This window comes from Nocardiopsis sp. KDC1DS13DA1, assembly GCF_055632325.1.
In genome coordinates this window covers 114213-171704 of record NZ_JBVMUY010000015.1, presented here as the reverse complement: position 1 = coordinate 171704, position 57492 = coordinate 114213, and the positions used below count along the sequence as shown (strand labels likewise).

The following is a 57492-nucleotide window of genomic DNA, read 5'->3' as shown; positions in this document are numbered from 1 at the left end:
GCCTGGACCTGCTGATCGGCCACAACGCGCACGAGTACCGCCTGTTCACCGGTCTGGGCGGCGGCACCGGCGCCGCCGACGAGGCCGCCCTGGCCGAAGCGGCCGCCAGGGCGGGGCTGCCGGAGGACGCGGTGGACGAGTACCGGGCGATCCACCCGAAGGCCTCGGTCGCCGAGCTCCACGACGAGATCATGGGCGACGCCCTGTTCTCCCAGTACACGGTGCGCTTCGCCGAGGCGCACGCCGCCGGGGGAGGCCGCTCGCACGTCTTCCGCCTGGCCGCCGAGACGACCGTCATGGAGGGCAGGCTCGGCGCGTGCCACGCCTTCGACCTGCCCTTCGCCTTCGGCACCCTGGAGGCGGACCTGGCCCGCTTCCTGCTGGACGACACGGTCACCGACGACCACCGGTCGCTGTCGGAGCGCTTCTCGGGCGCCTGGAGCGCCTTCGCCGCCTCCGGCGACCCGGGCTGGCCCCGGGTGACCGCCGACGCGACACCGGTCAGGGTGTGGGACCTGGTCGACGACCTCCAGCCCAACGACGCCTCGCCCGTGCGCCGACTGTGGGCGGAGGTGTCCTTCGACCCCAGGTAGGGCTCCGCCCCGGGGAGCCGTCCCCCGGGGTGCGGGGTGCGCCCCCGGTGGGCGGTGCGCCACGCCCCGGGCAAAGCTTGTGGAAAGTCCCCGCGCCCCACGCGCGCGGGTGCGCGGGTTCTGGCGCAGCCGCCGACCACAAGGGCGACGACGGCGTTTCGGTGCGCGGGATCCCCGGTAGGACGCTTGGTGAGGACGGTCGGGGATCGCAGCGTCCACCGGAGGTGAGCGATGACCGCGAACGTCTTTGTCGTGGGGCTCGACGAGTCGAACCGCGAGATACTGAGCGCGATGCCGGGGGCCGGGGACTACCGGTTCCTCACCCTGCTCGGTCTCGACGAGATCGGCCAGGAGCGGGAGATGGACATGCCCGCCCTGTTCTCGCTCGCCTCCCGGCGGCTGGACGACTTCGACGGTCCGGTCGACGCGGTCATCGGCCTCTGGGACTTCCCGGTCAGCTCACTGGTCCCCCTGTTGTGCCGACCGCGCGGACTACCGTGCGCGCCCCTGGAGGCGGTCGTCCGCTGCGAGCACAAGTACTGGAGCCGCCTGGAGCAGCAGGCCGTTGTGCCCGAGGCCGTGCCGGCGTTCGCCGTGATCGACCTCCGGTCCCCCGCCGAGCCCGAGGGCCTCTCCTACCCGCTGTGGGTCAAGCCCGTGAAGTCCTTCTCGTCCGAACTCGCGTTCCGCGTCACCGACGGTGCCGAGTACGCGTCGGCGGTCGGGCGGATCAGGGAGGGCGCCGCACGGCTGGGCGTGCCCTTCCAGTGGGTGATGGACCGGATCCGAGCCCCCGCGGCGGTGCGCTCCGTCGGTGGCACGGCCGGGCTCGCGGAGGAGGAGGCCACGGGCGACCAGCTCACCGTCGAGGGCTACGTCCGCGACGGGGTGCCCCACTCCTACGCGCTCGTCGACTCCCTCCTCTACCCCGGCACGCCGAGCTTCCTGTGCTACGAGTACCCGTCCCGGGCGCCGGAGCGGGTCCGCGACCGCCTGTTCGACCTGACCGACCGGGTGGTCAGCCGGGTCGGTCTCGACGACACGACCTTCAACGTCGAGTACTTCCACGACCCGGGGACCGACGCCGTCACGCTCCTGGAGATCAACCCCCGGCACTCCCAGTCGCACGCCCGCCTCCTCGAGTTCGTCCGCGGGGTGTCCAACCACGAGATCGCCCTGCGGATCGCGCTCGGGGAGGAACCCGTGCTGGAGCGCGAGGGGAGGGGCGCGATGGCCGCCAAGTGGTTCGTGCGCAGCTTCCGCGACGGCTTCCTGTCCGCCGCTCCCGCGCCGGAGGACGTCGCGCGCGCCGAGGCGCGGGTTCCGGGGGCGAGGGTGGAGGTCACCGCGTGTGCGGGCCGGTGGCTCTCCGAACTGCCCATACAGGACAGCTACAGCTTCGAACTCGCCGACGTCTTCGTGGTGGGGCGGGACTCCGAGGAGTGCGAGCGCGGGTTCCACGCCTGTGCGCGGGAGCTGCCCTTCACCATCGTGGGCGGCCGGGACGAGGACCGGCCGCGGAGAGGATCCGGAGACGATGAGAACCGTCAGCGAACTGCCCAACGAGGTGCGTGAGGACGTCCACGTCCTCATTCCGCTCAGTGACGGCACCCGGCTCGCCGCGCGCCTCTGGCGCCCCGTGGACAGCGACAGGCGCCCCGTGCCCGCCGTCCTGGAGTTCATCCCGTACCGCAGACGCGACCTGACCGCCCAGCGCGACTCGGTGCACCATCCCTACATGGCCGGGCACGGGTACGCGTGCGCCCGGGTGGACCTGCGGGGCAGCGGTGACTCCGAGGGCGTGCTCACCGACGAGTACCTGGAACGGGAACTCCTGGACGCCGAGGAGGTGCTCGCCTGGCTCGCCGACCAGCCCTGGTGCGACGGCCGGACCGGCATGATGGGAATCTCCTGGGGCGGCTTCAACGCCCTCCAGGTCGCGGCCCGGTGCCCGGAGAGTCTGCGCGCGATCGTGACCGCCTGCTCCACCGACGACCGCTACTCCGACGACGTCCACTACATGGGCGGGTGCCTGCTCGTCGACAACCTCTCCTGGGCCTCCACCATGTTCGCCTACAACTCCTGTCCTCCAGACCCGGAACTGGTCGGTGAGCGATGGCGGCGGATGTGGCACGACCGGTTGGAGCACAGCGGGCTCTGGCTGGAGACGTGGCTGCGCCACCAGCACCGCGACGACTACTGGAGGCACGGGTCGGTCGCCCGGGACCTGGACGCGGTCCGGGTGCCCGTGATGGCCGTCAGCGGTTGGGCCGACGGCTACTCCAACGCCGTGTTCCGGCTCCTGTCGGGGCTGCGCGTGCCGCGGCTCGGGCTCCTCGGCCCCTGGTCGCACAAGTACCCCCACCTCGGCCAGCCCGGACCCGCCATCGGCTTCCTCCAGGAGCTGGTGCGCTGGTGGGACCACTGGCTCAAGGGCGCCGACAACGACGTCATGGACGTGCCCATGCTGAGGGCGTGGATGCAGGAGAGCGTGCCGCCCTGCACCTCCTACCACGAGCGGCCGGGACGCTGGGTCGGAGCGCGGGAGTGGCCGTCGTCGGCGATCGTTCCCGTGTCCCGCTCCCTGGGGCACGGCCGGGTGCTGGGCGAGGGGGAGGAGTCCGGTGACGGCACCGTCCTGACCCTGTCCTCACCGCTGTCCACCGGCCAGCACGCGGGCAAGTGGTGCTCCTACAACGCGCCTCCCGACCTGCCCCACGACCAGAGGGAGGACGACGGCGGCTCGATCGTCTTCGACAGCGTGCCGCTCCCGGAACGGCTGGAGATCCTGGGTTCCCCGGTGGTCGACCTCGAACTGTCCGTGGACCGGCCCGACGCGATGGTCGCGGTGCGCCTGAACGACGTCACCCCCGACGGGGAGGCCACCCGCGTCACCTACGGGCTGCTCAACCTCACGCACGCCGACGGCCACGAGGCGCCGGGGAAGCTCGTGCCCGGGCGCAGGTACCGGGTCTCGGTCACCCTCAACGGCGTCGCGCAGGCGTTCCCGCCCGGACACCGGATCCGGGTCTCGGTCTCCACCTCGTACTGGCCGCTCGCCTGGCCCTCGCCCGAGCCGGTGCGGCTCGCCGTGTACCCGGGCACGTACACGAGGGTGCTGCTCCCGGTACGCCTGACCGGCGCCGGTGACGACCCTCCGGTGGCGGCCTTCGGCGGTCCCGAGGGCACCGCCCCGGTCGCGACGAGCCAGCTCTCACCGCCGGAGCACCGGTGGGACCTGGCCCATGACCTCGTGCACTACCGGGCCTCGCTGAACGTGGTCAAGGACCTCGGGACGGTGCGCTTCGACGACATCGGGCTGGAGGTGACCCGGCGTGCGGAGGAGACCTACAGCTGGGTCGGTGACGACTACGACACCGTCCGGGGCGAGACGGACTGGACGATGGGCTTCGCCCGCGGGGACTGGTGCGTGCGGACGAGGACCCGCACGGTGCTCACGTCGACGGTGACCGATTTCCACGTGCACGCCACACTCGACGCCTACGAGGGCGACAGGCGCGTGATGACGAGGATCTTCAGCTCGGTGATCCCCCGCGACCACGTGTGACCGGGACCCCGCGGGAGAGGTCCCGGTCACCGGTCGGAAAGGGGCTACCCGGTCAGGCCGGCGCGTCGCAGGGCGTCGGCCATCGCGCCCGACGGTGCGTCGCCGCGGTCGTTCCGGTTGCCGCGGCCGCCGCCTCCCCGACGACCGTTGCCACCGCGCCCGCGGCTCCGGTCACCGCGGCCGCCGCGCTCGTCCCGGTTGTCGCGCCCGCCGCGGCCGCCGCCGGAGCCCGTCTCGTCGTCCAGGCGCATGGTGAGCGAGATGCGCTTGCGCGGGATGTCGACGTCCTGGACCTTCACCCGCACCACGTCGCCGGGCTTGACCACGTCGCGCGGGTCCTCGACGAACTTGTGCGAGAGCGCCGACACGTGGACCAGGCCGTCCTGGTGCACGCCCACGTCCACGAACGCCCCGAAGGCGGCCACGTTGGTGACCACGCCCTCCAGGATCATGCCGGGCTCCAGGTCCTCCAGCTTCTCCACGCCCTCCTTGAAGGTCGCGGTGGTGAACGCGGGCCTCGGGTCGCGGCCGGGCTTGTCGAGCTCGGCGAGGATGTCGGTGACCGTCGGCAGCCCGAACGTGTCGTCGACGAAGTCCTGGGGGCGGATCCCGGACAGGGCCGCCTTGTTCCCGATCAGGGACGGCAGGTCGGTGCCGACCCGGTCCAGGATGCGCCGCACGACCGGGTAGGCCTCCGGGTGCACGGCGGAGGCGTCCAGCGGGTCGTCCCCACCGGGGACCCGGAGGAAGCCCGCGCACTGCTCGAAGGCCTTGGGGCCCAGCCGGGGCACCGAGCGCAACCCCTCACGGCTGCGGAAGGGGCCGTTGGCGTCGCGGTGGGCGACGATGTTGCGCGCCAGGGTGGAGGTCACACCCGACACCCGGGTCAGCAGGGGGACCGAGGCGGTGTTGACGTCCACCCCCACACCGTTCACGCAGTCCTCCACCACCGCGTCGAGCGAGCGCGACAGCTTCGCCTCGGCCAGGTCGTGCTGGTACTGGCCGACGCCGATCGACTTGGGGTCGATCTTGACCAGCTCGGCCAGCGGGTCCTGGAGGCGGCGGGCGATGGAGGCGGCGCCGCGCAGGGACACGTCCAGGTCGGGGAGCTCCTCGGAGGCGTAGGCCGAGGCCGAGTACACCGACGCGCCCGCCTCGGAGACCATGACCTTGGTGAGCTTCAGCTCCGGGTGGCGCTTGAGCAGGTCGGCGGCCAGGCGGTCGGTCTCGCGCGAGGCGGTGCCGTTGCCGATGGCGACGAGCTCCACGCCGTGCGCCGCGCACAGGCGCGCCAGCGCGGCCAGGGAGCCCTCCCAGTCCCTGCGGGGGGCGTGCGGGAAGATGGTGTCGGTCGTCACCACCTTGCCGGTGCCGTCGACCACCACGACCTTCACCCCCGTGCGCAGGCCCGGGTCCAGGCCCAGCGTGGGGCGGGTGCCCGCGGGGGCGGCCAGCAGCAGATCCCGGAGGTTGGCGGCGAAGACGTTCACACCCTCGTCCTCGGCCTGCTGCCACAGCCGCATGCGCACGTCGATGTCCAGCCGGACCAGGATGCGCGTGCGCCAGGCCCAGCGGACGGTGTCCTGGAGCCAGCGGTCGGCGGGGCGGCCGCGGTCGACGACGCCGAAGTGGTGGGCGATCGCGTCCTCGTAGGAGCTGCGGGGGGTGGTGCCGTCCGCGGCCGGGGCGGGCGCCTCCTCCGGCTCCAGGTTGAGGGTGAGCACCTCCTCCTTCTCACCCCGGTACAGGGCCAGGACGCGGTGGGAGGGCAGTGCGGTCAGGGGCTCGGAGAAGGAGAAGTAGTCGGAGAACTTCGCTCCTGACTCCTCCTTGCCCTCACGGACGGCCGACCCCAGGCGCCCTCGGTTCCACAACCGCTCGCGCAGGAGCCCGGTGAGGTCGGCGTCCTCGGCGAAGCGCTCGACGAGGATGGCGCGGGCGCCGTCGAGGGCGGCCTTGACGTCGGGCACGCCCCCGTCCGCGTCCACATGGGCGGCGGCGGACTCCTGCGGGTCCCGCGACGGGTCGGCCAGCAGGCCCTCGGCCAGCGGTTCGAGCCCGGCCTCGCGCGCGATCTGGGCCTTGGTGCGGCGCTTGGGCTTGTAGGGGAGGTAGATGTCCTCCAGCCGGGCCTTGGAGTCGGCGGCGTTGATGCGCGCCTCCAGCTCCTCGTCCAGCTTGCCCTGGGACCGGATCGACTCCAGGACCGCGGTCCGGCGTTCGGCCAGTTCACGCAGGTAGCGCAGGCGTTCCTCCAGCGTGCGGAGCTGGGCGTCGTCCAGCCCGCCGGTCACCTCCTTGCGGTAACGGGCGATGAAGGGCACGGTCGAGCCGCCGTCGAGGAGTTCGACGGCGGAGGTGACCTGGCGCGCGCCCACGCCGATTTCCTCGGCGATGCGCTGGTCGATCGTGGGTGTCGCAGGGGTCGTCACTGGTAAGCGTCCACTCTCTGGCTGGTCGGTGCTGGGCCATTGTCGCGGCGGGACGGATGGTTGTCATCCCGGTGCGGCCCGTGTCCCAGCTTCCCGCATCCGGCCCGGTTCCCGGTTCGGGTCGGTGTTCCCCGACCTGATGCGCTCCGGTCGGCCGTCGTGCCGTGGGATCGCCGAGGGGGACGCCGGTCCGAGGGGAGGGAGGGGTCGGTCTTTGCGGTCGGAGCCGGAGCAGGCGCACAGATGTCGCGGAGAGTGACGTTCTGGGGGTGGGCGTCGCGCGTGGCGCCGGGGCCGGGCGGCGCGGGAGACGCCGTCCTAGGGGTTGTTCCCCTCGGTCAGGTCGGGAGCGTAGTACTCGTCCAGGGGGATGGGGCCCCGGTAGCCCTGGCACATGCACTGGCGGTAGGTGGATCCGGCCTGGCCCGTCCAGCGGCCGGGGATGACCACCTGGGTCTGGCACTTCCTGGTCTCCTTCTCGTGGAAGACCAGGTGGTGCCCGCATCCGCAGAGCGGCTGCGGCGGCTGGTGCCCGGCCTGCACCGCCCGATGCTGTTCGTGCTGGCGCTGCTGCGCGAGGGACGCGCGTGCCTGACGCCTGGTCACCTGGCGTCCGGCGACGAACCCCACCACCGCGATGACCGCCCCGACCACCATCGACACCGGCTCCATCGGGTGGCTCCCTTCCCTCGCTCCGCACAGCGCCCGGTCACGGGCGTCACCATTGTCCCCCATCGTTGGGCGCACGGGAATCCGGTCCCGTTCCCGGGCCGTGTCCGTGGTGACCCCGTGTAGCCGACGAGAGCCACAGAACTTTCTTTGCGTGGATCTCTTTGCAAAGAGAACTTTGCCATAGCGTTCGGTCACCCCCTCGAAGGAGTCAGCATGGGAACGACCGGACCGCCCGCGCGCCTCGGCGCGAACTTCCACCGCTTCTGGGCCGCGGGAACCCTCACCAACCTCGGCGACGGTGTGCTGTCGGCCGTCCTGCCGCTGGTCGCCGCCACGCTCACACACGACCCGCTCGCCGTCTCCGGACTGTTGGCCGCGCGTTTCCTGCCGTGGCTGCTCATCGCCCCGTTCACCGGGGTGCTCATCGACCGGGTCGACCGGCTGCGGGCCATGGCCGTCGCCAACACGGTCTGCGCGGTCGCCGTCGCGGTCCTCGCCCTGGTCGTGGCCGCCGGCCAGGTGACCATGGCGGCGATGTACGCGGTCCTGTTCACCGTCACCTGCTGTGAGACGGTCTCCGACCCGGCCAGCCGGATCGCGGTGACCGGACTCGTGCCGGCCCGGTCGCTCGACCGGGCCAACGGGCGGCTGGAGGGCGGACGTCTGGTCGCCCAGGACTGCGTGGCCAAACCCGTGGGCGGGATGCTCTTCGCCGTCGCCGCGGTGCTGCCCCTGGCGGGGGCGGCGGTGTCCTACGCCCTGTGCGCCGTGCTCGTGGCCCTGGTCGTGGTGGCGCTCCGGCGCACGGGCGCCCCGGGCGCGTCCCGGGGCGACGCCCCCGGGGCGGAGAGCGGGGCGCGGCGGTCGCTGCGTGAGGGCTTCGCCTTCGTCCTCGGCGACCGGATGATCCGCGAGATGGCGCTCACCAACGCCGTGATGATGATCGGTCTCCAGATGGGCACGGCCGTCCTGGTCCTGCATCTGAGAGAGGAGTGGGGGCTCGGCCCGGAGCTGTACGGGCTCTTCCTGGCCACCATCGCCGTCGGCGGTGTCCTGGGAGCGGTGTCCGCCGAACGCCTCATCGCGCTGCTCGGCCGCGCCGCCGTCATGTACGGCGGCTATGCCGGGATTGGGGCGGCCCTGGTCCTCATGGCCGTGCTGCCCAACGCCTGGCTCGGTGCCGTGGCCTGGACGCTGCTGGGGTTGGCGATGACGGCGTCCAACACCGCGGGGTCGCTGATGATGCAGATCGTCGTCCCCGACCGCCTCCGGGGACGCGTCGGCGCGGCCTTCCGCACGCTGGGCTGGGGGCTGGCCCCCGTCGGCGCCCTGACGGGAGGCTTCCTGGGGCGGCTGGACCTGGCCCTGCCCTACCTGGCCGGGGGGTTGGCGATCCTGACGGCGGTGTTCGCCTTCCGGTGGGCCATCGGCGCGTGCGCCCGGACCTGCGACGAGGCGGCCTCGGCCCTGGCCGCCACCGCCGACCGCTGACACCGACGGGAGCGGGGACCGCTAACGTGAGGCCATGTCCCACGACCAGCGCCCCTCCGGAGAGCGGCCGGGCGAACCGGAGCCGCCGGAACCGATGGAGATCGACGCCAGCGCGCTGCGCGGACTGGCCCACCCGCTCCGGGAACGGATCCTGGACGAACTCGGGCGCAACGGACCCGCCACCGCCACTATCCTGGGCGGGCGGCTGGGCGAGAGCAGCGGCTCCACCAGCTACCACCTGCGCCAGCTGTCGCGGTTCGGGTTCGTCGAGGACGACCCGGGCCACGGCGGCGGTCGGGAACGCTGGTGGCGGGTCCGTCCCGGCGGCTGGTCCATGGCCGGCTACGACTTCCTGCGCGACCCCCGGACGCGTCAGATGGCCCAGGACGTCCTGGTCCGCTACTTCCGGGCGCGCGCGGAGCGCTTCGAGGCGTGGAACGCCTACGCCCGGGCCCGTCCCTCCTCCGCCGCGGTCAGACGCTGGAGTGCGGCCGCCGGTGACACCCTCGGCCACGTGCGCATGACCCCGGAGGAGGCGCGGGAGTTCGCCACCGCGCTGACGGACTTCGTCCGCGAGCGCTCCAGCCGCTTCCGGGACCGCACCCCCGAGTCCCATCCGGACACCGAGAGCGTCGAGCTCCAGACCGCCCTGTTCCCCCACCTCCCCGAGGTGGAGGAGTGGGCCCGGGCCGCCGCGGAGGAGCGGGGGAGGGGCTGAGCGCCCCGCCCGCCGACCCGCACCGGAGCGGCGGTCCCGGCGGACTCGGGCTACGAACCGGTCCGGTCCTCGCGCAGCCCCTTGAGCGTGGCCACGTCGGCCGCGTGCTGCTTGGCCGGGCCGGGCGTCTCCAGGATCAGCGGGACCCCCGCGGTCACCGGGTGCGTGAACAGCTCCCCGAACGGCTCGGAGCCGATGTGGCCCGCACCGATGTTCTCGTGGCGGTCCTTCTTGCTCCCGCACGGCTCCTTGGAGTCGTTGACGTGGATCACCCGCAGCCGCTCCCCGCCCACGACCTCCCCGAAGCGGTCCAGCGCCTCACGCATGCCCTGCGGACTGGAGATGTCGTGTCCGGCGGCGAACATGTGCGCCGTGTCCAGGCACACGCCCACGTTCTTGTGCCAGTCCAGGGCCTCGAAGTAGGGAACCAGGTCGTCGACGGTGGCGCACAGCACCTGCCCCTGCCCGGCCATCGGTTCCAGGAGTACCGGCGGCACGTCGTCGCCGAGCCGCTCCAGCAACGGCATCAGCCGGTCCCTGGTGCGCTCCAGACCGGCCTCCCGTCCGCCCGAGACGGCGGACCCGGTGTGTACGACCACGCCGCGCGCGTTGATCTGGCCGCCCCGGACCAGGGCGTGCTCCAGGGACCGGACCGACTTCTCCGCGGTCTCGTCGCTGGGCGTGCCCAGATTGATCAGGTAGGGCGCGTGCACGAAGAGCGGCAGGTCGGAGCGCTCGCGCATCCGCGCGTCCTGCTCCGGGTCGCCTGCGTTGGTCGCCCACCCGCGCGGGTTGGACACGAACACCTGTACCGTCTCGGCGCCGATCTCCTGGGCGTAGGCCAGGCCCTTGGTGGCCATGCCACCCGCGACCGGGACGTGCGCTCCGACCGGGGACTCGGGCCGCTGTTGTTCTTTGTTCATAGCGGGGACCAGCCTAGACGCAGACGGGCACGGGTCCGGCCGCACCGGCCGGACCCGCTCCCGCCTCTCACACCAGCGGTGGCACCCGGTGGTTGGCCAGGACGACCTCGCCCGGGTCGTGGGCGGCCCTGATCCGGGACAGGCGGTGGAAGTCCTCCGGAGCGAAGGCCTCCCGCACCTCGGCGTCGGTGAGCGGGCCGAAGCTGAAACCGAGCGAGCGCCCGACCACGCGTCCGTCGAACAGCGACGCGGCCCCGTCCCGGAGCGCACGCGCCTCGGCCCCGTCCGCGCCGTCCCCGCTGACGGTGAGCACGGTCACCGAGTAGGCGGCGTCGCGGTGGCCGACGGCGTTGGGCGCCTCCGGCGGGCGTGCGAGGGCACCGCCGAGGTGGCGAAGCCCCACCACCGTCATGAACGGCAGCCCGGGGCCGGTCAGCTCGGTCAGCCTCGTGGTCGCGGCCGGATCCAGCCCGTCCACCAGGAGGTTGCGCGACCGGTAGCCGTGCGGGTGGTCCGGTTCGGCGTAGACCCGGCCCGACTCCGCGTAGGGGAGTTCGCCCAGCGTGTCCATGAGGACCGGTCCCGCGGCGCGCAGCGGCTCCACCACGGCCGGTCCCCGCCCGGGCCGACCCGCCCAGGCCACCGCCACCTGCGCGACGTGCCTGCCCCGCAGCGGTTCGGGGACCCCCGGCACGTCGGGGAGGACCAGTTTCGTCAGGCCCGAGGTCAGCTCCTCGGGGACCGTCGCGGTCCACCCGCGCCAGGCGTCCAGGATCTCGGGTGCCCGGTCGGCGTCGAAGTACAGGCTGCCGCCGTAGAACCGGTCGACCGGCACGAGCGCGATCTCCATGCCGGTGACCACACCGAAGGATCCGCCACCGCCGCGCACGGCCCAGAACAGGTCGGGTTCCTCCTCCGCCGAGACACGGCGCGACCGTCCGTCCGCGGTCACCACGTCCAGCCGTGTCACGTGGTCGGCGGCGTATCCGTGGGTTCTGGCCAGCAGTCCCACACCGCCGGTCAGCGTGTACGGGACCGCGCCGACGCCCGGTGCGCTCCCGGACGGCGGGGCCAGCCCGTACTCGGCGGCGGCCGCGATCACCCGCCCCCAGGGCGCGCCGGCCTCCACCCACGCCGTGCGCCGGTCGGGGTCCACCCGGACCCCCGCCATGCGGCGGGTGCCGATCAGCACCCCTCCGTCCAGGGCGACCCCCACCCCGTGGCCGCTGGCCTGGACGGCGACCCTGAGCCCGTGGTCCGCGGCGACGGCCACGGCCGCCCGGACGTCCTCCGCGCCGGTCGCGCCGACCACGGCCGCGGGCCGGTGCCTGCCCAGCAGCTGGAGCCCCGTGCGCTCCGTGTCGTATCCCTCCTCCGCCGGTGACAGCACCGGCCCGGAGACCCGGGCGGCCAGCGCCCGCTGCACGTTCGTGTCCTGCGTCGTCTGCGTCATGCGGCCAACGTAGAAGGCGATGCGGCCACATCCTGGCCGCGATTCCTGGCATCCTGAGCGCATGTACGACACATCGGTCCGCAGGGGCATGCCGCAGCGGCTGCTCCGCCTGCTGTCCCTGTTGCAGAGCCGACGTGCGTGGGCGGGCACGGAGCTGACCGAACGGCTCGGCGTCAGCGCCCGCACGCTCCGCCGCGACGTCGACCGGCTCCGGTCGCTCGACTACCAGGTGGAGGGCGTCCCCGGGGTCGCCGGAGGCTACCGGCTCGTTCCCGGGCACGACCTCCCGCCGCTGCTGCTCAACGACGAGGAGGCGGTGGCGATCGGGCTCGGCCTGGTGACCGTCTCCGGCGTCGAGGAGAGCGCGCTCCAGGCCCTGGCCAAGCTCCAACGCGTGTTGCCCGCCCGGCTGCGCCCGCGCCTGGCAGCCGTCAACGGCACCACCACGGCTGTGCGCCGTGCTGATGTGCCGACCGTGAGCCCCTGCGACCTGGCGATGCTCGGTTCGTGCTGTCGCGAGTGCGCGGTCGTGGACTTCGACTACCGGGACCGCGCGGGTCGTGCTGGGGGGCGCCGGGTGGAGCCCCACCACCTGGTCGACCACGGGGGCCGCTGGTACCTGGTCGCGCACGACACCGACCGCGGGGACTGGCGCACCTTCCGGGTGGACCGGATGGACGGCATCCGGCGCACCCACGGCCGCTTCACCCCCAGGGAGCTGCCCGCCGCCGACCCCGCGGAGTACGTCCTGCGCTCCTTCGCCGGAGCGACCCACCAGCACACCGCGCGGATCGGCCTCGACCTGTCGGCCGAGAGCGTGCGCTCCCGTCTGTACGGGCCGGTCCCGGGCGCGGTCGAGGCCACGGGACCGGACTCGTGCGTGGTCCGGATCAGCGCCGACTCGCTCGACCTGGTCTGCCAGTACACGATGGCCGTGCTCTCGCTCGGCGCCGACTTCGACCTCGACGCCCCGCCCGAGGTCGCCGCGCGCCTGGCCGCGCTGGGAGCCCGACTCACGGACGGGGCCGCGAACCGGATTTCCGGGCACCGGGGTCCGCCGAGGCGCTAGTGTCGGGGCCGTGAACACCGCGACCCCACCCCACCACAGCCTGGCCGACGTGATCTGCGCCTTCGAGGAGATGTACCCGCCGAGCTGGGCCATGTCCTGGGACGCCGTCGGCCTCGTGTGCGGGGACCCCGAGCAGACCGTGCGGCGCGTCCTGTTCGCCGTCGACCCGGTCGCCGCGGTCGTGGACGAGGCCCTGGAGTGGGGGGCGGACCTGGTCATCACCCACCACCCGCTCATGCTGCGCGGTGTCACGAGCGTGGCCGCCGACACCCCCAAGGGCAACGTCGTGCACCGGCTCATCCGCGCCGGAGCGGCCCTGTACACCGCGCACACCAACGCCGACACCGCCTCGCCCGGGGTGTCCGACGCCCTGGCCCGCGCGGTCGGCCTCAACGGGGAGCTGCGCCCCCTCGACCCCGACACCACCGACCCCGGGGGACGGCGCGGCATCGGGCGGATCGGGGACCTGGACCGGCCGATGATCCTGCACGACTTCGCCGCCCAGGTGGCCCAGGGGCTGCCCGCGACGGCCCCCGGGATCCGCGTCGCGGGTGACCTGGACCGCCTGGTCACCACCGTCGCCGTGTCCGGCGGGGCGGGGGACTCGCTGCTCGGCGCCGCCCGGGCTGCGGGCGTGGACGTGTTCGTCACCTCGGACCTGCGCCACCACCCGGCCTCGGAGTTCGTCGAGGAGCCCGGTCCCGCCCTCATCGACACCCCGCACTTCGCCAGTGAGTGGCCCTGGCTCGCCGACGGGGCGATCCACCTGGCCGACGCACTCGCGCGCGCGAACGACCCCGATGGGGCTAACGTGGAGATCCGGGTGTCGACGATCGTGACGGACGCCTGGTCGCAGGCCTTCTCCCATATCTGAGGCCCCCTTCCGCCCCACCGGGCGGTCGAACCCAACTGCACAGAGACGGGCGTGGACGGCGACCCCGCCTTCCCCAGCCACTCCAGGAGACGTGACAAGTGAAAGCCGAACCCGCCGCACAGGCCAGACTGCTCGACCTCCAGGCCCTGGACACCGAGCTCCAGCGTCTGGACCACCGTGCCCGTACCCTCGCGGAGGCACCCGAGGCGGCGGAGCTCAAGGAGCGCGCGGACGAGATCGAAGCCGAACTGATCGCCGTGCGGACGCGGATCTCCGACGTGGGCCGTGAACAGCGCAAGGCGGAGAGCGACGTCGACCAGGTGCGGGCGCGCGCCGAACGCGACTCCGGGCGCCTGGAGTCGGGTGCCATCACCAACGCCAAGGAGCTGCAGAACCTCCAGTCGGAGATCGCCTCGCTGGGCCGCCGCCAGTCCGAGCTGGAGGAGGTCGTGCTGGAGGTGATGGAGCGCGCCGAGGGCCTGGAGGCCGAGGTCGCCCGCCTGACCGCCGAGCACGAGGAGCTGCGTGCCCGGTACACCGAGGTCACGGCCCGCCGCGACACCGCCGCCGCCGAGATCCGGTTGGACCGGGACCGGGTCGTCCGCAACCGTGAGCGCGTGGCCGCCGACGTGCCCGCCGACCTGCTCGCGCTGTACGACAAGGTACGCCAGCAGCACGACGGTCTGGCCGCCGCGCCGCTGCGGTACGGGCGCTGCGGCGGGTGCAAGCTCGCCCTGAGCACGGTGGAGCTCAACGAGATCCGCGCGACGCCCGCCGACGAGGTCGTCCGCTGCGAGGACTGCCGCCGTATCCTGGTCCGCACCGAGGAGTCGGGTCTGGGAGCTGGGGCGGAGTAGTGGGTACTGCCTGGGGAACCTTCGAAAGCCAACCGACCAGGCTCGTGCTGTTGCGCCACGGTCAGACCCCGCTGTCCGTGGAGCGCCGGTTCGCCGGGCGCGGGGACTTCCCGCTGACCGACCACGGACACCTCCAGGCCAGGGCGGCCGCGGACCGTCTGTCCGCCATGCCGATCGACGCGGTGGTCTCCTCCCCGCTTCGGCGGACCCGCGACACCGCGGCCTACGCCGCCGAGCGGCTCGGGCTGCCGGTCGAGGTCGACGAGGGGTTCGTGGAGACGGACTTCGGGGCCTGGGAGGGGATGAACTTCGCCGAGGCCCACGCCCAGGCGCCCGACGAGGTCGGGCGGTGGATGTCGGATCCGGAGGTGGCGCCGCCCGGGGGTGAGAGCTTCGCCAAGGCCGCCGCGCGCGTCGGCGCCGCGCGCGACGCCCTGATCGAACGGTACGCGCGGCGCACCGTCCTGGTGGTCACGCATGTGACGCCGATCAAGGTGATCGTGCAGCAGGCGATGCTCGCCCCGATCACGGCGTTGTACCGGATGTATCTGGACACGGCCTGCCTGACCGAGGTGGACTGCTACGCGGACGGTCCCATGGTGGTCCGGTCCCTCAACGACACCGCCCATCTGGACGGGGCCCCCGGCTGACGGGCGTAGAATGCTGGGCGAGGGGGAGTCGGCCAGACGGTCGCGGCTCCGTGCCGTCGGTACGGGGTCGAGGAAAGTCCGGACTCCACAGGGCAGGGTGGTCGGTAACACCGACCCGGGGCGACCCGCGGGACAGTGCCACAGAAAACAGACCGCCACCGCTCGCGGTGGTAAGGGTGAAACGGTGGTGTAAGAGACCACCAGCGACCGGAGTGATCCGGTCGGCTAGGTAAACCCCACCCGGAGCAAGGTCAAAAAGGGAGCCTTCGGGTTCCTGCGCGGATGTTCGAGGGCGGCCCGCCCGAGTCCGCGGGTAGACCGCACCGAGGCCGTCGGCAACGGCGGCCCCAGATGGATGGCCGTCCGGTCCCTTGGGACCGACAGAATCCGGCTTACCGGCCGACTCCCTCCCCTCACACCCCGCTGACCAGGTGTTCCATGGACGGGAGTCGGTTGTGTTCCGGGCCTGTTCCGGATGACTTCCGGTGAGGGGAGTCCTCAGCGGGTGAGATGAGGCGTCAGTGCGAGAGATTGTGCGTCTGCGCTTTTGCGAGGAGATGGCGACCGTAGGGCCAGACCGGTGTGTCCTTCTCGTCGTCTAGGACCTTGATGAACTCCTGCGCCTTGGGCCCGATCGCTCTGAGGGAGGAGTGCCAGAGGTCGAGGATGTCTGACTCCTTGATGTACCTCTTCTTGCAGTAGTAGCCCAGGATGTCGATCTGGGACAGTGCGTGATTGGCTGAATCCCGGTCCGCGGAACCGAAGACGAGTTCTTGAACGCTCCTGTTCTCACGCGTGAGCTTGATAAGCACTCCGCGGCCTCTCTGGCTCTCGATGCTGGTCATCTCCTGGTGCATCTTCAGGAGTAGATCTCTCTTGTTGAGGTGCCTGCTGTAGAAGAACGTGAAGACTGAGAAGATCAGCGCAAGGGCGCTGACCCCAAGTGGCACAATGACGCTGGCCACAGTTGCCATGGGGGTACCTCCGAAGCGGGGGCGTCGATCCGGCCTGGACCGCAGTATTTCAGCTGCCGAGATGACACGACCAGTCGTTGGTTGGGGGAACGCAAATATCAGGAGTGGCCAGGATCCAGTCCGGAGACCGGTTCCGGATCAGTCGGAGGAGCGCAGCAGCAGGTCGATCGCGCAGCGGCCGAGTTCCTCGTGATCGGGGAACAGGTGCCCGTAGGTGTCGAACGTCTCCGTGGTCGAGGCGTGCCCCATCCGGCGTTGGATCGCCTTCGGGTTCACCCCGGCCGCTGTGAGCGCCGAGGCGTCGAAGTGCCCCAGGTCGTGGAAGCGGGTTCCCTCCGGCGGCCCCAGCCTGGTGGCCGCCTTGGACCAGGCGGAGTCGAACGCCGAGGGCCTTGCCACGGCCTTGTGCGTGTTGCTGGTCAGCGCGCGTCCGGGAACGGGTGCGTACAGCTCCATGTGCCGCCGTACTTCTTCGAGCACGAGATCATCGACGGGCACGGTGTGCCGGAAGCGCACCGTCCTGAACTCCACCAGCTCTTGCCCGCCTGGGCCTGGAGCCAGTTGTCCCGGTGGGGCTTGGAGAAGGCGAAGCGGGGACCCGTGAGTTCCGGGACACCGCCCCGCCCCAGCCCGCTACCGGCACCGGGAAGCACCGTGCCCCGGTTGCGCCGCGGGTACGGCGCTCAGGCCCCCGGGTGATGGCCCAATCCCCGTGTCCGTGGGAAGATTGGCTCTGCGCTCCGTGCCCGGGTGGTGCCCGGAGCGTGTCCGCCCGTGGGCCGCGAGGTCGGCGGCCCGACGGGCATCAGCATCCACGGGAACGGTGACTCTTGTTCGACTCCACTATCTTCTGGGTGATCCTCTTCGGCCTGCCGGGTCTGGCGATCGCCGTGATCATCGCGCTCGCCTCCTACCAGGCCTCGGGCGTTCAGCAGGACGGTCGTGACGACGCCCCCGACGACGACTCGTCGATCAACTGACCTTCGCTCGTGCGCGGCGCCGGGACGGGCCCGGTGCCGTCCGCGACACCGCGCACGGGGGCGAACCGCCCCGTCTCGGGGTCCAGCAGGTGCACCCTGGCCGTCTCCAGGTCGTAGTACATCCCCGTCAGCGTCAGCGCTCCCGACTCCACCCGTTCCCTCACCACCCGGTAGCTCATGAGGTTGCCGAGCTGCTCCTCGACGTTGGCCTGGGCCAGGCGGCACAGGGTCTCCGAGGTGGGCGTGCTCTCCGGGGCGCTCTGCGGGACGTCGACGCGCTCCAGGCTCGGCTCCGCGTTGGCCAGCCACCGGCACATGTGCGTGGTACCGGTCTCGTCGGCGTCCGTGTGGGCTCCCTCCAGCAGTGCCCTCATCGCCCCGCAGTGGGAGTGACCGCACACGACGATCGAGGGCACCCCCAGCACCGTGACCGCGTACTCGACCGCGGCTCCCACCGAACCGTCCCCGGGCGTTCCCGACGGCGGCACCAGGTTGCCCACGTTGCGCAGGGTGAACAGGTCGCCCGGACCGCTGGCGGTGATGACGTTGGGCACCACACGCGAGTCGGCGCACGTGACGAACAGCGCGGTGGGGTACTGGCCGTGCGCGAGCCGGCTCATCACCGACCGCATCCGGTCGGCCGTGCTGGCGTGGTACTCGCGGGCCCCCGCGGTCAGCAGCCCCAGCGCGTTCAGTTCACCGTCGGCCTCCCCGCGCATCTCCCAGGGGGCCCACCACCGCCCCGGGCCGGGCGAGGAGGTCTTGGCCGCCGGGGCGGTCCGCGCCGAGCTGCGCGCGTACCACCGCTCGTGGGTCTCGTCGATGTCGACGCTGCCGCCGCCGCGTTCGTGGTCCACGCGCCAGGCGTGGATGGACTCGAAGGCCGCGTGGTCCATGAAGTCGACGTGCAGGTCGAGGTCGACCCGGGCCCCGGACGGGACCGTGCGCAGGACGTGCGCGAGCCGGGGCACACCGAGGAAGGTGAGCGATCCGTGGACGGACACGTGTACGCGGTCGCCGTGCTCCTCGGTGCGGACGGTGAACCGGGTGAGCCGCCGCAGTGACACGATCATCGCCAGCGCGAACCCGAGGAACACGCCCTCCAGGAGCCCCAGGAAGACCACACCGAACAAGGTCACCAGGTAGACGCTGCCCTCGTGGTGACGGCGCAGGTCGCGCAGGTGGGCGATGGAGACCATCCGCGCCCCGACGAACACCAGGAGCGCGGCCAGCGCGGCCATCGGGATGAGTTCGACCACACGCGCGAACAGGGCGACGAACACCAGGATCCACACGCCGTGCAGAACGGCCGACAGGGGTGTGCGGCCTCCGGCGCGTACGTTGGTCGTGCTGCGCACGATCACCCCGGCCACGGGCAGTCCGCCCAGGGCCCCGCTGACCGTGTTGGCCGCGCCCTGGCCGAACAGCTCGCGGTTGAGCCTGACCCGGCGGCCTCCGTGCTCGCGGTCCACGGCGATCGCCGACAACAGGGACTCCACGCTCGCGACCATCGCCACCGCGGCCACGGCCATGGCCACGCCCTGCCACTGGCCGGCCTCGGGCAGGGCGGGGCCGGACCAGGCGTCGACGAGGGAGCCGGGGAGGGAGACGGTCTGCACCTCCCAGCGGCCGAGGGTGGCGATGGCGGTCGCCGTGCCCACCGCGACCAGTGAGGCCGGAACGACCGAGGGGCGGATGCGTCCGAGAGGCGGCAGCTTGCCCCAGCCGAACATGATGGCGATCGTGATGACCCCGACCGCGACGGCGGCCGTGTGGTTGTGCGCGACCTGGTGCGGCAGGTCGGCGATGTTGCTGAGCGCCGAGCTCTGCGGTGCCCCGCCCAGCACCACGTGCAGTTGGGCGAGGGCGATGGTGGCACCGACCCCGGCGAGCATGCCGTGGATGACCGCGGGGGAGACGGCGAGCGCCGCGCGGGCGATACGGACGAGGCCGAGGGCGATCTGGAGCAGCCCGGCGAGGAGGGTGATGAGGCAGGTGACCCGCCAGCCGTAGGTGGTGATCAGCTCGGCGACGATAATCGTCTGTGCCGCCGTCGGTCCGCTGACCTGAACCATCGATCCGCCGAACAGTCCGGCGACGATCCCGCCGACGACGGCCGCGGTCAGGCCGGCCATGAGCGGCGCGCCCGCGGCGACGGCGATGCCCAGGGAGAGCGGGACGGCGACCAGGAAGACCACGAGGGAGGCTCCCACGTCGGCCGTGACCGCTCTCCGGTCGGGAAGACGTCGGGAGGAAGCCGTGGAGGGCGGCGGAGTGGCCGGTGGCCCCTGGGCCTTGGTGCGCATGGTTGCTCCGTTCGGTTCGGACCAGGCGGTCGGGTGGCGGTGCACGCGGACGTCGGTGTCCGGACGGGGGATGTGCGCGAGAACGCGAAACGACACTGCGGACGCGAAGTGTCCGCAGTTGATTACCAACTGTAGTCAATCGAGAGCATGCGATGTGACGGACTGTCGTGGTTTTGGTAACCGTTTTCTCGGATTCACACCGCGTACCGACAGCAGGAACGAGAAACCGCCGAGGTGACGGGGGTGTACCGTCGCCTCGGCGGTGTGAAGTGAACGGGCGGCCGGGGCGGAAGATCCCGTTATGTCGTCACGTCAGGTGACGGGGCTGCCGCTCGCCCCCCGGCTCAGAGGAAGCGGCCGTCCTCGTACCCGCCCTCGTAGTGCTCCCGGCGGTACGGGTCACGTGTTCCGTGCGGGTCCGACGAGTCGGGAGAACCGGGAGGGGGACCGTACGGCGTTCTCGGATGGACGCCGTACGGTTGGCCCGGCGTCTGCGGGGTCCCGTTCGGCCCGTCCTCCCACTGCTGCCAGCCGCCGGGGGACGGGTAGCCGCCCCCCGGCCCGGGCTGCTGGGGGTGGCCGCCGCCCAGCGCGTCGGAGGGGAGGCCTCCGGAGGGGGAGGGGGCGCCGCCGTAGGGCTCGGGGAACCGGGGCTGACGGGGGTCGTGGACGGGCGGGGCGTGGCCCTGCGCCGGATCGTTCCCGGAGAACGGCCCCGCCGGGTAGCCGCCGCCGGGGAGGCCCTGCGGTGTTCCGGTAAAGGCGCCGCCGGTGGCGGGCGGGTCGACGGGGAATCGTCCGCCCGTGTCGAACGGCGACGCGTCGGGAACGGCGGAGGAGGCGTGCCCGCCGCCCGGGCCACCGGACGCATAGCCGGGGCCGGCGGTGGCGCCCGGTCCGTTGGAGCCCTCGTCGGTGCCGCTCCACAGGGCGTCGCCCGAGTACGACCCGCGCACGTGGGAGCCGGTGCTGTAGTTCCCGTGTACGTGGGACCCGGTGTCGTACTCGGACCGGTACGAGCCGGGGGAGTTGTGGGTGCCGGTGTCGTACTCGGGACGCGGGGGCGTCCCGTAGTTCCGGTGTACGTGGGACCCGGTGTCGTACTCGGACCGGTAGGAACCGGGGGAGTTGTGGGTGCCGGTGTCGTACTCGGGACGCGGGGGCGTCCCGTGGCTCCCGTACGCCTGGGGCCCGGTGTCGTACTCGGGGCGCGGGGGTGTGCCGTAGTTCCCGTGTACGTGGGACCCGGTGTCGTGCGCTGGGCGCCGGTGCGAACCGGTGTCGTAGGCGCGGGACACCCCGGAGCCGCCCTGGTCGTAACCGGGCAGGGGCGGCGCCGACGGGCGCTGGTGCGCCCCCGTGTCCATGCTGGACCATATGGGTGATCCCGTGTCCTCACCGGAGGACGAGGGACGGAAACCGGGGCCGAGGGGGTCGGCCGACCCGGTGTGCTCCGACCGGGACGTTCCGAGGGGGTCACCGAGACCGGACGTGCCCGACCCGTACCCCGGCGGCCCCGACAGCGGATCGCTCTGGGCCGGGGAACCGCCCAAGGGCCCTCCGGGGGCGGAGGGAGCGGAGAAGGAGGAGCCCGAGTAGGACGAACCGGTGTACGAGGAGCCCGGAACGCCATGGGACGGGGTTCCCGTGGCGGAGGGGCCGGCGTAGGGGGAACCGAGCGGGTCCGCGGCGCCGTGGCCGTCGAACGGGCTCGGGGTGTCCGAACCCGTGCCGCCCCGAGGGGCGAGGTCGGCGGTTCCGGTTCCGGTCCACGGCTCCGGGGCGGCGGAGGGGAGCCCCCGTGCGGGTGTCCAGGGGCCGGTACCGAGCGGGTCGTCCTGGCGCGGCGCCTCAGCTCCGACCCCCTCGGTCCGAGGCCGCGCCCCGTTCCGCAGGGGATCGGCGGGGGCGGGATCGGAGTTGTGCCCGAGACTGGCCAGGACCGCCAGGTCGTCGGAGGGGCCCGGGGTCACGTCCGAGGGGGCGCCCGCCGCGGCCGCGTCGTTGCGGTCGGCGCCGCGCACGGGCTCCGGAACGGGGTCGCGCCCGTCCTCGTACCCCTCGTCGTAGTCGTCGTACCCGTCCTCGTAGCCGTCGTCGTACTCGTTCGCGTAGGCGTCGTCGCCGTCGTAGGCGTCCGCCGTGCGGGGCTCCGCCACCTCGTCGTCGGCCGGGCCGCCCCCATCCGGACCGTCACCGTCCAGACTCGACCAGAATCCGTTGTCGGCCAGGTCGGAGTCGTCGTCCCAGGCCGCACCACGCCGACGGCCGTTCCGAGGACGGCGTCCGGCCCCGCGGCCCTCGTCGGTCCGGGCGCGCCGGGACCGGCGGGGCGCCGGGCCTGCGCGTCCTCGGCCCCGTTCCTCGGCCTCGGTGTCCTCGTGGTCCTCGTAGTCGTGCTCGTCGCCGCGGTCGTCCCCGGGCGAGCCGGTGCTCAACGCGCGCATGCCCAACAGCAGGAGCACCAGCACGGCCAGCACGACGATGATGGCGATGATGATGATGACGGTGACGGTCATGATGTACGCACTACCTTGGAGAGGTCGGCCGTACCCGGGGCGCACCGTGGACCGGCCTGGCGAGGGCCGGTCGGGGGGAGACGGCAGCCGCCCGGGTCCGCGTTCGTCCGGGCTGCCAGGCCCGCGTGCCTGAGGCGACACGGGCGGTCCGGTGCGGTCTCAGGTCGGGGTGCCGTACGGCGAGGGGACGGATAACGGTCATCTGAAACGGGGTAAGGGGCACGGCCCCACTGTATGCCTTGTCGTGCTCCGTGTGCAGAGGGCGACGCGAGCTTCCTCGTGTCAAACCCGGTGCGCGGGGGCGACAGGAGCCAAACCGTCCGTCCGGCCGACGCCCTGGTCACTCGCTGGTGGTCACCAGCGATCCCCGGGCGACCGCCTGGTCGGCGATCGCGTCCAGCGCCCGGCTCAGTTCGGCGCCGTCGGGCAGGTCCAGAGGCGCGTCCAGGGCGTAGACGGTGAACCGGTACTCGTGGACGTCACCGTCGGTGGGGCACGGAGCCCCGTACCCCGCCTCCCCGGCACTGTTCAACGCCTGCCTGGCGTCGGCCGGAACGGTGTTCTGGCGCAACTCGACCAGCTGCGGATCCAGGTCGAAGACCACCCAGAACACCTCGGCGGCCTGGGGGTCGTCCACGACCAGCGCGATCGAACCCACCCCGTCCGGCAGGCCGGACCAGCGCACCGGCGGGGACACGGCCTCCCCGTCCCCCTCCGGCTCCCCGCCGCACACGTAGGCGTCCGGCAGCGGCTGACCCTGCTGCATCCACGGACTCGTGACGCTGATGTCGGTGGGCATGTCGCCGTTCTGCCCGGGCGAGAACACGCCGCACCCGGTGGCCAGGGCCAGGGCGGCACCCGCTCCGGCCACTCCCGCGCTCCGGAGCGCAAAGGCGCGGGTCGCGCCGGGCGTACTGGTGGTCCGAGAGGAAGGGAGGGCCGGGAACAATGGGACTCCTGCTGGGCTTTCGTGCCGATGGGCACAACTCGACGTACGGGGAACGGCGTCGAGGGCGACCGGCGCCGCGTCCACGGGGACGTGCGCGGGTACCTCGGCGGTCCGCCGACGCGCGTTCCTGAGCGAACCCTACTGCGGCCCGCGCCCCGATCCGTCGCCGATCCTCGGTCGTGCCCGCCCGACGTTCCGTTCGGGCGGATAATTCCGGGCATCAGGTGATCGCATGGGTGATCATGGACCCGTGCGGTTCTCCATCCTCGGCCCCCTCCTGGTGCACGACGTGTCCGGGCGGCCCATCACCATCGGCGGCGCGCGCCTGCGCACCCTGCTGATGCTGCTCCTGCTCCGGCCCGGTCAACGGGTCCCCACCGAACAACTCACCGACGCCATCTGGGCGGAGGGGCCGCCGTCCTCGACGGGCAACGCCCTCCAGGCCCTGGTATCGCGGCTGCGGCGGGCCCTGGGACCGGAGACGCAGATCCACGGCGATGCCTCCGGCTACCGGTTGGACATCGCCCCCGGGCAGGTGGACCTGGGCGAGTTCGACGCCCTGGCCCAGCGCGGCCGGGCCCAGTACGCCGCTGGTGCGTACGCCGCCGCGGTCACCACCATGAGCGACGCCCTGGCCCTGTGGCGCGGCCCGGCCCTGCCCGAACTCACGTCCCGGGGCGTGGCGGAGGACACGGCGCTCCGGCTGGCGCAGACACACGGCGCGCTCGTCGAGGACCGCCTGGCCGCCCTGCTCGAACTGGGGAGGGCCGCCGACGCCCTGCCCGAGGCCGAGGCCCTGGCCCGCCGCGAACCGCACCGCGAACGCCCCGTCGAACTCCTCATGCGCGCGCTCGCCGGAACCGGCCGTACCGCCGACGCCCTGGAGGCGCACGACGGGTTCCGGGACCGGCTCGTCGAGGAACTGGGTCTGGACCCCTCACCACGGCTGGCCGACGTCCACCTGCGCGTGCTGCGCGGGGAGTTCGCCGTCAACGGCTCCCCGCGGGGTGAGGCTGGCCACGACCGCGCCGCCGACGGTGCCCCGAGCCGCGCGGCGCGGGCCGCACCACTCCACCTGCCCACGTCACTCACCAGTTTCGTCCCCCGGGAGGCGGAGGTGGACACCGCCGTGGCGCAGCTGACCGGGGCCCGGCTGGTCACCCTCATCGGCCCCGGCGGGGCGGGCAAGACCCGGCTGGCCATCGAGACCGCCGCGGCCCTGGCCGAACGGGCCCCGGAACTGCTCCCGTTCGGCGCCTGGTTCGTCGAACTCGCCCCCATCGGGTCCGGCGCCGACATCGTCGACGCCCTGGCCGCCGCCCTGGACCTGCGTGAACGCGCCATCGTCCAGGCCCGCTCCAGCGCCCCCGCGGGATCGACCGAGGACCGCGTCGCCGCCTTCCTCGCCGACCACCCGGCCCTGGTCGTCCTCGACAACTGCGAACACCTCGTCGCTGATGTCGCGCGCGTGGTCGAACCGCTCCTCGCCCGCTGCCCGGGGCTGCGCCTGCTCACCACCTCCCGGGAACCGCTCGGGATCCAGGGCGAGCGGCTCATCCCCGTCCCCCCGCTGGCCCTGCCCCCCGAGGACGCCGGCGCCGAACAGGCCGCGGGGTACGCCTCGGTCGCACTGTTCACGGATCGTGCCCGTTCGGTACGGCCCGACTTCGCGGTCACCCCCGGCAACGTGGGGCACGTCGTGCGCATCACCCGGGACCTGGACGGCATGCCCCTGGCCCTCGAACTGGCCGCGGCCCGCCTCAGGTCGATGACCCCGGCCCAGCTCGTCCGCCGTCTCTCCGATCGCTTCCGCCTCCTGACCGGGGGAGGACGCTCCACCAGACCGGGCCACCGCACGCTGCGCGGCGTCGTGGACTGGAGCTGGGAGCTGCTCGACGAACCCGAGCGCCGACTCCTGCGCCGCCTGTCGATCTTCGCGGGCGGCGCCACCCTGGAAGCCGTCGAGAGGGTCTGCGCGGACGCGGACGGGGAGGGCACGGTCGGGGGCCGCGACGTGTGGGACGTGCTGTTCGCGCTGGTCGACAAGTCCCTGGTGATCGCGGAGAACCCCGCCCGCGATGACGCGCCGCCCCGGTACCGCCAGCTGGAGACGGTCCGCGCCTACGCGGCCGAACGCCTCGCGGACAGCGGTGAGGAGGACCTGGTCCGCGACGCGCACGCGCGCCGCGTGCGCGATCTGTGGCGCGAGGGCGACCGGCTGCTGCGGGGCCCCCGCCAGACGGAGTGGGTGGTGCGCCTGAACGCCGAGGCGGACAACTGCGGGGCCGCCGTGCGCTGGGCGGTGCGCAGCGGCGACGTCGACCTCGCGCTGGACCTCGTGGAGTACACCCAGTGGTACTGGGTCCTGGAGGGCGGCTGGCACCAGTTCGGGCGCTGGTGTTCGGAGGTGCTGTGTCTGGTCGGTGACCGCGTGCCGCAGGGGCGGGCCGTCGCCTACGCCGGGTGCCTCTTCCACGCCCTGCCCGAGGAGGGAATGACCGCCGAAGGGCTTCTGCGCAACTTCCGCGCCGTCCAGAGGGTGTTGCGGGAGGCCGGGGAACGGCCCGAGGACCATCCCGCGCTTCTGTTCGGCCTCGTCTACGAGGCGTTGACCGAGGGGCCCGACGGGGCCGGGCGCGAGCGCGTGGAACGCGCCGCCGACCAGCACGACCCCTGGGCACGTGCGATGGCGCTGCTGATGCTGGCCCTGCTCGACGCCGTCTTCGGAGACGCGAAGCGGGCCATGGAGCGCGCGCTGCGCGCGCGGGAGTGCTTCCGCGACGCCGGTGACGCCTGGGGCGAGCTCCAGGCCCTCCTGCAGCTGTCGGACCTGTACCGGTTCGATGACCTGGGACGGTGCCGTGATCTGCTCGCGGACGGGATCCGGCTGGCGGACCGGTCCGGACTGGTCTCGATCGCGATGCTGCTCCGGGTCAAGCGCGCCGAGGTCCTCGTCGACCTCGGGGACACGGAGGGTGCCCGACGCGACCTGGAGTCGACGGCCGCGCACGGCCCGCCGCGCGAGGACGAGCACGTGGTGATCGTGCGCCTGGCCGAGGCCCGGGTCCTGCGGGAGACCGGTGACCTGGAACGCGCTCGGCAGGTGGTGGACGGTCTGGGGCCGACCGTGACGCGGTTGGGCGGTTTCGCGCCGGTCTACGTGGAACCGCAGTGGCTGCTGGTGTCCGCCCTGGTCGCCTGGCGGGCCGGTGACACCGAGCGGGCCCTGCGGGACGCGGGGCGCGCCTGGTGGCGTGCGGTACGCGGGCTCGGTCAGGTCTGCGCGGACGTGCTGGAGGTCCTGGGGCCGTTCGTGGCCTCGCGGGATCCGGAGTGGGCCGCCACACTGCTCGGTTACGCGCACGCGTTGCGCGGGGTGTCGGACGTGGCGAGCCCGCTGGTGCGCCGGACGAGGGAGGAGTTGACGCAGGTGCTGGGCGGGCCGGAGTTCACCCGCCTGGTCGCCCTGGCCGGGCAGGCGGGGGAGCCGGAGGTCCGCGCCCGTGTGGGAGAGTGGCTGTCCCCGTTCGTGCCCGACGACGCCGAGGGCCTCGGGTGACCGGTGTGACCGCGCTGCCCGGTCCGGCTGGTGCCGGTCGGTCGGTGCGACCGGGGCGGTGCCGCCTCCGGGAGGCCGGAGCCGGCACCGCCGTCGGTCGGGCCGCTCAGGTGCGGCGCCGGTAGGCCCACACGGCCAGCGGGCCGAAGATCCCGATGAAGATCGCGGTCCACACCAGGGTCCAGGTCACCGGAACGGCGACGTCGCCGCCGATCATCAGGCCGCGCATGGCGTTCACCACGTGCGTGATCGGGTTGTTCTCCGCGACGGCCCGCATCCAGCCGGGCATGGCCGCCGGGTCCACGAAGGCCGAGCTGCCGAAGGTCAGCGGGAACATGAGGATCATCCCGAAGCTCTGCACGGCCATCGGTGTGCGCACCATCATGCCGACGAAGGCCGACATCCAGCACAGCGCGAAGGCGAACAGCAGGATGAGCGCGGCGGCGGCGACCACTCCGACGACGCCGCCGTCGGGGCGGAACCCGATGGCCAGGCCGACCAGCAGCACCATCACCACGGTGATCGTGTACCGGACCAGGTCGCCCAGGATGGCACCGATCAGCGGCGCGGAGCGGGCGATGGGCAGGGACCGGAAGCGGTCGAAGATGCCCTTCTCCACGTCCTGGCACAGGGTGAACCCGGTGCCCAGCGTGGCGAAGACCACCGACTGGGCGATGATGCCGGGCATGAGGAAGTCCCGGTAGGTCTGCCAGTCGCCCATCATCGCCTGGCCGAAGACGAAGACGAAGAGCGTCACGAACATGATCGGCATGAACAGGAGCCCGAGGACCTCCTCGGGGTTCGCCTTGATCTTCAGGACGCTGCGCCAGGCCAGTTGGAGACCGTTGCTCACCGTGGTCAGCGGGTCGATTCCGCGCGGCGCCTCCGGCACGGCCGCGTCCTTGCGCACCCCTTCGGAGGGTTCGAGGGTGGTTGCGTCGCTCATGCTGGGGTCCCTTTCGCCACGGTCGTGCCCGTGGACTCGTCTTCGGCGGTGTGGCCGGTCAGCGCGAGGAAGACCTCGTCCAGGCTCGGCTTGCGCAGTGAGAGTTCGGCGAGGGTGACCTCCTGCTCGTCGAGGCGGCGGACCACCTCGGGCAGGACGGCCGCGTCGGTGACCGGGACACTCGCCCCCAGCCCGTTGGCGGTCACCGGGCTGCTCGTGACCGCCTCGACGATCCGGACGGCCAGGTCGAGCTGTCCGGGGTCGACCGTGCGCAACTCCAGGACCTGCTTGCCCGCGTGGTTCTTGAGTTCCTCCGGTGTGCCCCGGCTGATCACCCTGCCGTGGTCCAGCACGACGATGTCGTCGGCGAGCTGGTCGGCCTCCTCCAGGTACTGGGTGGTGAGCAGCACGGTGACGCCGTCGTTCACCAGCCCGCGGACCACGTCCCACAGGCCGTTGCGGCTGTGCGGGTCCAGGCCGGTGGTCGGCTCGTCCAGGTACAGGAACGCGGGGCGGCCGACGAGGCTCGCGCCCAGGTCCAGCCGTCGGCGCATGCCGCCCGAGTAGGTCTTGGCGGGACGGCCGGCGGCGTCGGTGAGCTCGAAGCGCTCCAGCAGCTCGGCCGCCCGGGCGCGCGCTGCGGCGCGGCCGAAGCCCAGCAGGCGTGCGATGAGCACGAGGTTCTCGGTGCCGGTCAGTTCGGCGTCCACCGCCGCGTACTGTCCGGTCAGTCCGATCAGGCGGCGTACCTCGTGCGGTCGCCTGACCACGTCGAAGCCCCCGACCTCGGCGTGGCCGCCGTCGGGCCGCAACAGGGTCGACAGGATGCGCACGGTCGTGGTCTTGCCGGATCCGTTGGGCCCCAGGACGCCCAGCACGGCCCCCGTCCTCGCTGTCAGGTCGACCCCGTCCAGGGCGCGCTTGCCCTTGAACTGCTTGACCAGACCCTCCGCGCGGATGGCGTCAGTCATCATGCCTCCGTTTCTACCGTTCGGTCTCCAGTGTGCCGATCCGGTCTGACAGAACGCTGACACACCGTTCCCGGGGTGGTGCGGAGCAGCCAGGACACGGGAAACGGCCGCGGCGGGGCACCCCGCCGCGGCCGTTTCCCGTGTCCTGGCCCGGTGGTGACACGCGCGGGCGCGTCACCACCGGGGTCCGGTCAGTCGCCCTTCTTGGAACCGAACATGATCTCGTCCCACGACGGGACGGAGGCGCGGCGTCCGCGTCCCTTGCGCTTGGCCGCGGTGTGGTCGGACGCCTCCGCTCCGCCGCCCGCGGCGGCCGGGGCCGAGGGCGGCTCGGGAGAGCGCCTCGAAGGGGCCGGGGCGGGGCCGGAGTCGGAGAGCTCGATGGTGGCCCGGCGCCGTCGTGCGGGGCGGGGCTGGACGGGCGGTTCGGCCGCCGGGGGAGCGCTGTCGGGCTCGGCGGCGGGAACGGGGCCGGAGGTGCGCGCCGGAGCCGGTCGGCCGGTGAGGTGCTCGGGAGCCAGCCGGTCGGTCACCCGTTCCGGTGCCCTGTGGTTCGCCGCCGGTTCGGCCGGCGGGGACTCCCGGTAGGGGAGCGGGTTCCGCGGTCGCTGGTGGCGTTCGTCGTGGACGGGTGTGTCGAAGGGGTCGGGGCGGGTCCGGCCCGCGGGGCGCAGCGGCTCGTCCGCACGCGTGTCCCTGGTCGGGGACAACCGACGGGCGGTCGGGGCGGGGTCGGACCGGATTTCTGCGGGCGGTTCGGGTTCCGGACGCGGCCGTTCCACCACTCCCTCGGGACGTCGGGGGGAGAACGGTGTGACCGTGGTGTCCGGCGGCGCCAGAGGGATGGGGGAGGGTGACTCGGAGAACCGGGCGGCCTCCTCGTCCGCGGGCGTGACGCTGTTGTGTCTGGGCTCGTACAGCCAGTGGGCGACGCGCTCGTCACCCCCGTGGAGGAAGACGAGCTTGATCTGCCAGGTCCGGTCCTCGCGCCTCCAGGAGTCCCACGAGGCGTCGCCGGTCTCCAGTTGGTGGGCGCCGATCCGCTTGCCGACCACCTCCTCCAGGGAGGGGCCGGGGGCGGCGTCGCCCGAGGCGCGCACGGTGGCGCGCTGGGCCTGTTGGGCGATGTACTCGCGTTCCTGGAGTACGGGGCCCTCGAACCAGCGCACCCGTTCGATGGGGATCCCGGAGATCTCGGAGATGGCCTCCGCGGTCTCGCCGGACCGGATGCGGGCCTGGATTTCCTTGGGGCGCAACGGATTCTCCACTTCGATCTCGTACTGGCCGAGCCGGGAGAACTGGCCGCGTACGGCGGCGCGGAGGCGGTCGTCGACGGGCAGCATGAAGCGGGTTCCACGGCCCGTGCTGGCAAGCACCAGGTAGGTGCCGTCCTCGCTCACGGCCACGAGGCGAAGCTCGTGCATCGCCCTCCCTTTCGCGTCCCGTCGAGGGCAGGTTCGGCGGCCAACCCCCGCGTTCTCCAAGTCTGGTCGGCCGACAACGGTTCGGCCAGTACCGCGCCTGGCATGTCCGAACTGTGTGCCCGCCTCCCGTCCGCGGTCTCACCACGGTTGGGAGCCGCCCCGGGGAGGCCCGGGGCCCTCACGGTCGTCTCCGGTGCCAATCCTGACACGCGGACCCTGCTCCGACCGGGAGCGGTCTGCTCGCGGAATGTCTTGCCTCCCGCGCCAGGGCTCCGCCGCGATGGTATCCCGCGGGTACCGAATCACCCCAGGCCTGGGGAAAACTCCGATCTTGGACCCACGGCAAGCACACATGGATCCGTATCGCAAATCGACACGCCGATGTCTATCGTCCAGTGACCCTTCTTAACTCCTGGCGTTATCGGGCACTTGGTGCGCTTAGCCTAAGTTCTTCACTTATGGGCGCTTTGTGGTGGATTGCGGACTTGGGTCGATCCGCCGCCCGCCCCACGGATCACCATCGAGTTCCCACCGCGCCCCCGCGCGGTCAGAGAAGGGGGGATGACCGGATGGGTCGGACCGGACACCACGGGTCGCACGACGGCGGGGAGGAGGGCGGCGCCCCGCGAGCGCCGGAGGAGGAGGGGCCGGTGAGGAAGCGGATCGACCTGAGCCTGTCCCAGGTCGCCGGGGCCGGTGCCGCGACCCTCACCGCGGCGACCGCTGCCTCCTACCTGAACGTGTACGGCACCGTCATCGGCGCCGCGGTCATCGCCGTCCTGAGCACGGTCGCCAGCCCCCTGCTCCAGCACTGGTTCTCCCGGAGCGGCGAGCAGGCCAGGCAGCTGGCGGGGAAGGCGGTCTGCGTCACGGCGTTCCCCACCACCGCGAAGGGCGCCCCCGCCGACGGCGGGACGGACCCCGACAGCACCCGCACGACGGCGCTGCCCCATGTCGCGGCGGCGGAGGCGGTCGGGCCGGGCGCGGGGGACGTCGGCGTGACCCGCACGATGGCGCTGCCCACGGTGACCGAGGACGGGGAGGACGCCTCCGGGCAACGACCGGCTCGACGCGGACGGCGTGCCGTGCTGATCCCGGCCATCGTCGTGTTCATCCTGGTCATGCTGGTGATCCTGGCCTTCGAGCTGCTCACCGGTCGCTCCATGACCGCGTGGATGCACGGCTACGACGAACCCACCGCGCCCTCGATCCTCGGCGGCGGGACATCGGCGCCACCCGCGCAGGAGGAGCCCGGGACCCCCGAGACCACCGTGGAGGTGCCCGAGACCACCGGCGGAGGCGCGGAGGGGACCACCGGCGTCCCGGAGGACGGCGGGGCCACGGAGGGGACCGACGGCACCGGGGAGGCCGAAACGGACGGCGGGGCCGGGGACGGTCAGCCCTCCGTCACTCCCACACCCGACCCCGGCGACGCCGGTGACGGCGGCACCGGCGGGGGAGGGGAGACCGCCGAGCCGACCCCGCCGGTGGAGGGGGGCGGCGTCGACCCGGAGGGGACCGGGCCGGACGGGGAGGCGCCCGCCGCCGACGACTCCCCCGGCGCGGACCCCCGGGCCGGGACCTGATCCGGCCCCTTCCCGCCTGTCGCCGGCGTGGTCACCTCGAGCGGTGTGGTTCGGGCGCCGCCGGGGTTGTGCGGGACGAGGCGAGCCGCGAGCGGGGAACGAGCGTCAGGCGCGGCCGGGGACGAGGAACCCCTGGCCTTCCGGGCGCCCGAACGCGGGCCGGAGCCAGGCGGAGGCCCCGAGCGGACGCCGCCTAGCCGAACACCCGGTCCAGGTAGGCGTTGCCGAACCGCCGGTGCGGATCCACCCGGTCGCGCACGGCCAGCGCCTCGCCCAGCCTCGGGTACACCTTCTCCAGGTAGGCGTGGTCACGGGTGTGCATCTTGCCCCAGTGGGGGCGGCCGCCCACGGACGTGAACACCGCCTCCAGGTCGGCGAAGTACGCCTCGTACGGCGTCCCCTGGTACATGTGCACCGCCACGTAGGCCGTCTCCCGCCCGTGGGCGGTGGACAGCCACACGTCGTCGGCCGGGGCGAACCGTACCTCCACCGGGAAGCTCACCCGGTGGTCGCCCCGGTCGACGATCGACCGCGCCTCGCGCAGCACGTCCACCACGTGTTCGGCCGGGATCGCGTACTCCATCTCCACGAAGCGCACGTCGCGCACCGAGGCGAACACCTTGTGTGACACGTCCGTGTAGGTGCGCGCGGACAGGGCGCGCGAGCTGATCCGGTTCACCCGGGGCACCAGGGAGGGGAAGCGCCTGCACAGCCGGTTGACGCGGTCGAAGACCGTGTTGGAGAGGAAGTCGTCGTCCAGCCAGGCCTGGAAGTCGGACAGGGGCTGGGCCGGACCCTCGGTGATGTTGTTGCGCTTGGTGTTGGTGTTGCCTGTGTGCGGGAACCAGAAGAACTCGAAGTGGTCGTTGTCCGCACGCAGCTCCGGCAGCCGCTCCAGAACCTCGTCCAGCGGCATCGGCTCCTCGCGCGCGTGCAGCAGGAACGCGGGACGCACGGCCATGGTCAGCGCGGTGACCACGCCGAACGCGCCCAGCCCCACCCGGGCCGCGTGGAACAGGTCGGGCTCGCGTTCGGCGGAGCACTCCACGACCGACCCGTCGGCCAGGACCATCTCCAGCCCGACCACCTGGCTGGCCAGGCCCCCCGCGTCGCGTCCGGTCCCGTGCGTGCCGGTCTGCACGGCACCCGCCACGGTCTGTACGGCGATGTCGCCCATGTTGGCCAGGGCCACCCCGTGCTCGGCCAGGGCGTCGTTCAGGTCGCACAGCGGCAGCCCCGCCTCGACCGTGACCGTTCCGGCGGCCGGGTCGACCGAGCGCACCGCGGACAGCGAGGTGGGGGAGAGGAGGAGCCCGTCGGTGACGGCCACGTCGGTGAAGGAGTGGCCGGACCCGACCATCCGGACCCGCAGGTCCTCCGCCGCGGCGGAGGAGACCGCCGCGGCGACCTCCTCGGTACTGTTCGGGGCCGCCGTCCTCCGGGGGCGCGCCTGGTGGGTGCCCGCCCATGTGGTCCACAACACGTCAGTCATGCGACGTGACATTACCCACCGGTCACTTGTGTGGCCAGAGGGGGCCCGGACCGAACCGAGCCGAAGAACACAGGCCGCCGCGGCGGGGGCGGTCCGGGAAGCGCCCGCAGGGCTGGTTGGATGGGTCCCATGAGGCCTTACGACGCGTTTTTGCTGATCTCCTTCGGCGGCCCGGAGGGCGAGGACGAGGTCATCCCCTTCCTGGAGAACGTCACCCGCGGGCGCAACATCCCCCGCGAACGGTTGGCCGAGGTGGGAGAGCACTACTTCCTGTTCGGTGGCGTGAGCCCGATCAACCAGCAGTGCCGGGACCTGATCGCCGCGATCACCGACGACTTCGCCGAGAACGGGGTGGACCTGCCCGTCTACTGGGGCAACCGGTTCTGGGCGCCGATGCTCACCGACACCCTCGCCAGAATGCGTGACGACGGCGTGCGCAGGGTGCTGGCCCTGCCCACCTCCGCGTACTGCAACTGGTCCAGCCGGACCGCCTACCGCGAGGACATCGACCGGGCCCGAGCCGCCCTGGGCGACGACGCGCCCGAGATCGACCTGATCCGCCCCTTCTACGACCACCCGGGCTTCGTCGAGCCGCTGGTCGAGCACACCGCCGCCGCCCTGGCCGCGCTCCCCGACGACCAGCGCGAGGGCGCGCACCTGCTGTTCTCCGCGCACTCCATCCCCACCGCGATGGCCGGGGCCAGCGGCGGCCCCGACCAGGGGTTCGGTCCGGAGGGGGCCTACGGCGCCCAGCTCGCCGAGGTGGCGCGGCTGGTGGCCGAGCGGCTCGAGGGCGACCACCCCTACGAGGTCGTCTACCAGAGCCGCAGCGGCCCGCCCAGCCAGCCCTGGCTGGAGCCGGACGTCAACGACCGGATGGAGGAGCTCGCCAAGGAGGGGGTGCCCGCGATCGTGGTCGTCCCGCACGGGTTCGTCTCCGACCACATGGAGGTCAAGTTCGACCTCGACGTGGAGGCCCGCGAGACCGCCCGGAAGCTGGGCGTGGGCTACGAGCGCGCGCTCAGCCCCGGCACCCACCCGCGCTTCGTCTCCATGGTCACCGAGCTCGTCCGCGAGCACGGCGCTCGGACCGCACCGGTGCGGCTGAGCGGGCTGCCGCGGTGCGCCGAGGCCGACCGGGCCTGCTGCAAGCAGCGCTGAGCCGGGGCGGGTCGGAGGCCCGCGGCCGTGCCCGTCCCGGGCCTCCGACCCGCCCGCCGCCGCCCCCGACGCACGCCCGCCGCACGGCCCCCGTTCTCCGCGACCCCGGCGGCATCCGGGCCGCGATCCCCTGGGGGAGCGCTCCGGCGGCCGCCCCAGCGGTCGCCGGGGAGGCGCCCGATAGGGTCACCTCCAGACCACAAGTCGACGGTTCAGGAGGATTCGCCTTGGTTCGTTCCTGGTATGAACTACCGGAGTACGTCCGTCTCCGCCGTGTCAACGGGCTGCGCCTCTCCCCGGACGGCACCCGCCTCGTGGCGCCCGTCAGCGGGCTCGCCCCCGACGGCACGTCCTTGCGCAGCGCCCTGTGGGAGATCGACGCCGTCCCCGGGTCCGAGGGCGGGAGCGCTCCCCGACGGTTGACCCGCTCCGCCGGGGGCGAGAGCACCGCCGCCTTCCTCCCCGACGGATCGGTCCTGTTCACCTCCGGCCGCCCCGACCCCGACACCGCCTCCGACGACACCCCCGGCGCCGCGCTGTGGCTGCTGCCCGCCGGGGGCGGTGAGGCCCGCCAGGTCGCCTCCCGCCCCGGCGGCGTCTCCTCCTTCACCGTCGCCCGCGACTCCGGCCTGGTCGCCTTCACCAGCGACGTCCACCCCGGCGCCGAGACCGCCGAGGCCGACCGGGAGGCGCGCAAGGCCCGGGAGGAGGCGGGGGTCACCGCGATCCTCCACGAGGCCCTGCCCGTCCGCTACTGGGACGGCGACATCGGCCCGGACCACCCGCGCCACCTGGTCGCCGCACCGCCCGCCGACGACGAGTCGGGCCTGGGCGAGCACCGGGACCTGACCCCCGACGCCGGGACGGCCCTGGTGACCGTCTCCAGCGAGCTCACCCCCGACGGCTCCGCCCTCGTCACCGGATGGCAGGTCCCCACAGGGAGGGGGAACGACCGCACCGACGCCGTCGTCGTCGACACCGCCACCGGCGAGCGCCGCACCCTGGCCAGCGACCCCGACCGCGACTTCGACGGACCGCGGGTCTCCCCGGACGGGCGCCACGTCCTCCTCGCGCGCGGATCGGCGGGCACCTACGACGGCGAACCCCGCGACCTCACGCTCTGGCTGGTCGACCTCGCCACGGGCGAGGGCCGCGACCTGCTGCCCGACCACGAACTCTGGCCGCGCGACTACGCGTGGGCGGCCGACTCCCGGACCGTCTTCCTCGTCGCCGACCAGAACGGCCGCAGGCCGGTCTTCCGCCTCGACCTGGACACCGGGGCCCTCACCCGCCTCACCGGCGACCACGGCGCCTACAGCGCACTCAACCCCTCGCCCGACGGCCGCCACGTCTTCGCGCTGCGCGACGCCTGGGACGCCCCGCCCGCGCCCGTGCGCCTGGACGCCGCCGCCACCGACGGCGCGCCCACGCCGCTGCGCACGCCCGGCTCCGAGCTGACCATGCCCGGCACCCTGACCGAGATCGAGACCACGGCCGACGACGGTGCGCGGATCCGTGCCTGGCTCGTCCTGCCGGAGGAGGCGTCGGCCGAGTCCCCCGCCCCGCTGATGCTCTGGGTGCACGGCGGTCCCTACATGAGCTTCAACGGCTGGTCCTGGCGCTGGAACCCGTGGCTGCTCGCCGCGCGCGGTTACGCGGTCCTGCTGCCGGACCCCGCCCTGTCCACCGGGTACGGCCAGGACATGCTGCGCCGCGCCTGGGGGGCGTGGGGACCGCGCACGCACGCCGACGTCATGGCCATCACCGACGCCGCCGAGGCGCGCGAGGACGTCGACGCCGACCGCACCGCCATGATGGGCGGCTCCTTCGGCGGATACATGGCCAACTGGATCGCCGGACACACCGACCGGTTCCGGGCCATCGTCTCGCACGCCTCACTGTGGGCGCTGGACGGCTTCAGCTGCACCACCGACCACCCCGCGGTGTGGGAGAGGGAGTTCGGGACCCCGCTCGCCCGGCCCGACCGCTACACGCTGAACTCGCCGCACCTGCACGCCGACCGCATCCGCACACCCATGCTCGTCATCCACGGGGACAAGGACTACCGCGTGCCCATCGCGGAGGGGATGCGGCTGTGGCGCGACCTGCTCCTGCACGAGGTGGACGCCAAGTTCCTCTACTTCCCGGACGAGAACCACTGGATCCTCAAGCCCGGCAACTCCCGGATCTGGTACGAGACGATCTTCGCCTTCCTGGACCACCACGTCCACGGCAAGGAGTGGACCAGGCCGGAACTCCTGTAGTCCTCGTCCTCGACGCACACCGCCCGCGACCCACGAACGGGGGACCACACGTGAGTACCACCCACCACCCGCCGGACCCGGAGGAGCTGCGCGCGCTCGCCGTGCGCGTGGCCGTCGAGGCCGGGGAGCTCGCCGCCCGGGGGCAGGCGGGGATCACCGTGCTCGACACCAAGTCCAGCCCCACCGACGTCGTCACCAAGATGGACCGGGCCGCGGAGGAGCTGATCCGCACGCGACTGCTGGCGGCCCGCCCGGACGACGCGGTCCTGGGCGAGGAGGGCGGCGGGGTCGACGGCACCAGCGGTGTGCGGTGGATCGTCGATCCGATCGACGGGACGGTCAACTACCTGTACGGCAGCCCCGACTGGGCGGTGGCGATCGCGGCCGAGGTCGACGGCCGGGTCGTCGCCGCGGCCGTGAACGTGCCCTCGCGCGGGGAGATGTTCGAGGCGGCCCTGGGGCACGGGTCCCGCCGCAACGGTGCGGCGCTGCGTGCCCCGGACGCGGTGCCGCTGGACCGGGCCCTGGTCGCCACCGGCTTCGGGTACGCCTCCGAGCGGCGCGCCCAGCAGGCGCGGGTCCTGCTGGAGGTGCTTCCCCGGGTCCGCGACATCCGGCGCTGCGGTGCGGCCGCCGTGGACCTGACCGGTCTGGCGACCGGTCGTACCGACGCCTACTACGAGCGCGGGCTCAACCCCTGGGACTGGGCCGCGCCCGGCCTGGTCGCCAGTGAGGCGGGCGTGCGCGTGGGCGGCGCCGCGGGCGGGCCGCCCAGCGGCGATCTGGTGATCGCGGCGCGGCCCGAGCTGTACGAGGAGCTCGACCGTCTGCTGGCCCCCCTGGGCGCCGACACGGACGGCTGAGAGTGCCGGGCGCGAGGGCGCCGGCCTCCCGCGGCCCGGGTGACACACGAGGGGCGGGGCGGACCACAGGTCCACCCCGCCCCGGGTACGCGGCCCCTACCGGGGGATCCGGATCAGGGCCGTCGACCCCGCGTCAGCAGCGGGTGTCGATGCCGTTGCGAGCCGCGATCCGGTACAGGTCCTCCAGCTCCGACGCGTGCGTGTCGGCGAGGAAGTCGTCCCCGGCGGCCTGCGCCGAGCGGAGCGACCGGGAGGTCTCGTTGATCCGGACCTTGATCTCTGCGAGGAACTCGCCCATGACACCTCTTTCAGGGGTCGGCACCAGGGCATGGGGATGCCCTGGTGGAAAGCCGTCAGCGCACGACAACGTGTGCCCGCGCGATGCGTTGGCGCCACATCGGTGTGACGCGTGCCCGTCGCGGTCCGGCCCGGGGGGCCGGTGTCCACGCGTGCGTCTATTACCCCTACCGCACCGTGATCCAAACCAAACCACCACCCCCGGTTTCCCTTCCCCGGCGGCCGGATCCCGGACGCGGCCCGGGGCCGGGTGTCACATGACACATTTCCCGTGGACGTCCGATGCTTACTTGTTTCTTATTCTTGATGTGTCAGATTCGAGATGTGCGGGGTTGGGCCGCCGCCGACGGTTGGGGGATTCGTCGGCGGCGGCTCCCCGTGCGAAGCAGGGGAGCAATGCTCCCGGCCCAGCGCCCGTGTCCCCACGGGGCGGGGAGAGCGGTTCTCCGTGGCGGAGTCCACGGCGGGTTTACCGGCTCCTTACCCCGGATGTGGGAGAACGGATGACGCGGCCGGGACCAAGAACGCCGCTGCCGGTGTGTTGGGGGATGCGCCGGCAGCGGCCCCTCTTCTTTTCCCACGCAACAGAGGTCGAGAAGGTCAACGTGCGCGTACTCGTGGTCGAAGACGAACGGGTCCTGGCCGACACCGTGGCGGTCGGGCTCCGGCGCGAGTCGATGGCGGTCGACGTGGTCTATGACGGCGACACCGCCCTGGAGTACGTCGCGGTCAACGACTACGACGTGGTCGTCCTCGACCGCGACCTCCCCGGGACCCACGGCGACGACGTCGCCCGCTCACTGGTCGGCGACAGCTACACCGGCCGCATCCTCATGCTCACCGCGTCCGGCGGTGTGCAGGACAAGGTGGACGGGCTGACCCTCGGCGCCGACGACTACCTGGCCAAGCCCTTCGCCTTCGCCGAACTCGTCGCCCGCGTGCACGCCCTGGGCCGCCGCGCGGTCCCGCCGCTGCCGCCCGTCCTGGAACGGCACGGCATCACGCTCGACCCCGCCAACCACCGGGTCCGCCGGGACGGCCGGGAGCTGTCGCTCACGCCCAAGGAGTTCGCCGTCCTCCAGGTGCTCATGCGCGCCCGGGGCACGGTGGTCAGCGCGGAGGGTCTGCTGGAGAAGGCATGGGACGAGAACGCCGACCCGTTCACCAACGTCGTCAGGGTCACGGTGATGACCCTGCGCAAGAAGCTCGGTGACCCGCCGGTCATCCAGACCGTCCCCGGCGCGGGGTACCGGCTGTGAGACCCGCGGAGCGACCGGAGCCGGGGCAGGTGGAGCCCACCCGCCCGGGCGACACCGGCACGTGGCGCAGGCTCAACACCGTCGCCCCCTCCGGTGCGGGCGCGGAGCGCTCCGCCGCCGCCGAGCGGGTGCACCGCTTCACGGACAACCTCAGCCTGCGCTCGCGGCTCACCCTCATCTACGGGATGCTGTTCTTCGCCGCGGGCTCGGTTCTGGTCCTGGTCAACTACCTCATCGTCACGGTCCTGCTCAACGCCCTCCTGGCCGAGGACAGCGCCTCGGAGCTGGCCATGCAGAGCTACCTCATCGAGGAGGTGCTCACCCACGTCACGCGGTTCTCCCTGCTGGCCCTGTTCCTGGTGGGGCTGCTCGCGGTGGCCCTCGGGTACGCGGTGGCCGGCCGGGCCCTCTCCCCGCTCCAGAAGATCACCCGTATCGCCCGTCGGCTGTCCGAGCGCTCCCTGCACGAACGGATCGCCCTCTCCGGCCCGGACGACGAGATCCGCGAACTCGCCGACACCTTCGACGGGATGCTGGAACGGCTCGACCGGGCCTTCGACGGCCAGCGCCGGTTCGTCGCCAACGCCTCGCACGAGCTGCGCACCCCGCTGGCGATCAACCGGACACTCCTGGAGGTGGCGCTCAGCGCCCCCGACGTCTCCGCCGACCTCAAGAGCGTCGGGCAGACCCTGCTGGAGACCAACGCGCGGCACGAACGCCTCATCGACGGCCTCCTCTTCCTGGCCAAGAGCGACCGTGAACTGGAGTCGCGCACCCGGGTCGACCTCGGCGAGGTCGCGGAGACGGTGCTCAGCCAGTTGGCCGGCGACCTGTCCGAATCCGGCCTCCAGCTGCGTCTGGACCTGCGCCCCGCGCTCGTGGAGGGTGACCCCGTCCTCCTGGAGCGGCTCGTGGGCAACCTCGTGGAGAACGCCCTCAAGTACAACGTCAGGGAGGGTGAGATCACCGTCCGCAGCGGCATGTACGAGGGCAGGCCCGCGATCCAGGTGGAGAACTCGGGCAAGGTGATCCCCGCCTACGAGATCGAGGGCCTCTTCGAGCCGTTCCGCCGCGGTTCCGGCGACCGGGTCGGATCGGGGCGCAGCGCCGGTCTCGGGTTGTCCATCGTCCGGTCCGTGGTGCGCGCGCACGACGGTGTCGTGACCGCCTGGCCGCGCGCGGGCGGCGGACTCGTCGTCACCGTGTGCCTGCCGGTTCCCCCCGCTGAGGTGGCCGACCGCCGCTGAGGGCCGCACCCGAGCTGCGCACGGCCACGCTTCGTGGTATCTATACGTGTCCGAAGACACGCCCACCCCTGTCACGAGCGCCGACTCCGGGTGGGTATGCTTCCCCGGGCGTGGACACGGAGGGAATCCCTCCTGACGTGGGCATGTCTTGGTTCTTGCCCGTCGGTGGGGGAGTGTTCCGCGCTCGTCCTCGATGGGCGGAAGCAGGGTTTTCAGGTCTATCGGGGACCCCGACGCTGGGTAGTACACGGGGAACCGGCCGACGCGCGGCCGCCGTGGCCGCCTTCGGTCACGATCCCACGGAGGTGCTGCTGACCTGTGGACGGTGACCCGGGAGGGGGCACGGTTCGCCGGGGTCGGAGAAACTCATCGGCCGAACCGGGCACAACGAAGGTCTCTCAAGCGTTACACCCGCGCGACGAGGCACTGAACGAGGGGGATGGAGTTAGCACAGATGGCCACCGACTACGACAGCCCGCGCAAGACTGACGAGGAAATCAACGAGGACAGTCTCCAGGAGTTGCAGGCGCGGCGCGCGGACAAGAGCGCCGGGCCGATCGACGCCGACCCCGACGAGGTCGCCGAAGGTCTGGAGCTGCCCGGCGCGGACCTGTCCGGCGAGGAGCTCGCGGTCCGCGTCCTCCCACGCCAGTCCGACGAGTTCACCTGCGCGCGGTGCTTCCTGGTGCACCACCGCAGCCAGCTCGCCGAACAGCGTGACAGGCAGCTGATCTGCAAGGAGTGCGTCTGACCGGACGGGGCGGGCCACCGTCCCCGTCCGTGGCGCCGCCGTCCCCGGCCCCGGGGCCCGCGCGGCGGTGCTGGCGGCGTGCACGGCGGTGGACGGCCGACCACACGCGAGGAGCGTGCGGTGGGCCGTCCACCGCGTGCGTGTTCGCCTCGGGCCCCGGCTTGGCTCCGGCCCGTGTCCGGGCGCCCCGGGGCACCCTCAGGGGAGCGCGGTCAGGCCTCGATCTCGTCGCGGTCGGAGCGGTACAGCCCCTTGCGCGCGGTGCGCACGGCCAGTACCCGGGCGACCTCCACGCCGACACCGGCCACCACGGCCCATCCCAGCGCGCGGCCGAGGCCGACCTCGGGTGACTCCAGGTCCGTCGGAGGCTCCTCTCCGGTCGCCCGGGTCCAGGCGAAGGTCAGGGCTTTGCGGGTGACGTACTCCGCGGCGAACCCCGCCACGAATCCGAGCAGAGCGGGGGCGAGTTCACCGCCGTCCTTCTTGGCCATATCGTCTCGTTCACCGTTTCCGTTGGGCTGCCAAGACGCGCGGGAGGCGCGCCGTATCCGTACGGGGATCCTTTCACGGACGCCCCGTGACCCGATGATACCCCGGTGGGGTATTGATCTCCTTGTGGGAGACGCGAAAAAGCGGAACGATCACGGTCGGCGGCGGACTACCATTGCCCCATGACCAACCGCTCTCATTCCTTCCGCATGCCCGACAAGCCTTCGCTGGACGGTATCGAGGCGAAGTGGGTCGACGTATGGGATGAGTCCGGCGTCTACCACTTCGACCGCACCCGCAGTCGCGAGGACGTCTACTCCATCGACACCCCTCCGCCGACCGTCTCGGGTTCGCTGCACATCGGCCACGTGTTCTCCTACACGCACACCGACACCGTCGCCCGCTTCCAGCGGATGAACGGCAAGGCCGTCTTCTACCCGATGGGCTGGGACGACAACGGCCTGCCCACCGAACGCCGCGTCCAGAACTACTACGGCGTCCGCTGTGACCCGTCGATCCCCTACGACGCGGACTTCCAGCCCCCGGAGAAGCCCAACCCCAAGCGGCAGGTCCCCATCTCCCGCCGCAACTTCATCGAGCTGTGCGACCGGCTCACCGAAGAGGACGAGAAGGTCTTCGAGTCGATCTGGCGCCGCCTCGGACTCAGCGTCGACTGGCGGCACACCTACGCCACCATCGACGACAACTCCCGCGCCGCCGCCCAGCGCGCCTTCCTGCGCAACCTGGCCCGCGGTGAGGCCTACATGGCCGAGGCGCCCACGCTGTGGGACGTCACCTTCCGCACCGCCGTCGCCCAGGCCGAGCTGGAGGACCGGGAGCGTCCCAGCGCCTATCACAAGCTCGCCTTCCACAAGCCCGACGGGGAACCGGTCCACATCGAGACCACCCGCCCCGAACTGCTCGCGGCCTGCGTCGCCCTGGTCGCCCACCCCGACGACGAGCGCTACCAGAACCTGTTCGGCACCACCGTGCGCACGCCGGTCTTCGGCGTCGAGGTCCCGGTCCGTCCGCATCGCCTCGCCGACCCCGAGAAGGGGTCCGGCATCGCGATGATCTGCACCTTCGGTGACATCACCGACGTCACCTGGTGGCGCGAGCTCCAGCTGGAGACCCGCCCCGTCATCGGCTGGGACGGCCGCATCATGGCCGACCCGCCCAAGGGCCTGGAGTCCCCGGAGGGCCGCGAGGCCTACGCCACGCTCGTCGGAGCCACCGTGCACACCGCGCGCGAGCGCATGGTCGAGCTCCTGCGCGCCAGCGGTGACCTGATCGGCGAGCCCAGCCCGATCACCCACCCGGTGAAGTTCTACGAGAAGGGCGACAAGCCCCTGGAGATCGTCACCACCCGCCAGTGGTACATCCGCAACGGCGGTCGTGACGAGGAACTGCGCGAACAGCTCATCCAGCGCGGCCGGGAGCTCGTCTGGCACCCCGAGCACATGCGCTCGCGGTACGAGAACTGGGTCGGCGGCCTCAACGGCGACTGGCTGATCAGCCGCCAGCGCTTCTTCGGCGTGCCCTTCCCCGTCTGGTATCCGCTCGACGCCGAGGGCAACCCGCGCTACGACGAGCCGATCGTCCCGGGGGAGGCACAGCTGCCCGTCGACCCCAGCTCGCAGACGCCCGAGGGGTACACCGAGGACCAGCGCGGCCAGGCGGGCGGTTTCATCGGCGACCCCGACGTGATGGACACCTGGGCGACCTCCTCCCTGTCGCCGCAGATCGCCTCCGGCTGGGAACGCGACCCCGACCTGTTCGAGCGCGTCTTCCCGATGGACTTCCGCCCCCAGGGCCAGGACATCATCCGCACCTGGCTGTTCTCCACGGTCGTGCGCGCCCACTTCGAGAACGGCACCCTGCCCTGGAGCACCACCGGCATCTCCGGCTGGATCCTGGACCCGGACCGCAAGAAGATGTCCAAGTCCAAGGGCAACGTCGTCACCCCGATCGCCCTGCTGGAGAAGTACAGCTCCGACGCGGTCCGGTACTGGGCGGCCAGCGGCCGTCTGGGCACCGACACCGCGATGGACGAGGGCCAGATGAAGGTCGGCCGGCGGCTGTCCATCAAGATCCTCAACGCCAGCAAGTTCGTCATGTCGGTCGCGGGCGAGGGCGCCGCCACCGACCCGGCCGCGGTCACCGAGCCCCTGGACCGGGCGATGCTGGCCGCCCTGGCGGACGTGGTGGAGGACGCCACCGCCGCCTTCGCCGCCTACGACCACACCCGGGCGTTGGAGCGCACCGAGCGCTTCTTCTGGGACTTCTGCGACGACTACCTGGAACTGGTCAAGGCCCGCGCCTACGACACCGAGTCGCCCGAGGGCGCCTCGGCGCGCGCCGCCCTGCTCACCGCCCTGGGCGCCCTGCACCGGTTGTTCGCGCCCTTCGTCCCCTTCGTCACCGAAGAGGTCTGGAGCTGGTGGCAGGACGGGTCGGTGCACACCCAGCCCTGGCCGGACGCCGCCGAGTACCGCGCCGCCGCCGCCGACGGCGACCCGGCCGTGCTGGCCGCCACCGCCGAGGTCCTGCGTGCGGTGCGCAAGGCCAAGTCCGAGGCCAAGCTGTCCATGCGCGCGGAGGTCGAGCGCGTCCGGGTGTCGGGCAAGCAGGTCGAGTCGGCCCGCGCGGCCAGCGCTGACATCGCCGCGGCGGGCCGCGCCGCGGGGATCGACTTCGAGGCCACCGACGAGGCCGAGCTCACCGTCGAGGTGACGCTGCCGGAGCCGACCGAGGGCTGATCCCGTGCCGCCCCCGTCCGGCCTCCGGGCGGGGGCGCCACCTCACGCGCCGGTGCCGTCGGACACCGGCCCCGCCTCCCGGGGGCGATAGGCTCAGCGGTTGTGAGTACCTCATCCCTGGAAGGCGGTCGGATCCCGATCACGGTCCGCCGCCTGGACCCCGGACTTCCCCTGCCCGAGTACGCGCATCCCGGTGACGCGGGTGCCGACCTGTACACCGCCGTCGACGTCGAACTCGCGCCGGGGGAGCGGGCCACGGTCCCCACCGGCCTGGCGATCGCCCTTCCCGACGGGCTCGCCGCCTTCGTGCACCCGCGCTCGGGTCTGGCGGCCCGTTGCGGGGTGACCATAGTCAACGCGCCGGGCACCGTCGACGCGGGGTACCGCGGCGAGATCAGGGTGACACTCATCAACACCGACCGGGAGACCCCCGTGCGGCTGTCCCGTGGCGACCGCATCGCGCAGCTGGTCATCCAGCGCGTGGAACGGGTCGGGTTCGTCGAGGCGGACTCCCTGCCCGAGTCGGTGCGCGGCACGGGCGGTTTCGGTTCGACCGGGGGCCACGCCGCGCTGCGGTGACGGTGCCCCGACACCCCGGTGCGACCCGGGATCAACGGAAGCGGAGAGGTGAGGGCGTGTTTGGACGCCGCCGTAAGAAGCGGGACGACCAGGCCGGCAGAGGCGCGCAGACCGGGGCGCAGTCCCGGAGGACGGGCGCCGCGGGAGAGGTCTCCTTCGACAACGAGGTCGAGCCAGCCAAGCCGACCGAGCAGATCGTCAAGGAGGCCGACCAGTACCGTGCCACCGGCCCGTGGGACTCCACCGAGCAGGTCCCCGAGGCCCGTCGGATGGACCTGGGCAGCATCCGGCTGCCGATGGAGCAGGGCACCGAGATCCAGGTGAACGTCGCCCAGGACGCCCAGGGCAAGCAGAAGATCATCGGTGTGACCCTGGTCCGGGGCAAGACCGCGCTCCAGGTGCAGCCCTTCGCCGCCCCCAAGTCCTCCGGGCTGTGGGACGAGATGCGCGCGGAACTGCGTGAGCAGGTCACCAAGCAGGGCGGCAAGGCCGAGGAGCACGACGGAACCTTCGGCCCCGAGCTCCAGGCGGTCATCCCGGTCAAGGGCAAGACGACCGAGGACGGCAGGCAGCTGGGCCAGCGCGTGCGGTTCATCGGTGTGGACGGTCCGCGCTGGGTACTGCGTGGCGTGATCCGCGGCGAGGGCGCCGCCAGACCCGAGGTGATGGCCGAGGCCGAGCAGCTGTTCGCCAACATCGTCGTGGTCCGCGGCGACCAGCCGGTGCCGCCCAGCGAACTGCTGGAGATCACCGTGCCCAAACAGCTCCAGGAGCAGATGGCCGCCGCCGTCAAGGCCCGCGCGGCCCAGCGCGGCAACGCCGGGAGTTCCCCGAACGGCTCCGCGCCCGGAGGCCAGACGGGACAGGTGCCCGGCGGCGCCGGTTCCTGAGCACCCCGCTTCGGTGTGCCGGGGAGGCGTGCGCTCTAGGCTGAGGGCCATGACGGACATGAACGAGAGCAGCGCCCCCCGGCCGCTTCCCGAGGACTGGAACCGCGCCCTGGCGGTGGTCGCCCACCCCGACGACCTGGAGTTCGGGGTCTCGTCGGCACTCGCCCGCTGGACCGGCCAGGGCAAGAGCGTGGTCGAGCTCATGGTCACCCGAGGCGAGGCGGGTATCGACAGCCTCCACCCGCAGGAGTGCGGCCCCCTGCGCATGGCCGAACAGCGCGCCTCCGCGGCCGCCGTGGGCGCCGAGACGGTGGAGTTCCTCGACTTCGCCGACGGTGCCCTGGAGTACGGCCTGCCGCTGCGCCGAGCGCTCGCCGACGCGATCCGGCGGCACCGCCCGGACGTCATCGTCTCCATCAACTTCCGCGAGGCCTTCCCGGGCGGTACGTCCTTCAACCACGCCGACCACCGGGTGCTCGGCCCCGCCCTGCTGGACGCCGTGCGCGACGCCGCCAACCGGTGGGTGTTCACCGACCAGCTCGGCGACGGCGTCGAACCGTGGTCCGGGGTGCGCTTCGTGGCCTTCGGCGCCTCGCCGACGCCGACGCACTACGTGGAGCTGGGCGAGGCCGACCTGGCCGCGGGGATCGCCTCCCTGGACGCGCACGAGGTGTACCTGGCCAACCTCGACGGCTTCGACCAGAGGTCCTTCCTGTCCAGCGCCGCCGCCGAGGCGGGCGGTCGGGTCGGGGCGGCGCTGGCCACCGAGTTCGAGGTCTTCGACGCCTGACCCTTCCGGACCCGCCGGCCGCTCAGGACGCGGCGGGTCCGGGGTCCTCGGGGTCGGTGACGCGGCCCAGGAAGAGGATCGCCCCGCCGCGCCGCAGGACGAACACGAACGGCCGGTCCGCGGTGAACTCCACGGACGGGGGCGGTGCGGCCGGGGCGCCCGAGGGAGCCGCCACGGCCGTGGCCGCCGCGGCCTCGGCGCCCCTCTCGTCGACGCTGATCACCGACCGGTGCAGGATCGACCGCGCCTCGACCGGCCGCTCGCTCAAGCCGTCCAGCTCGACCCCCACCCGGTGGAGGGTGAGCTCGGCCAGTGCGTCGAGGACCTCGGCTGTGGATTCCGCCCCGAACCGGGGGAGGGCCAGCTCGACGTGCCGGGGGCGCGCGCTCGCGTGCAGCGCCCGGTAGGCGTCGGGGGACAGGGCGGGTGGATCGCCGTCCGCGCCGTCGGGCAGCAGCACGTCCAGGACCAGACCGTGCTCGCCCGGCAGGCTCACCATGTTCCACCCGGCGGCCTCGGCGTGGGGCAGGAACTCGTCGGCATGCATCATCGGTGTCCTCCGGTCACCGCCGGGAGCACGGAAGGGGCGGGGACGGGTCCGCCCGGCGTCGAAGGGGACCGACCACGACACCCTCACCCACAGCGTGTTGACCAGGGTCAGCAGGGTCCGCCCGGTGACGCCTCCCGGGGGCATCAGCTCGCGGACGAGCCCCCGGGTGGCCTTCTCGACGTCGTCGTTGATCCGTTGCCGCGCTGCCTCGGGGTCGGCGGCGAAGTCCGTGAACAGCAGCGCCGCGTTCGCCCGGTCGCGCAGCCGGGCCTCGAACCCCGGCCGCACCGGCACGTCCTCGGCCACGTACAGGGTGTTGGTGGCGAGCAGGTCGAGACCGTCCCCGGGTGCCACCGCCCCGTCCAGGACGCGCAGGTGCCGGGTGAACACGACGTCCGCAGGCGGCGCCGTGTCGGGGTCGTCGACCATCAGGCTCCGCAACTCGTCGCGGGCTCCGCCCTCGGAAGCCAGGGCGAGCAGGGTCAGCGCGGTGCCCACCGAGTACGGCGACCACACGTGGGAGCGGCCGGGACGGGTCAGCGCCCAGTCCATGGCGAGGGCGAACCACGCGTGGCCGGGTTCGACGGGGGAGTGCATGAGTGCTCCGTAGGGGGTGGGGACGGTCAGGTGGCGGGGCCGGGGTCGGCGGGGTCGGTGACGCGGCCCAGGAAGAGGATCGCCTCGCCGCGCCGCAGGACGAACACGAACGGCCGGTCCACGGTGAAGGGGACCGGCTCGGGGGCGACCGCCGTCGACATCAGCATCATCACGGCGGTGGCCGCGGCGCCCTCGGCGCCCTTCTCGTCGACCCGGAGCACCGACTGGTGCAGGATCCGGTCCACCCTGAGCGGCTCCGGGCTGATCCCGTCGAACCGGGCGTCGGCGGTGGCGAGCTCGGTGACGCCCAGCTCGGCCAGGGGATCCAGGAGCGGGGTGTCGGTCTCCACCGAGAAGCGCGGCAGGGCCAGCCGCACCTCGCGGAGGCGGCGGGCCCGGTACAGGTCGGCCAGCGCCGCCGCGTCCGGTCCGGGCGGCGCGGACGCGGGGTCCTCGGGCAGCAGCACGTCCAGGGTCAGTCCGTGGTCGCCCTCCAGGCCGACCATGCGCCACCCGGCCGCCTCGGCGTGGGGCATGTCCCTCCGGCAGTGCATGGTGGGGACCTCGCGGGTGCCGCCGGGGGCGTGGAAGGGGCGGGGGCGCGTGGCGTGCGCCTCGAAGGGCTCGGTCCACACCATCCGCACCCACAGAGCGTTGACCAGGAGCATCCGTACGGCAGCGGAGACCGAACCCGGGGCCAGCAGTTCGGGGATCAGGCCCCGGGTCACCTCCGACACGCGGCCGTTGACCCGCTGGCGCACCGCCTCGGGTTCGCGGGCGAAGTCGGCCCCCTCCACCTCGACACCGGGACGTTCCCGGACCCGGGCCGTGAACTCGGGACGGATCCGGAGGCCGTCGGGCACGTACAGGCCGTTGAGGGCGGCCAGGTCCAGGCCGTCGGCGGCGGCCACCGCCTCGTCCAGCGCGGCCAGCTGCGCGGCCACGTCCGATCCGAGCAGCAGTTCCAGCTCGTCCCGGGTGCGACCGGCCGCCCCGGTGGCGAGCAGCCCCAGCACGGTGCCCACCGAGTGGGGCGACCACACGTGGGAGGCGTCCGGGTCGGTCAGGATCCGGTGCACCGCGGCGGCGAACTCCAGGTGGTCGGGTCTCGGCGGGACGGACAACCGCATGGGGGCTCCTCACGACGGGGACGACGGCGCCAGCGTACGGACTCCCGCCGACGATCGCCATGTGTGACACCGGGCACACGCCAAGGGCGGACGAACCGGGACGGGAGGGGGTGCCGGGGGCGTCCGGTTCCGGCCGGGGCCGCTGTTCGTCCGGGGGCTCCGGTGCGGTGTCGACTAGGCTGGACGGGTGATGCCGGACCCGGGTGCGGGCGGCTCCGACCGGACACGACGAGCACGGACCGGGAGCGGGATGAGTGAGCAGCAGCGGGCCTCGCAGGAGAGCGCCCGGCCGACCGGGGCGGGCGAGGGAGCGAACGTGCCCAGAGTCACCGAGGACACCGTCGAGGCGCTCGTGCGCTCGCAGCTGGCCAAGGCGCTGGGGGGCAAGCGCGGCATGGTCGAGGCGGCCGTGCCCACCCTCACCTTCACCGTGTCCTACATCGTGCTGTCCGACCTGCGGCAGTCGATCATCGCGGGTGTGGTCGCCGCCCTGGTGCTCGGCGCGGTCCGGCTGTTCCAGCGCTCGTCCGTGCAGTACGTCCTCACGAGCCTGTTCGGGATCGGCATCGCGGCGGTCTTCGCGATGCGCAGCGGCGAGGCCGCCGACGCCTTCCTCCCGGGCATCATCTACAACGCCGTCTACGCGGTGGTGCTGTCCCTGTCGGTCCTGGTGCGCTGGCCGGCGATCGGCCTGATGATCGGTCCGTTCATCGGAAACAGGGAGGACTTCACCTCCTGGCGGGCCAACCCGGCCGTGGTCCGGCTCGCCTCCAGACTCACCTGGCTGCTGGTGCTGCCCTGCGTCATCCGGGTGCTCGTGCAGTACCCGCTGTGGCTGATGAACGACCTCGACGTCGCCGACACCTTCGCCCTGCTCGGCCTGTCCAAGATCGCGATGGGCTGGCCGCTCCAGGTCGCCGCCTTCGCGGCCATGGTGTGGCTGCTCGCGCGCGGCCGCACGCCCCTGGGCGATGCCGACCCGGCACGCGCCGGTGAGGGCGAGGACGGGGACACCCCCGAGGCGGGTACGGGCGGCGACGACCGCTGAGCCGCGCCGCCCCCGCGGTTCAGGCGTTTCCGGAGGCCGCGCCGCCGACGCGGCCGAGCATCTCCTCCAGGGGGCCCAGCGCCTCCGGTTCGGCGAGGAAGACCACGGTGTTGCCCACCGACAGCGTTCGCCCGGGGTCCGGCGGACGCACCCCTCCCGGGCCGACGACCGCCACCAGGGCCACGCCCTCGGGGAGGTCGCCGGTGAGGACGCTCTCGGGTCCGCCCGCGAACGGGCTCTCGGCGTGCAGCACGGACTCGGCGATCTCCGCGCCGGGCAGCGGCGGGAGGGCCCCCTCCTCGGCCAGCTCCTCGTCGCTGACGTCCTCGACCAGGTCGGCGATGAGCCGGGGCGGGGAGACCGCCAGGTCCACCCCCCAGGACTCGTTGAACAACCACTCGTTGTCGGGCTCGTTGATCCGGGCGATCGTCCGCCCCACCCCGAACTCGGTCTTGGCCAGCAGCGACACCACGAGGTTGACCTTGTCGTCACTGCTGGCGGCGATCACCACGTCGGCGTCGCCCAGCCGGGCGTCCTCCAGGCTGGCCAGCTCGCAGGCGTCGGCGAGCAGCCACTCCACCTGGGGGAGGTCGTCGACGCCGATGGCCCGGGTGTCCCGGTCGATCAGCAGAACGTCGTGGCCGCTGGCGGCCAGTTCGGTGGCGATGGAGCGGCCCACGCTGCCCGCCCCCGCGATGGCGATCCGCATCTCACTGGTGTCCCGTCTCGTCGCCGTTGTCGAACCGCAGCGCGTCCAGGTCGCGGCCGCGCGCGACCACGTGCAGGACGTCGCCCTCGGCCAGGGCCTCGTCGGAGCGCGCGAGCACGATGCCGCCGTCCCGGGTCAGGTACACGACCCGCACCGGGGCCCGCGACTCCAGGTCGGCCACCCGGCGCCCGGCCCAGCCGCGGGGGAGTGTCATCTCGTTCATGGCCAGGGTGCCGGAGGCGTCGTGCCACTCGGGACCGGCCGCCAGCCGCTCGTCGCCGGGGACCATCCGGCGCAGGATGGTGTCGGCGGTCCACCGCACCGTTCCCACGGTGGGGATGCCCAGGCGCTGGTAGACCTCGGCGCGGCGCGGGTCGTAGATGCGCGCCACCACGTGCTCGACGCCGTAGGTCTCCCGCGCCACCCGGGCGGCGATGATGTTGGAGTTGTCACCGTTGCTGACGGCGGCGAACGCCCCGGCGCGGTCGATCCCGGCGGTGAGCAGGACCTCGCGGTCGTGCCCGACACCGCGCACGGCGTGCTTGGCCACCGTGCCGCGCAGCCGCCGGAACGCCTCGGGGTCCTGGTCGATCACGGCGACCGTGTGCCCCAGGTCCACCAGTGTGTGCGCGAGGGTGGAACCCACGCGTCCACACCCCATGATCACGATGTGCACCTCGCCCGCACTCCCGTCGAGATCGCCGTCCGGCCCGGTGGGCGCGGCGCGCCCACGGTCACACCTTGGCACAGATCGCACCGACACGCGCGTCCGCCCCGGGGAGCGGCGCGCGAGGCCGGAGCCGTCCGGGCGGCCCCTCGTGTCGGCTAGATTGGGTGCGGTCGGTGGCTGTGCGCGCAGGGTCACCCGTGACCCGAACCCCAGACACTCTCCGAGGACACCCTTATGACCCGTGTGGGTACCGAGCTCGAACTCTCCGTCGACGACGTCGCGCACGGCGGATGGTGCGTGGGACGCCACCAGGACCAGGTGGTGTTCGTCCGTCACGCACTGCCGGGTGAGCGCGTCCGGGTGCGTGTCACCGAACAGACCTCGCGCTTCCTGCGCGGCGAGGCCGTCGAGATCCTGACCGCCTCCCCGGACCGGGTCGAGCCGCCGTGCCCGTTCGCCGGACCGGGCAAGTGCGGCGGCTGCGACTGGCAGCACGCCTCACTGGAGGCCCAGCGCCGGATCAAGGCCAAGGTCGTCACCGACCAGCTGCACCGCATCGCCGGCATCGACCGGGAGGTCGCGGTCGAGGAGCTGCCCGGACACCCCGACGGCCTGGGCTGGCGCACCCGCGTCCGGTTCGCCGTCGACCGGGACGGTCGTCCCGGTCTGCGCCGTCACCGCTCCCACGACATCGAGCCGGTGGACGAGTGCCTGATCGCCCACCCCGGCGTGACCGAACTGGGGGTGACCGACGCCCTCTGGAAGGACGTCCGCGACGTGGAGGCGGTGGCCTCCGCCACCTGCGCCGACCGCGCCGTCGTGGTGACCCCGACCCGCGCCAAGCTCGGTCCGCTGCCCGAACTCAAGGCCTCCAGCGCCGTCCTGCGCCGCTTCAAGGGGGGCAGGGTCCAGGCCGTGCGCGGGCGCCGCGGGGTGCGGGAGACCGTCGCCGGACACGAGTACCGGGTCAGCGCGGGCGGTTTCTGGCAGGTGCACCCGGCGGCGGGGGAGACGCTGACCGCCGCGGTCATGGACGCCCTGGCGCCCAAGCCGGGGGAGACCGCCCTGGACCTGTACTGCGGCGCGGGGCTGTTCACCCGGCCGCTCGCCGAGGCCGTGGGCCCGGAGGGCCGGACGATGGGTGTGGAGAGCGGCGCCGAGGCCGTGCGCGACGCGCGCTACAACCTCAAGGGCCTGGAACAGGCCCGGATCGAGCAGGGCGACGTGGCCGCCCAGCTGCGGGAGTGGGCGGACGTGCGGGCGGACGTGGTCGTCCTGGACCCGCCGCGCACCGGAGCCGGCGCAGAGGTCGTGCGCCTGCTCGCGGGCACCCGGCCGCGCGCGGTCGCCTACGTCTCGTGCGACCCCGCCACGCTGGCGCGGGACCTGGCCGAGTTCGACCGGGCCGGGTACGCGCTGGCGGACCTGCGCGCCTTCGACGCCTTTCCGATGACCCACCACGTCGAGTGCCTGGCGGTCCTGGAGCCGGTGCGCAAGGCGCGCCGCCACCGCGAGGCGGAGTAGGCCGGGCCCTGGTCCCCTCCACCGTCCGGGGTTCGACCCGCGGTGGGGCGGGGCGCTCCGGGCCGCCCGCGGGTCCGGAGGAGCGCGTCCCCCGGACCCGCGAACCCTAACGGCGCCGTTCGGGCGCCCGCAGGATCGCCAGACCCAGTGCGAGCACCGCCAGCCCGGCCCAGGAGACCGCGGACAGGCGTTCGCCGACCACGACCACGCCCAGCAGGGCGGCGACGGCGGGCTCGGCCAGGGTCAGGGTGGTGGCCACCGACGCCGGGGTGTGCCGCAGCCCCCTCCCGAACAGCCGGTAGGCGACGAACACGGTGAGCACCGCCAGGTGCAGGGTGACCAGCGCGCCGCTGGCCGTGGCCAGCCACGCGGTGCCGGCGGACAGCAGGACCGGGAGCGTGACCAGGCCGCCGCCGGCGAACAGGGCGCCCATCACCGCTGCGGACGGGTGGCCCTTGCGGATCAGCGTCCCGGCGATGACCGCGTACAGCGCGTAGGAGGCCCCCGCCGCCAGAGCCAGGAGTACGCCCGCGGTGCTCCCCCCGCCGCCGCCGGCCTCGGACCCGAACACCAGGACCGCGCACCCGGCCACGGCGGCCACCGTGGCCGCCGACCAGCGGCGGGCGGGGCGCACCCGCTCGGTCCACCAGGCCAGCAGCCCGGAGAACACCGGTGCGCTGCCCAGCGTGATCACGGTCGCGACCGCGACCCCGGCCCGGTCGACCGCCGGGTAGAAGGACAGCGGGTATCCGGCGACCGCGAGGGCGCCCAGCGCGAGTACCCAGCGGTTGCGGGTGTCGGCGTCACGGACCAGGGCCAGCGACCCGCGTCCGGTCAGGAACAGCAGGAGGCCGCCGAGGGTCAGTCCCGCCGCACCGACGGCCGCGGCGTGGGCGCCGTCCGGGGCCAGGGAGCTCGCGGTGCCCGTGGTACCCCACAGGACGGCGGCGCCGAGGACGGGCAGGGGGCCGCGGGCCATACGGCGCCGCGCGGGCAGGGTGGTGTGGTTCGGCACGGTCGTGGACTCTCCGTCGTCGATGGATCGGGGATCGGCGACGGGCGCACGACGAAGGACGTCCCGCCCTCGGGCGGGGGACGTCGGGTGGGTCAGGCTCGGTCCGTGCGCCCGTTCAGGCGCACGGAGGGGGGAGCACACGGTGCCGGTGGGTGTTCACGGACACCATCCTAACCAGCGGCGCTCCGGCCGGAATGTCCCGAGTATCGACGGGTGTCCGAACTCACCACGGGGCCGGGGCGGGGTGAGCGGCCCGTAGCGGGGGTGTCACCGACGGGCAGCATCGGGGCAACGGCGCCTCCCTAGCGTCGGTGCCGTCCGCGCACCCGTGGCGAGAGGAACCCCCGTGACCCGAGAAGCAGGCGACCGCCGTCCGCGCTGGATCGACCGCTGGGATCCCGAGGACGCCGCCTTCTGGGAGCGCACCGGCCTGTCCGTGGCGACCCGGAACCTGTGGTCCTCGATCTTCACCGAACACCTGGGCTTTTGCGTGTGGAGCCTGTGGTCGGTGCTCGTCCTGTTCATGACACCGCAGGCCGGTTTCTCGCTCACCGCCGAGCAGAAGTTCCTGCTGCTCTCGGCCGTTGCGCTGTCGGGTGCCGTGCTCCGCGTGCCCTACACGCTGGCCACGGGCCTGGTCGGCGGGCGCACGTGGACCGTGGTCTCGGTGTCGTTGCTCGTGGTGCCCACCGTACTCGCGGCCGCCCTCGTCTCCCGTCCCGAGACTCCCTATCCCGTCCTGCTCGCGCTCGCGGCGACGGCGGGGCTGGGCGGAGGGAACTTCTCCTCCTCGATGGCCAACATCAACCACTTCTGGCCCGAACACCACAAGGGCCTCGCCCTGGGGCTGAACGCGGGGGGCGGCAACATCGGCGTGGCCACGGTGCAGTTCCTCGGTCTGGCCGTCCTCGCCGTCCTGGGTGTCCAGGCCGGGCGCTCCCTGCCCCTCCTCTTCCTGCCACTGCTGCTCCTGGCAGCCTGGGTGGCCTGGCGGTTCATGGACAACCTCGCCCCAGCGCGCTCGCGGGTCCGGGACCAGCTGCGCGCGGTGGGGGAACGCCACTTCTGGATCCTCTCGCTGCTCTACGTCGGCACCTTCGGGTCGTTCATCGGCTTCGGTTTCGCGTTCGGGGTCCTGCTCCAGAGCGAGTTCGGCCGGGAACCCCTGGAGGCCGCCTCGATCGCCTTCCTCGGCCCGGCGGTCGGCTCCCTGGTCCGCCCGCTCGGCGGCTGGCTCGCGGACCGGCTCGGCGGAGCCCGGGTCACGATCCTCGCCTTCCTCGGGATGGCCCTGGCCGGTGTCCTGGTCGTGCCGACCCTGGCCTGGTCCGACGCCGGGATGTTCACCGCCGTGTTCGCGGTGCTGTTCGCCCTCACCGGCATCTGCAACGGGTCGACCTACAAGATGATCCCCGCCGTCTACGCGGCCCGGGCCCAGGACCTGGTGGCGGCGGGCCGTTCCCCGGAGCGGGCACGCGTCGAGACCAACCGGACGTCGGCGACGCTGCTCGGGCTGATCGGCGCGGTCGGCGCGCTGGGCGGGGTGGCCGTCAACCTGGCCCTGCGGGAGTCCTTCGGCCGGATGGACTCGGCCGTTCCGGCCTTCGCCCTCTTCTCCGTCTTCTACCTGCTGTGCGCCGCCGTCACCTGGGCCGCCTACCGCCGGCGCCCCGGGGCCGGGCTCGACCGGCGGTCGCCCGGAACCCGGGAGAGCCGGGTCCCGGCCGCCGGGTGACGCCGGCGTGTCCCGGGGACGCCGTCACCCGCAGGTGGGCGCGTATCCCCCCGGGAGGTCGTACTCCGGTTCGTAGTTGTACAGGGGGTAGTGGTCGTGCCAGTCCGCCTCGGTGGCCACCCGGTTCCCGTCCTCGGGAGCCGGGAGCCCGAGCAGTTCCATCAGGTCGGCCGTCGGTGTCTCCGGCGCGGTGAGCTCCTCCCAGTGCTCGGCCAGGATCTCCGCGACCCGTTCGGGGGGAGCCTCCTCCAGGGCGCGCGCCGCCTCCAGGTCGGCCGCCGAGGGGCCGAAGGAGGCGAACTGGTAGCCGAGTTGCTGGATCGGCTCACCGCCCCCGGTGCCGACCGCCGCCAGCCAGTGCATGAGGGGGAGACGGGCCTGCCCCGTGGCCCAGCACAGCTCCTCGCGGTCCGAACGCAGGCCGATGACCGAACGGGACGCCTGGCTCCGCAGGTCGAACTGGAGGAAGGCGTCGTAGGGGCCGTCGATCGCGTACGCCAGGACCTCGCGGTCCGGGGGTACGTCCAGGGCACGGCTGAAGGTTCCGCTCTCCTGCCAGACCACGGGGAGCCTGTCCCGGGCCTGCTCGGGCAGCATCCCCATGGGGGTTGCGAGCGTCTCGTGCCAACTGTCCACCCACGGTTCGAACCCGGGCAGGGGACAGTAGGTGATCCCCTCCCTGACCTCGCACTCCGCCTGCTCTCCACCGTGCAGCGCGCTGTCGGGGAAGCGGTGGCCCCACCCGTAGGCCGTGTTGGCGTAGACGGGTACGGCCACCGCGCCGGAGAGGAACAGGGTGGCCGCCCCGAGGGCGGCGCCCCGCGCCGCGCCCCGCCGTGGCCTCGCAGCCAGCGCGACCGCGACGAGTGTCCCGAGCACCAGCAGGAGGTAGACGAGGTAGAGGAGGGAGAGCAGTGTGACCTGGGGGGACCTGCTCTGGAAGGGGTCCAGTGCGCTGAGGGCCAGGCTCTCCGCCCGGTAGAGCATCTGCGGGCCGAACTCGTTCAGCGCCGTGCTCATGTACAGGTAGTAGGCCGGGACGAGCACCAGGGGGACGACCAGCTGGGTGTACGAGCGGGTCCACATCGCCGACGCGACCGCCACCGCCGGGCCGCACAGGGAGAGGACGAAGGGCGCGGCCCGGGCGTAGGGGCTCACCGTCCCGATCGTGGTGCCGTCGGCGAACCAGTGGCAGGCCGCGGCCACGCCCGTCTGGAACACCAGCGTCACCAGGGCGGCGGCGGCCAGCAGGGACCACAGGCGCCCGGTCCGGCTCACGGGGGTGACGAACACCCGCGAGTAGCGCGCCTCGCGAACCGCCGGGAAGGTCGTCACCAGGAACATCGTGGCCGCGACGAGGATCCCCGCGGTCTCCACCGTGTTCTGCGCGGTCAGGGCCGTGGGGTGGGAGTAGACCCGCAGGGTGCCATACGCGAACAGCACGGTGCCCGCCAGCCCCACGTACAGGAGGGGGTTGGCCGCGATCCGCGTGGCGTTGAGGGCGGTCAGCCGTGTCACGGCTGCGGTGCGTCTCACCGGGCGCCCTGCTCCACACCGGTGAGCAGGAGGTAGGCGTCCTCCAGGGTCGGCTCGACCTCGACCCGCCCGTCGCCCGTGCCCGACGGTTCCGTTCCGCCGGGGGTGAGCACGCGGTGGCGGCCGTCCGCCAACCGCCAGGTGGTCACCCCCTCCCGGGGGCGCTCCCGCTGTATCCAGACCCGGCCCCTCGCCCGTTCCACCAGGTCGCCCGGGGTGCCGTCGAAGGCCACGCGCCCCCGGTCCAGGCAGACGACACGGCGGCACAGCGCCGCCACGTCCTCGATCTGGTGGGTGGAGAGCACGACGGTGCTGCTGGTCGCCAGCTCCGAGACCAGGTTGCGGAAGCGGATCCGCTGTTCGGGGTCCAGACCGATGGTCGGCTCGTCCAGCAGCAGCAGTTCGGGGTCGCCGAGAAGGGCGCAGGCCAGCCCCAGCCGCTGGCGCATCCCGCCGGACAGGCGGCGTACCCGGCTGTGGCGGCGGCTGTACAGCCCCACCCGCTCCAGGTTGCGCCGGACCTCGTCGTGGCGTTCGCGGCGCCCGCCCATCTCCTTGAGCACCGCCACGTAGTCCACCAGACCGAACGCGGTGAAGTGCGGGTAGAACTCGGGGTTCTGCGG

General features: G+C 72.9%; 47 protein-coding genes and 1 other RNA gene (2 of these 48 running past the window's edge). 26 read left to right on the top strand and 22 right to left on the bottom strand.

The window, feature by feature from the left end:
• From ACTVAJ_RS11100 to ACTVAJ_RS11090, 3 genes are all read left to right on the top strand, one after another.
• A protein-coding gene (locus ACTVAJ_RS11100; RefSeq protein ID WP_470388023.1) for a carboxylesterase/lipase family protein crosses the window boundary here: on the top strand, positions 1-593 show its 3' portion. It extends 886 nt beyond the left edge of the window; 593 of the gene's 1479 nt are visible here — the last part of the coding sequence; its start codon lies beyond the left edge, outside the window; it ends in the stop codon at positions 591-593.
• A gap of 231 nt (positions 594-824) precedes the next feature.
• Entirely contained in the window at positions 825-2168 is a 1344-nt protein-coding gene (locus ACTVAJ_RS11095) for an ATP-grasp domain-containing protein (protein ID WP_470388022.1), read from the top strand.
• A complete protein-coding gene (locus tag ACTVAJ_RS11090) occupies positions 2131-4161 on the top strand; it encodes a CocE/NonD family hydrolase (protein ID WP_470388021.1) in 2031 nt (676 codons plus the stop codon). The genes ACTVAJ_RS11095 and ACTVAJ_RS11090 overlap by 38 nt, the downstream gene beginning before the upstream one ends.
• Positions 4162-4205: 44 nt before the next feature.
• Here ACTVAJ_RS11090 and ACTVAJ_RS11085 read toward each other — a convergent pair whose 3' ends face one another.
• Positions 4206-6593 carry a Tex family protein gene (locus tag ACTVAJ_RS11085; protein WP_470388020.1) on the bottom strand — a complete coding sequence of 796 codons (2388 nt, stop codon included), beginning with the start codon at positions 6591-6593 and terminating at the stop codon, positions 4206-4208.
• Positions 6594-6911: 318 nt separating this feature from the next.
• Positions 6912-7265, bottom strand: coding sequence for a hypothetical protein (locus ACTVAJ_RS11080; protein WP_470388019.1), 354 nt, complete (start codon positions 7263-7265; stop codon positions 6912-6914).
• A 213-nt stretch (positions 7266-7478) separates the two neighbouring features.
• Here ACTVAJ_RS11080 and ACTVAJ_RS11075 point away from each other — a divergent pair, with 213 nt between their 5' ends.
• Positions 7479-8756 (top strand): MFS transporter, encoded by a 1278-nt coding sequence (locus ACTVAJ_RS11075; RefSeq protein WP_470388018.1) that lies wholly within the window; start codon positions 7479-7481, stop codon positions 8754-8756.
• Positions 8757-8790: 34 nt separating this feature from the next.
• A complete protein-coding gene (locus ACTVAJ_RS11070) occupies positions 8791-9474 on the top strand; it encodes a helix-turn-helix domain-containing protein (RefSeq protein WP_470388017.1) in 684 nt (227 codons plus the stop codon).
• Between the two features lie 50 nt (positions 9475-9524).
• Here the strand turns inward: ACTVAJ_RS11070 and ACTVAJ_RS11065 are convergent, their stop codons facing one another.
• Positions 9525-10397, bottom strand: coding sequence for a deoxyribonuclease IV (locus ACTVAJ_RS11065; RefSeq protein ID WP_470388016.1), 873 nt, complete (start codon positions 10395-10397; stop codon positions 9525-9527).
• Positions 10398-10464: 67 nt separating this feature from the next.
• Positions 10465-11850, bottom strand: a complete 1386-nt coding sequence (locus ACTVAJ_RS11060) for an FAD-binding oxidoreductase (RefSeq protein WP_470388015.1) — start codon at positions 11848-11850, stop codon at positions 10465-10467.
• A 61-nt stretch (positions 11851-11911) separates the two neighbouring features.
• Here ACTVAJ_RS11060 and ACTVAJ_RS11055 point away from each other — a divergent pair, with 61 nt between their 5' ends.
• The 5 genes from ACTVAJ_RS11055 to rnpB all read left to right on the top strand — a co-directional run bounded on the left by ACTVAJ_RS11055 (position 11912) and on the right by rnpB (position 15711).
• Positions 11912-12919: a helix-turn-helix transcriptional regulator gene (locus ACTVAJ_RS11055; RefSeq protein WP_470388014.1), complete on the top strand. Its 1008-nt coding sequence runs from the start codon at positions 11912-11914 to the stop codon at positions 12917-12919.
• A gap of 10 nt (positions 12920-12929) precedes the next feature.
• Positions 12930-13793, top strand: a complete 864-nt coding sequence (locus ACTVAJ_RS11050) for a Nif3-like dinuclear metal center hexameric protein (RefSeq protein WP_470388013.1) — start codon at positions 12930-12932, stop codon at positions 13791-13793.
• Positions 13794-13891: 98 nt separating this feature from the next.
• On the top strand, positions 13892-14650 hold the full coding sequence (locus ACTVAJ_RS11045) for a zinc ribbon domain-containing protein (RefSeq protein WP_470388012.1): 759 nt from the start codon (positions 13892-13894) through the stop codon (positions 14648-14650).
• On the top strand, positions 14650-15300 hold the full coding sequence (locus ACTVAJ_RS11040; protein WP_470388011.1) for a histidine phosphatase family protein: 651 nt from the start codon (positions 14650-14652) through the stop codon (positions 15298-15300). Before ACTVAJ_RS11045 ends, ACTVAJ_RS11040 begins: the two co-directional genes overlap by 1 nt.
• Before the next feature lie 24 nt (positions 15301-15324).
• Positions 15325-15711, top strand: an RNA gene (rnpB, locus tag ACTVAJ_RS11035) — RNase P RNA component class A.
• Between the two features lie 107 nt (positions 15712-15818).
• Here rnpB and ACTVAJ_RS11030 read toward each other — a convergent pair.
• Together ACTVAJ_RS11030 and ACTVAJ_RS11025 are read right to left on the bottom strand one after the other, a co-directional pair.
• A complete protein-coding gene (locus tag ACTVAJ_RS11030; protein ID WP_470388010.1) occupies positions 15819-16274 on the bottom strand; it encodes a hypothetical protein in 456 nt (151 codons plus the stop codon).
• Positions 16275-16412: 138 nt separating this feature from the next.
• A complete protein-coding gene (locus ACTVAJ_RS11025; protein WP_470388009.1) occupies positions 16413-16805 on the bottom strand; it encodes a tyrosine-type recombinase/integrase in 393 nt (130 codons plus the stop codon).
• A gap of 299 nt (positions 16806-17104) precedes the next feature.
• On the opposite strand from ACTVAJ_RS11025, the gene ACTVAJ_RS11020 reads away from it, so the two are divergent.
• A complete protein-coding gene (locus ACTVAJ_RS11020) occupies positions 17105-17254 on the top strand; it encodes a hypothetical protein (RefSeq protein WP_470388008.1) in 150 nt (49 codons plus the stop codon).
• On the opposite strand, the gene ACTVAJ_RS11015 is transcribed toward ACTVAJ_RS11020, so the two are convergent.
• The 3 genes from ACTVAJ_RS11015 to ACTVAJ_RS11005 all read right to left on the bottom strand — a co-directional run bounded on the left by ACTVAJ_RS11015 (position 17203) and on the right by ACTVAJ_RS11005 (position 23028).
• Complete coding sequence (locus ACTVAJ_RS11015) at positions 17203-19560, bottom strand: SulP family inorganic anion transporter (RefSeq protein WP_470388007.1); 2358 nt, start codon at positions 19558-19560, stop codon at positions 17203-17205. The two genes, ACTVAJ_RS11020 and ACTVAJ_RS11015, sit on opposite strands and share 52 nt — an antisense overlap.
• Before the next feature lie 344 nt (positions 19561-19904).
• Entirely contained in the window at positions 19905-22079 is a 2175-nt protein-coding gene (locus ACTVAJ_RS11010) for a hypothetical protein (protein WP_470388006.1), read from the bottom strand.
• 340 nt (positions 22080-22419) lie between these two features.
• Positions 22420-23028, bottom strand: coding sequence for a YbhB/YbcL family Raf kinase inhibitor-like protein (locus tag ACTVAJ_RS11005; RefSeq protein ID WP_470388005.1), 609 nt, complete (start codon positions 23026-23028; stop codon positions 22420-22422).
• 232 nt (positions 23029-23260) lie between these two features.
• Here ACTVAJ_RS11005 and ACTVAJ_RS11000 point away from each other — a divergent pair, with 232 nt between their 5' ends.
• Entirely contained in the window at positions 23261-26587 is a 3327-nt protein-coding gene (locus ACTVAJ_RS11000) for an AfsR/SARP family transcriptional regulator (protein WP_470388004.1), read from the top strand.
• Positions 26588-26693: 106 nt separating this feature from the next.
• Here ACTVAJ_RS11000 and ACTVAJ_RS10995 read toward each other — a convergent pair whose 3' ends face one another.
• The 3 genes from ACTVAJ_RS10995 to sepH all read right to left on the bottom strand — a co-directional run bounded on the left by ACTVAJ_RS10995 (position 26694) and on the right by sepH (position 29928).
• Positions 26694-27533, bottom strand: coding sequence for an ABC transporter permease (locus tag ACTVAJ_RS10995; protein ID WP_470388003.1), 840 nt, complete (start codon positions 27531-27533; stop codon positions 26694-26696).
• Complete coding sequence (locus ACTVAJ_RS10990; protein ID WP_470388049.1) at positions 27530-28504, bottom strand: ATP-binding cassette domain-containing protein; 975 nt, start codon at positions 28502-28504, stop codon at positions 27530-27532. The genes ACTVAJ_RS10995 and ACTVAJ_RS10990 overlap by 4 nt, the downstream gene beginning before the upstream one ends.
• A gap of 191 nt (positions 28505-28695) precedes the next feature.
• Positions 28696-29928, bottom strand: a complete 1233-nt coding sequence (gene sepH, locus ACTVAJ_RS10985) for a septation protein SepH (protein ID WP_470388002.1) — start codon at positions 29926-29928, stop codon at positions 28696-28698.
• 569 nt (positions 29929-30497) lie between these two features.
• Between sepH and ACTVAJ_RS10980 the strand changes: the two genes are divergently transcribed.
• Complete coding sequence (locus ACTVAJ_RS10980) at positions 30498-31514, top strand: hypothetical protein (RefSeq protein WP_470388001.1); 1017 nt, start codon at positions 30498-30500, stop codon at positions 31512-31514.
• Positions 31515-31707: 193 nt separating this feature from the next.
• Here ACTVAJ_RS10980 and ACTVAJ_RS10975 read toward each other — a convergent pair whose 3' ends face one another.
• Positions 31708-33006, bottom strand: a complete 1299-nt coding sequence (locus tag ACTVAJ_RS10975; RefSeq protein WP_470388000.1) for a D-arabinono-1,4-lactone oxidase — start codon at positions 33004-33006, stop codon at positions 31708-31710.
• A gap of 129 nt (positions 33007-33135) precedes the next feature.
• Here ACTVAJ_RS10975 and ACTVAJ_RS10970 point away from each other — a divergent pair, with 129 nt between their 5' ends.
• The 3 genes from ACTVAJ_RS10970 to ACTVAJ_RS10960 all read left to right on the top strand — a co-directional run bounded on the left by ACTVAJ_RS10970 (position 33136) and on the right by ACTVAJ_RS10960 (position 37294).
• A complete protein-coding gene (locus ACTVAJ_RS10970) occupies positions 33136-34167 on the top strand; it encodes a ferrochelatase (RefSeq protein ID WP_470387999.1) in 1032 nt (343 codons plus the stop codon).
• A gap of 227 nt (positions 34168-34394) precedes the next feature.
• Entirely contained in the window at positions 34395-36431 is a 2037-nt protein-coding gene (locus tag ACTVAJ_RS10965; RefSeq protein WP_470387998.1) for a S9 family peptidase, read from the top strand.
• A 50-nt stretch (positions 36432-36481) separates the two neighbouring features.
• Positions 36482-37294 carry an inositol monophosphatase family protein gene (locus tag ACTVAJ_RS10960; RefSeq protein WP_470387997.1) on the top strand — a complete coding sequence of 271 codons (813 nt, stop codon included), beginning with the start codon at positions 36482-36484 and terminating at the stop codon, positions 37292-37294.
• A 133-nt stretch (positions 37295-37427) separates the two neighbouring features.
• Here the strand turns inward: ACTVAJ_RS10960 and ACTVAJ_RS10955 are convergent, their stop codons facing one another.
• Complete coding sequence (locus tag ACTVAJ_RS10955; protein ID WP_017598337.1) at positions 37428-37592, bottom strand: hypothetical protein; 165 nt, start codon at positions 37590-37592, stop codon at positions 37428-37430.
• A 604-nt stretch (positions 37593-38196) separates the two neighbouring features.
• Here ACTVAJ_RS10955 and ACTVAJ_RS10950 point away from each other — a divergent pair.
• The 3 genes from ACTVAJ_RS10950 (at position 38197) to ACTVAJ_RS10940 (ending at position 40848) form a co-directional block, all read left to right on the top strand.
• Positions 38197-38850, top strand: coding sequence for a response regulator transcription factor (locus ACTVAJ_RS10950; RefSeq protein WP_470387996.1), 654 nt, complete (start codon positions 38197-38199; stop codon positions 38848-38850).
• Positions 38847-40097, top strand: a complete 1251-nt coding sequence (locus tag ACTVAJ_RS10945; protein ID WP_470387995.1) for a sensor histidine kinase — start codon at positions 38847-38849, stop codon at positions 40095-40097. Before ACTVAJ_RS10950 ends, ACTVAJ_RS10945 begins: the two co-directional genes overlap by 4 nt.
• A 454-nt stretch (positions 40098-40551) precedes the next feature.
• Entirely contained in the window at positions 40552-40848 is a 297-nt protein-coding gene (locus ACTVAJ_RS10940) for a DUF4193 domain-containing protein (protein ID WP_017598334.1), read from the top strand.
• Positions 40849-41060: 212 nt separating this feature from the next.
• Here ACTVAJ_RS10940 and ACTVAJ_RS10935 read toward each other — a convergent pair whose 3' ends face one another.
• Positions 41061-41339: a DUF4235 domain-containing protein gene (locus ACTVAJ_RS10935; RefSeq protein WP_470387994.1), complete on the bottom strand. Its 279-nt coding sequence runs from the start codon at positions 41337-41339 to the stop codon at positions 41061-41063.
• A gap of 180 nt (positions 41340-41519) precedes the next feature.
• Between ACTVAJ_RS10935 and valS the strand changes: the two genes are divergently transcribed.
• The 4 genes from valS to ACTVAJ_RS10915 all read left to right on the top strand — a co-directional run bounded on the left by valS (position 41520) and on the right by ACTVAJ_RS10915 (position 46355).
• Positions 41520-44096, top strand: coding sequence for a valine--tRNA ligase (valS, locus tag ACTVAJ_RS10930; RefSeq protein ID WP_470387993.1), 2577 nt, complete (start codon positions 41520-41522; stop codon positions 44094-44096).
• A 102-nt stretch (positions 44097-44198) separates the two neighbouring features.
• Positions 44199-44675: a dUTP diphosphatase gene (dut, locus tag ACTVAJ_RS10925; RefSeq protein ID WP_470387992.1), complete on the top strand. Its 477-nt coding sequence runs from the start codon at positions 44199-44201 to the stop codon at positions 44673-44675.
• 56 nt (positions 44676-44731) lie between these two features.
• Positions 44732-45565: a DUF3710 domain-containing protein gene (locus ACTVAJ_RS10920; RefSeq protein WP_470387991.1), complete on the top strand. Its 834-nt coding sequence runs from the start codon at positions 44732-44734 to the stop codon at positions 45563-45565.
• A gap of 49 nt (positions 45566-45614) precedes the next feature.
• Positions 45615-46355: a PIG-L deacetylase family protein gene (locus ACTVAJ_RS10915; protein ID WP_470387990.1), complete on the top strand. Its 741-nt coding sequence runs from the start codon at positions 45615-45617 to the stop codon at positions 46353-46355.
• Between the two features lie 22 nt (positions 46356-46377).
• On the opposite strand, the gene ACTVAJ_RS10910 is transcribed toward ACTVAJ_RS10915, so the two are convergent.
• A complete protein-coding gene (locus ACTVAJ_RS10910; RefSeq protein ID WP_470387989.1) occupies positions 46378-47502 on the bottom strand; it encodes a serpin family protein in 1125 nt (374 codons plus the stop codon).
• Positions 47503-47528: 26 nt separating this feature from the next.
• Entirely contained in the window at positions 47529-48632 is a 1104-nt protein-coding gene (locus ACTVAJ_RS10905; RefSeq protein WP_470387988.1) for a serpin family protein, read from the bottom strand.
• Positions 48633-48882: 250 nt separating this feature from the next.
• Here ACTVAJ_RS10905 and ACTVAJ_RS10900 point away from each other — a divergent pair, with 250 nt between their 5' ends.
• Positions 48883-49680, top strand: a complete 798-nt coding sequence (locus ACTVAJ_RS10900; RefSeq protein WP_470387987.1) for a DUF3159 domain-containing protein — start codon at positions 48883-48885, stop codon at positions 49678-49680.
• Positions 49681-49699: 19 nt separating this feature from the next.
• On the opposite strand, the gene ACTVAJ_RS10895 is transcribed toward ACTVAJ_RS10900, so the two are convergent.
• Together ACTVAJ_RS10895 and ACTVAJ_RS10890 are read right to left on the bottom strand one after the other, a co-directional pair.
• Complete coding sequence (locus ACTVAJ_RS10895; RefSeq protein WP_470387986.1) at positions 49700-50389, bottom strand: potassium channel family protein; 690 nt, start codon at positions 50387-50389, stop codon at positions 49700-49702.
• A 1-nt stretch (position 50390) separates the two neighbouring features.
• The gene (locus ACTVAJ_RS10890; RefSeq protein WP_470387985.1) at positions 50391-51065 is read right to left on the bottom strand and encodes a potassium channel family protein; all 675 of its coding nucleotides are present in this window, start codon (positions 51063-51065) and stop codon (positions 50391-50393) included.
• A 228-nt stretch (positions 51066-51293) separates the two neighbouring features.
• Between ACTVAJ_RS10890 and ACTVAJ_RS10885 the strand changes: the two genes are divergently transcribed.
• Entirely contained in the window at positions 51294-52583 is a 1290-nt protein-coding gene (locus ACTVAJ_RS10885; RefSeq protein WP_470387984.1) for a class I SAM-dependent RNA methyltransferase, read from the top strand.
• A gap of 106 nt (positions 52584-52689) precedes the next feature.
• Here ACTVAJ_RS10885 and ACTVAJ_RS10880 read toward each other — a convergent pair whose 3' ends face one another.
• Positions 52690-53598, bottom strand: a complete 909-nt coding sequence (locus ACTVAJ_RS10880; RefSeq protein WP_470387983.1) for a DMT family transporter — start codon at positions 53596-53598, stop codon at positions 52690-52692.
• Positions 53599-53944: 346 nt separating this feature from the next.
• Here ACTVAJ_RS10880 and ACTVAJ_RS10875 point away from each other — a divergent pair, with 346 nt between their 5' ends.
• Entirely contained in the window at positions 53945-55333 is a 1389-nt protein-coding gene (locus tag ACTVAJ_RS10875) for an MFS transporter (RefSeq protein WP_470387982.1), read from the top strand.
• 24 nt (positions 55334-55357) lie between these two features.
• Here the strand turns inward: ACTVAJ_RS10875 and ACTVAJ_RS10870 are convergent, their stop codons facing one another.
• Positions 55358-56869, bottom strand: a complete 1512-nt coding sequence (locus ACTVAJ_RS10870; RefSeq protein ID WP_470387981.1) for a hypothetical protein — start codon at positions 56867-56869, stop codon at positions 55358-55360.
• A protein-coding gene (locus ACTVAJ_RS10865) for an ATP-binding cassette domain-containing protein (protein WP_470387980.1) crosses the window boundary here: on the bottom strand, positions 56866-57492 show its 3' portion. 261 nt of this gene lie beyond the right edge of the window; only the last 627 of its 888 coding nucleotides appear in the window; the start codon falls outside the window, past its right edge — the gene reads right to left on this strand; it ends in the stop codon at positions 56866-56868. The genes ACTVAJ_RS10870 and ACTVAJ_RS10865 overlap by 4 nt, the downstream gene beginning before the upstream one ends.

What these genes read in the sequence shown, in the direction of transcription:
- ACTVAJ_RS11095 (WP_470388022.1), top strand. Translation starts at nt 825, where the DNA reads ATGACCGCGAACGTCTTTGTCGTGGGGCTCGACGAGTCGAACCGCGAG.
- ACTVAJ_RS11090 (WP_470388021.1), top strand. Translation starts at nt 2,131, where the DNA reads ATGAGAACCGTCAGCGAACTGCCCAACGAGGTGCGTGAGGACGTCCAC.
- ACTVAJ_RS11080 (WP_470388019.1), bottom strand. Translation starts at nt 7,265, where the DNA reads ATGGAGCCGGTGTCGATGGTGGTCGGGGCGGTCATCGCGGTGGTGGGG.
- ACTVAJ_RS11075 (WP_470388018.1), top strand. Translation starts at nt 7,479, where the DNA reads ATGGGAACGACCGGACCGCCCGCGCGCCTCGGCGCGAACTTCCACCGC.
- ACTVAJ_RS11070 (WP_470388017.1), top strand. Translation starts at nt 8,791, where the DNA reads ATGTCCCACGACCAGCGCCCCTCCGGAGAGCGGCCGGGCGAACCGGAG.
- ACTVAJ_RS11065 (WP_470388016.1), bottom strand. Translation starts at nt 10,397, where the DNA reads ATGAACAAAGAACAACAGCGGCCCGAGTCCCCGGTCGGAGCGCACGTC.
- ACTVAJ_RS11060 (WP_470388015.1), bottom strand. Translation starts at nt 11,850, where the DNA reads ATGACGCAGACGACGCAGGACACGAACGTGCAGCGGGCGCTGGCCGCC.
- ACTVAJ_RS11055 (WP_470388014.1), top strand. Translation starts at nt 11,912, where the DNA reads ATGTACGACACATCGGTCCGCAGGGGCATGCCGCAGCGGCTGCTCCGC.
- ACTVAJ_RS11030 (WP_470388010.1), bottom strand. Translation starts at nt 16,274, where the DNA reads ATGGCAACTGTGGCCAGCGTCATTGTGCCACTTGGGGTCAGCGCCCTT.
- ACTVAJ_RS11015 (WP_470388007.1), bottom strand. Translation starts at nt 19,560, where the DNA reads ATGCGCACCAAGGCCCAGGGGCCACCGGCCACTCCGCCGCCCTCCACG.
- ACTVAJ_RS11010 (WP_470388006.1), bottom strand. Translation starts at nt 22,079, where the DNA reads ATGACCGTCACCGTCATCATCATCATCGCCATCATCGTCGTGCTGGCC.
- ACTVAJ_RS11000 (WP_470388004.1), top strand. Translation starts at nt 23,261, where the DNA reads ATGGGTGATCATGGACCCGTGCGGTTCTCCATCCTCGGCCCCCTCCTG.
- ACTVAJ_RS10995 (WP_470388003.1), bottom strand. Translation starts at nt 27,533, where the DNA reads ATGAGCGACGCAACCACCCTCGAACCCTCCGAAGGGGTGCGCAAGGAC.
- ACTVAJ_RS10990 (WP_470388049.1), bottom strand. Translation starts at nt 28,504, where the DNA reads ATGACTGACGCCATCCGCGCGGAGGGTCTGGTCAAGCAGTTCAAGGGC.
- sepH (WP_470388002.1), bottom strand. Translation starts at nt 29,928, where the DNA reads ATGCACGAGCTTCGCCTCGTGGCCGTGAGCGAGGACGGCACCTACCTG.
- ACTVAJ_RS10980 (WP_470388001.1), top strand. Translation starts at nt 30,498, where the DNA reads ATGGGTCGGACCGGACACCACGGGTCGCACGACGGCGGGGAGGAGGGC.
- ACTVAJ_RS10975 (WP_470388000.1), bottom strand. Translation starts at nt 33,006, where the DNA reads ATGACTGACGTGTTGTGGACCACATGGGCGGGCACCCACCAGGCGCGC.
- ACTVAJ_RS10970 (WP_470387999.1), top strand. Translation starts at nt 33,136, where the DNA reads ATGAGGCCTTACGACGCGTTTTTGCTGATCTCCTTCGGCGGCCCGGAG.
- ACTVAJ_RS10955 (WP_017598337.1), bottom strand. Translation starts at nt 37,592, where the DNA reads ATGGGCGAGTTCCTCGCAGAGATCAAGGTCCGGATCAACGAGACCTCC.
- ACTVAJ_RS10940 (WP_017598334.1), top strand. Translation starts at nt 40,552, where the DNA reads ATGGCCACCGACTACGACAGCCCGCGCAAGACTGACGAGGAAATCAAC.
- ACTVAJ_RS10935 (WP_470387994.1), bottom strand. Translation starts at nt 41,339, where the DNA reads ATGGCCAAGAAGGACGGCGGTGAACTCGCCCCCGCTCTGCTCGGATTC.
- valS (WP_470387993.1), top strand. Translation starts at nt 41,520, where the DNA reads ATGACCAACCGCTCTCATTCCTTCCGCATGCCCGACAAGCCTTCGCTG.
- ACTVAJ_RS10915 (WP_470387990.1), top strand. Translation starts at nt 45,615, where the DNA reads ATGACGGACATGAACGAGAGCAGCGCCCCCCGGCCGCTTCCCGAGGAC.
- ACTVAJ_RS10910 (WP_470387989.1), bottom strand. Translation starts at nt 47,502, where the DNA reads ATGCACTCCCCCGTCGAACCCGGCCACGCGTGGTTCGCCCTCGCCATG.
- ACTVAJ_RS10905 (WP_470387988.1), bottom strand. Translation starts at nt 48,632, where the DNA reads ATGCGGTTGTCCGTCCCGCCGAGACCCGACCACCTGGAGTTCGCCGCC.
- ACTVAJ_RS10900 (WP_470387987.1), top strand. Translation starts at nt 48,883, where the DNA reads ATGAGTGAGCAGCAGCGGGCCTCGCAGGAGAGCGCCCGGCCGACCGGG.
- ACTVAJ_RS10895 (WP_470387986.1), bottom strand. Translation starts at nt 50,389, where the DNA reads ATGCGGATCGCCATCGCGGGGGCGGGCAGCGTGGGCCGCTCCATCGCC.
- ACTVAJ_RS10885 (WP_470387984.1), top strand. Translation starts at nt 51,294, where the DNA reads ATGACCCGTGTGGGTACCGAGCTCGAACTCTCCGTCGACGACGTCGCG.